The following is a 42,780-nucleotide window of genomic DNA, read 5'->3' on the forward strand; positions in this document are numbered from 1 at the left end:
ATAGCGCCTGTTAAGGCGCTGCGCGCCATGCCTGGCGCACCATAAAAAAGCCCGAGCATGGCAATATGCTCGGGCAAATGACTTACCCACACGACCCGATATCAGTGAGGCAAGTAACGAGAGTGCTCGTGTCGATTTACATCGTATTCGTTAGTGGTGAAAACGCTCAGCGGCCTGACGGGCCAGCTCGCGAATACCGTCCCAATCCTCTGCTTCAACCATGGCTTTCGGTGTTAGCCAAGAACCGCCTACACACATAACATTGGGTAGTGACAGGTAGGTTTCAGCGTTATCAACCGTGATACCGCCGGTTGGGCAAAAGCGTGCTTCGGGAATCGGCGCACCAAAGGCTTTAATGGCTTTGGCACCACCGCTGGACTCAGCCGGGAAAAACTTGAAGCGGCGATAGCCGTACTGCCAGCCTGTCATCAATTCAGAGATCGTTGATACGCCGGGCAACATTGGCACCGGGCTCTCTACGCCATAGCGATAAAGTGCTTCTGTCGCGCCAGGGGTCACCACAAAATCTGCGCCCACCTGTTCAGCTTGGCGGTATTGCGCGGGCGTTAACACGGTACCTACACCGATGCTGGCTCCCGGCAGCGCTTCTTTCATGCGTTTAATTGCTTCCAGCGCGCAGTCGGTACGCAAGGTAATTTCCAACACGCTTAAGCCACCTTCAACCAAGGCGCGACCTAGCGGTACCGCATCTTCAAGACGCTCAACGGTAATCACCGGAATGACCTCGGCCTTTAAGCAGATGCTGTCAAGCTCGGCAGTGCGCGTTGAGGGTAGCTGTTTATCGATTGTCATCAGTGAGTCTCCAAGCAGGTGTTACTGGCAAACGTTTATTGGCGAAAGCCCAGGCGTTACGGCGCCCAGTAGATCGCTAACGGGCAAGATAAAAACGCGCGAATAGGTAGCTTACGGACATCATCACCATTCATGGCGTTTGCCAATACGCTGCGCTTATCATCGCCAGTAATATGTAAAATATGTCGATGCGCCTGATGCAGGCGATCTGCCGAGAAGGTAATACGCGGCTGCGGCTGACTAGGCGTGCGTACAGCGACAAGCGGCTCATCGGTAGAGAGCGCTAAACCTAGTTCTAGACTGTCAGGGAACAGCGACGCCGTATGGCCATCGCCGCCCATTCCCAAGATCACAACGCTGGCGGGCCAAGGCAGAGATGCCGTGCGTTTGGCAACCTCATCAACCCCTTCTTCCGGCGTCGAGGCATCCGAGGTTAGCGGTACGAAGTTGGCGTTCGCAGCCGCTCCTTGAAGCAGGTTTTCGCGCACCAGCTTGGCATTGCTATCGCTACTTTCCTCATCCACCCAGCGCTCGTCGGCCAACGTGATATCAATGCGCTCCCAAGGCAGCGGTTTGGCTGCCAGAGCTTTAAAAAATGGCACCGGCGTAGAGCCACCCGAGACGACTAGTAGCGCGCGCTCTTGGCGGCTCAAGTCTTCGGCCAATGCCTGGAAGACCGCTTCTGCCAGCTGTTGTGCTAGCGCTTGACGTGCTTCGCTCATATTAATAGTCCTCGTACCAACTGCGGCCATCTTGGGTAATCATGGCGATGGAGGCGACTGGCCCCCAAGAGCCTGCCGGATAACGGCGCGGCGGGGTTTCGCGGGCTTTCCAACCGTCGATGAGTTGGTCGCACCAACGCCAAGCGTGCTCAACTTCGTCTCGGCGCACGAACAGATACTGTTGGCCTTTCATGACTTCCAGTAGCAAGCGCTCATAGGCATCTGGGATACGTGATTTGGGGAACGCGCTGTTAAAGTCCAGGTGCAACGGACCAGGACGCAGACGCATGCCTTTATGCAAACCGCTGTCTTTGGTGAGCACTTGAAGCGCGATCCCTTCATCCGGCTGCAGGCGAATGATCAGCTTGTTAGACGCAATCCCCCGCTGATCAGGATCAAAAATGTAGTGCGGCTGCTGGCGGAAGTGGATCACGATTTGGGACAGTTTTTCAGGCATGCGCTTACCGGTACGCAGGTAGAACGGCACACCCGCCCAGCGCCAATTTGAAACCTCTGTTTTCATTGCCACAAAGGTTTCGGTCTGGCTCTGGGTATTCGCCCCTTCTTCTTCCAGGTAGCCGGGTACCGGCTGACCATCATTGGTGCCCGCGGTATATTGCCCACGTACTACATCACGCCCCAGCGCTTCACCGGTAAACGGCTTTAGGGCTTTAAGCACTTTTACTTTCTCATCACGAATCGCGTCGGCATCCAGGTTGGAAGGCGGGTCCATGGCAATCAAGCATAGCAATTGGAGCAAGTGGTTTTGCACCATATCGCGAAGCTGCCCGGCATCATCGAAGTAGCCCCAGCGTCCTTCAATGCCGACTTTTTCTGCAACGGTAATTTCTACATGGGAAATATGGTTCTGATTCCATTGCGTCCCGAATAACGGGTTAGCAAAGCGCAGCGCAATCAGGTTCTGTACCGTTTCTTTACCTAAATAGTGGTCAATACGGTAAATGCGCGACTCAGGAAAAACAGCCCCAATAGCGTCGTTAACTTCTTCTGATGACACTAGATCGTAGCCGATGGGCTTCTCAACGATAACCCGCGTTTGCTCATCCAGGCTGCCACTCGCCTCAAGGTTGCGGCAAATATCGCCGTAGATCATGGCGCCAACGGATAAATAAACCACCATGGGGCGATCAGAGCCTTCGCGCCATTCACGTATTTGCTCGAAACCCTCAGCTTTTTTGAAATCCAGCTGGCAATAGTCAAGCCGATTTAGAAAACGCTCGAGACTCTCTTTATCCTGCTCATCTTTTTTCAGCCGCTTTTGCAGCGCGCCGCTTACCAATTGACGGAATGCAGCGGTGTCATGCGCTTGACGTGCCAGCCCCATAATCCGTGTGCTTTCGGGCATTAAGCCCTCACGGTCAAGGTGATAAAGCGCAGGAAACAGCTTGCGCATTGCAAGATCGCCCAGCGCCCCAAACAGCGCTAAATCAATAGCGTGCTTCTGATCGCCCAGCGGGGATTGTGACTGGCTCATCTCAGCTCCTATTTATAATTAGATGATCTAATGTAGTTAGATTACCTAAAATCTATCTGATATCGGGCATTATACGCAACATTACATGTAATTTTACTACAAAAAAATAGTATTGCCTCCCCATTTACGTCTTTTAACGTTATTTACCTCTCTCTTTGAGCAGTGCCATCTCTGATCAGCACCGATGCAGACACCCAACGTTATACCGCTTTATTGTTACCTTTTATTCCACTCTACGCCCCTTGGATACGCCATCGCTACGCCCCCTGAGGATGAGGTGACGTTGAGCGTAATTGGCGACGCTGGCACTGACTAAAGCGCTGCTCATCAATATGCTCGCAGCACTCTACGACAACAACAGTGAGGTATTTACATTATGGCTACGTCTCGCCCCATCATGATGCCGCTTCTAACCGCGACGCTGGCTGCCAGTGTCGCCCTTCCCGCCGTTGCGTTTGAGGACGATCGCCTGACTATCTGGATGGGTGATAATAAAGGTCAAGAAGGCATTCGTGAGGTTGCCGAGCAGTTTCGTGAAGAAACAGGCATCGAGGTTGAGGTGGTATTTCCCGATAACCTTACCGACCGCTTTCAGCAGGCGGCGGGAAGTGGCCAAGGGCCAGACATCGTCATCTGGGCTCACGACCGCATGGGTGAGTGGGCACAAAGTGGTTTATTGAAACAAGTCGCCCCAAGTGACAGCTTCCGTGAAGCGTTTTACGACTTCACCTGGGAAGCTGCGCTGTGGAATGGTGAAACCTACGGCTACCCGATATCGGTAGAGTCACTGGGCCTCATTTATAACAAAGCCCTGGTAGAAACACCGCCAGAAAGTTTTGCCGAGCTGATGAAGCTTGACGAAACGCTCTCTCAAGACGGCAAAAAGGCCATCTTATTTGATTACAGCGAGCCGTATTACGGTTGGACCTTACTAGCGGCCAACGGCGGCTACCCTTTCAAGCAGACTGACAGCGGCTATGACGTCAGCGATATAGGCGTTAACAACGAAGGTGCCCTACAAGGGGCAGAACTGTTGGTTGAGCTAATTGAAAGTGATGTATTACCCCGAGGCACTGATTACAACTTGATGGATACCCGCTTTAACCAGGGCGAAGTGGCTACCATGATTAGCGGCCCATGGGCCTGGCCGAACCTTGAGCGTAGCGGAATTGACTACGGCGTCGCGCTACTGCCGAAAGTGGGTGATGAACGTGCTAAACCCATGTTTGGCGTGATGACGGCAATGATTAACTCCGCCACACCCAATGATTTTCTCGCCGTGGAGTTTTTAGAAAACTACCTGCTTAGCGAAGAGGGCATGCACACATTCAACAGCGACGGGTCACTGGGAGCGGTCGCCCATATCGATTATCAGGCTGAACTTGCTGATAACCCTAACATTGCCGCGACGCTTGAAAATGCTGAAGTCGGTATGCCCATGCCAAATATTCCTGAAATGGGTGCTTTCTGGGCAGCCATGGAGCCCGCCCTTCAAAACATCGGCAGTGGACGTCAATCGCCCCAAGAAGCGCTGGATGCCGCTGCGCGGCGTATGCGCCAGTAAGCTTTTTCTGCCCTTCTGCCCGGTAGCCAAAATGCCACCGGGCAGCTTTCAGGATGTCACTATGTATACCACTAACGCCTCTCGTGGCCTTCCCCGTCACCGTTCTCGCCATCTCACCGAACGCTACACCCGCTGGGCACTTCGCTGCGTCATTGCCACCTTGGTAATCGCGCTGTTATGGCTGGTAGTCGCCTTCCACCTTAACGGCCAGTGGATGTTTGCGCTGCTCTTTCTAGTGCTGGGCGCCTCGCTAGGCGTGGTGTTTACCAAACGTACGTTAATGAGCCACCGGTATATTTTTCCTGCCGTAGCGGGGCTCGGCGTATTTGTTATTTTCCCGCTGCTTTACACCATCGGCATTAGCTTTAGTAATTACAGCTCAAGCAACCTGCTATCGGAAGAGCGCGTGCGCGGCCAGCTGATGAGCCAAACCTATCAACAGGAAGGCAACGCGTTTGAGTTAACGCTTTACCAAGAAGGTGAGCTTGTCCGCTTATACCTGGAAAACAGTGAGGCAGACACGACCCAGCGTTTCGTTTCTTCACCGCTCAACTTCGCCAACCATGAACCCCGCCAAATAGGCATTCAGGCAGTAGACGCTTCGCCTGCCCAAGAGCCACTGGGAATGCGCGCTATTATCCAGGCACGTGATTCTCTGCAAGGGCTTAGGCTGCTGACACCGGATGGCGCGGAGCTGCGTATGGCAGGGTTACGCCAGTTTGCCCCTATGGTAGATCGCTATGAAGCTCGTGAAGACGGCTCGCTTTATGATCGCCGCGATGACCGCGTTCTTACCCCCGACCCCGCTAGCGGATTTTTTGTCGCTGATAACGGCGAAAGAATCACGCCGGGATGGCCAGTCAATGTAGGGTTTACCAACTATACGAAGATATTCACCGATCCCGATATTCGCGGTCCCTTCATGCAGATCTTTGTGTGGACCTTTGTGTTTGCCGCACTGACGGTGGTCTTCACCCTGGCCGTTGGCTTTGTGCTGGCGTCACTATTGCAGTGGGACCAACTCAAGGGCAAAGCCGTTTATCGCACGCTGTTAATTCTGCCCTACGCCGTGCCCGCCTTTATCTCCATCCTGATTTTTAAAGGCATGTTTAACCAACACTTCGGTGAAGTAAACATGATTCTGGACACGCTGTTTGGTGTTCGCCCAGAGTGGTTTACCGACCCGTGGTTAGCGCGTTCCATGCTGCTGATTGTTAATACGTGGTTGGGCTACCCCTATATGTTGCTGCTATGCATGGGGCTAATCCAAGCCATCCCCCAAGATCTCTACGAAGCCTCGGCGGTAGATGGCGGAGGCCCTATTACCAACCTGTTCAAGATTACCCTGCCGCTGATCATTAAACCGCTAACACCACTATTGATTGCCGCCTTTGCATTTAACTTCAATAACTTTGTGCTAATTGCGCTATTAACGGGCGGCAACCCCGACATTTTGGGCGCCAGCACCCCAGCAGGCACCACCGATCTATTGGTCAGCTACACCTACCGCATTGCCTTCCAGGATGCTGGACAGAACTTTGGGCTGGCAGCCGCCATCGCAACGCTCATTTTCCTCTTGGTCGCGGGTATGTCGTTGCTTAATTTGCGCCTTTCCAAGGTTAAGGTTTAGGAGGTTACTCATGGCCATGGTTCAACCGCGTTCTGTGGGCGCGCGCCGCTTGGGCGCTCACCTTGCACTGATCTGCTTTGTTTCGCTGATTGTCTTCCCGCTACTGTTGGTGATTTCAATCTCATTTCGCGAGGGTAACTTTGCCTCTGGCAGCTTAATTCCCAATAATTTCTCGTTGGAACACTGGTCACTAGCACTGGGAATTCCCTGGGAACGCCCAGATGGCAGTATTGTACAGCCACCCTTCCCTGTGCTGCTGTGGCTTTGGAACTCAATAAAAGTGGCAGTAGTTTCTTCGGTGCTGATTCTAATGTTAGCGACGACGAGCGCTTACGCCTTCGCACGCATGCGCTTTAAAGGCAAAGAACCGCTTTTGAAAGGTATGCTGATTTTCCAGATGTTCCCAGCCGTACTGTCGCTTGTGGCGCTCTACGCCCTGTTTGATCGACTGGGGCAGTTTGTTGGCTGGTTAGGCATCAACACCCACGGCGCGTTGATCGTGGCATCACTGGGCGCAGTCGCGCTGCATATCTGGACCATTAAAGGCTACTTTGAGTCGATTGATGGCTCGTTGGAAGAAGCGGCTATGGTCGATGGTGCCAGCACTTGGCAAGCGTTCCGCTACATTCTGCTGCCGCTGTCGATTCCCATTTTGATGGTGGTTTTCATTCTGGCTTTTGTGATGAGCATCATGGAGTACCCCATGGCCTCAGTTCTGCTGGTAGATGAGCACAAGCTCACCCTGGCGGTAGGTGCTCAACAATACCTTGCCGATCACAACCAGCGCTGGGGTAACTTTGCCGCCGCTGCAGTGCTTTCCGGCCTGCCCATTACCGTCGCGTTCTTGATCTGTCAGCGCTGGATTATTGGCGGATTAACCGCTGGGGGCGTCAAAGGCTAACTTCCTGGATTTAACTACTCAGTACACCACTCCCGCTTCCTCGCTTGAGCAACTTGCTCGTCACCGGCTCTATTGATGGGGCCGGTTTTTTAAAAGCTGGCTAAATCTCCACCGCGCGGCCGATAAACTCAATCGGGCCCGTTGGTAAACCGGTGGGCGAACCAGTGTCCTCTTCTAGCGTGAGTTCAAACAGCTGGTTATTCTCAAGCGGCGGTAACTGGTCTAAACGCAGGCGCAACGGTTGTCCTGGCTCTACTAGGCCAAGTGAAACCGGCGCTTGCCAATCATCCGCCTTGGTCCAGAACTCCAGTGCTTTGCCTTCGGGCACTTCAAAAGCGCCTAACGGAATCAGTTGAATTTCCTGGCGGTTGGCGGCCTGTACGACCCACCCGGCTGATTGAGTTTGCGGCGCTAACAGCACCACCATATATTCCGGCGTTGTTGGTGCAGTAGAGACATTGGTCAATATCACGCCCATGGTCACCGCGGCAGCCAAACCAAGGCCGGTAGCGGCGCGCCAAAATGGTAAGCTGTGCACCAAACGGCGTGGCGTTGGTGCCGCCCTAGGAACACCTGCTGATCTTTTCGATGCGGCGTGCATGCTGCGCTCTATACGCGGCCATAAATAATCTGATGGGGTAACAGGATCAACGATCGCGGTGTAGGGGAAAAACTGCTCTTCCCAGTCAGCCACGATGGTCTGTAATTTTGAGTCGTTGGCTAAACGTGCCTCAAAGGCTTCTCGCTCAGCGATGGGTAACGAACCCAATACGTACTCCCCTGCAAGTGCATAAAGGTCATCATTTTCGTTTGAACGCATCATGACATACACTCCCGCAGGCGAAGCAAACTTCGCTTAATCCAGGCTTTAACAGTGCCTAGCGGCGCGCCAGTGTGTGCAGAAATCTCGGCATGACTTAACCCATCCACGTAGGCATGTAGCACACAGTTGCGGCGCTCGGTTTCCAATTGCTGCAAGCACTCATCCATCTGTTGGCCAGTCTGCCAGTCAAAGGCTTCCGCCGTTGTCGATAATGACTGTTGATAGGTATCATCATCGGCTAGCTCGCCTGGGTCGTTGATATCCACCCTGATTTCTCGGTCGCGCTGGCGAATAGCGTTTAATGCTAAGTGGCGGGCAATACTGAATATCCAGGTACGCGCAGAGCCCCGTTCGGGGTCGAAACTATCGGCTCGCTGCCAGATGTTCAGGCAAGCATCGTGGACAATGTCCTCAGCCATGCCGCGGTCTTTCACAATGCGCATGACAACGCCAAGCAGTCTGGCACCCTCTTGACGATAAAGCTGATGTAGCGCCGCTTGCTCACCACGCGCGCAGCGGGCAAGTGCATCAGCATAATCGAAGTCGTTAGCTATCGTAGACACGCCTATATCAGACACTTGCTAGCTCCCTGGTGACGCGCCGATACAGTCGCCACTACTGTTATCGCCGCTCTTTTGGCTAGCATAGCGGCTAGAGACTCGCGAGACGAGCCTCTAGCCTTACTTAGATGTGTTTCTTGAGAAAAACATTGCTTAGCAAAAGTGTTACTTACCACTAAGCAATAAAAGGACTTAGTTAGCTGTCCAGAAAATATAATCTGCTTGATAGGTGACGACTGCAGTGGCACCGTCATGGCCATCATCGCAAGCCACATCGGGTGCGACACCACCTTGAGTGTTCAGGCGTTGAATGTAGCTAACGCCAGTCATTGCGCCCTCACCTTCCGCAGGATTGGCTTCAACGAGCTGCAACGGGATATTGCCATCACCATTCGCGGCAGTTGCCAACTGAGTGCCGGTAACTTTGGAGCCATCCAACGCTTCCCAAGTAGCAGGCGGGCCATAGTAGCTGCCAACTTGAGCACCATTACTGTCGTTCAGCGCAGCGTGGGGGCCTTTGAATACCCAGCCCATAGTACCGTCACCTTTAGCTTCGCACATGTAGGTAATCGCACCCACACCCACTGTTTCCAGAGCGACGGTATTGCCATCGGGCACTTGAACGTCGGCAGGCGTCATATCGGCCAGCGCAACGTGACTGAAGGATGCAATCAAGGTAGCGGCGAGTGCTGCACGCGTAAGAGGTTGGATAGTCATTTCAGTCTCCTTGGGTTTTGTATCAACCACTACAAAGTGTGGCTGTATAGGGGATACACACGAGGAGACGTTTTGGATGCACTCTTTATAGAAAATAATTAAGAAAAAAGCGCCTAAAAAATTTGAGGCGCTTTTTATGTATATAAATCAGCTGATTAATTATTGGCTAACACCATCTACTGCAACCTGCCGGGGGCAGGCATTGCCACTGTGATCAAACAGGTGGCAATGCTGGCCTGCAAGCCCCAAACGCACCGTTTGTCCCTCTTGCAGGTGGGTCAAACCATCTAAACGCTGGGTGAGCGGAACGCTAATACCTGCTACCTGCCAATGCGCCAGCGTTTCGTAACCCAGCTTTTCCGCCACCATTAAGGTCGCATTCAGTGTGGCTTCTGCCTGTTCGGCTGCGACAAAATCTTCTGCCCGCAGCCCAAGCGTTGCGCTATCCCCTGACTGAAGGTGCTTGCCATTGACCGCCACTGTCAGCGTATCACCGCTATGCAGACGCACGACTGTTTGACGCTCGCCTGGATCTACCACCGTGACGGGAAAGGTATTAATCCGCGGCGAGCCGATAAACTCGGCCACTTCAAGGGTCTTAGGGAAGTGATAGAGCGACAGCGGCGCGCCGACCTGGGCGATACGGCCACGGGAAAGCAGCACAATACGGTCAGCCAGCGTCATCGCTTCCACTTGATCGTGGGTCACGTAGATCATGGTGGCATTCAGGCGCTTATGCAGCGCCGCAATTTGCACCCGCATATCCACCCGCAGCGCGGCATCCAGGTTAGAAAGCGGCTCATCGAACAAAAAAACCGCGGGCTCTTTTACCAAGGTACGGCCAATCGCTACCCGCTGACGCTGGCCACCTGAAAGATCTTTAGGTTTGCGTTCCAGCAGTTCAGTCAAGTGCAACATGTCAGCGGCATGCTGAACGCGACGGCGAATCTCGGCTTTATCAGTGCGCGCCAGCTTTAAGCCAAAGGCCATGTTTTCCGCCACACTCATGTGCGGGTAAAGCGCATAGGATTGGAACACCATGCCGATATCCCGCTCCTGGGGCGGAATCTCATTGATCCGCTGACCATCAAGCTGCATATCACCTTCGGTGATATCTTCCAGGCCTGCGATCATACGTAGCAAGGTGGATTTTCCGCAGCCAGAGGGGCCTACGAAGACCACAAACTCGCCATCTTCTATCGTAAGATCGATATCCCGAGAGATTTCCACACCGTCAAAGGATTTACCAATACCGCTAAGCGTTAAACGTCCCATGGTGCATCCTCCTCGGACTGTGGGCAGCAGGCAATCGCCACGCCGTAAGGTGGTAGCCGTAGTTGCCCACCCTGCCACTCGCCGTTTAGCCAAGCAGGCGAACCCTTCAGTGATTCAGCGCTTTTAGGCGCCACGCGAGTGACGGTTTGGTCGCTAAAATTCAGCGCAATCAGCAGACGTGAGTGTTGATAGGTACGCTCTAAACAGAGCACCTCATCATGCACGGCGTGATAGCGCACTTCGCCTTTTACTAGCGCTGGCAAGGTGCGGCGAAACGCTAAAAACTCACGGTAGGCATTGAGCAACGAACTGGCATCGTTATCTTGCTGATCAACGGCGAGACTGGCGTGCGAATCGGGCACTGGCAGCCAGGGCGTGACATCGCTAAAGCCAGCGTGTCGCGCGTCAGCTTGCCAAGGGTGTGGCGTTCGGCAACCATCGCGACCTTTATAGGCAGGCCAAAAGGTGATGCCCGCCGGGTCAACCAACTGCTCAAACGTCAGTTCGGCTTCTGGCAAGCCAAGTTCTTCACCTTGGTAAAGGCACACACTGCCCCGCTGGGTAAGCAAAAACACCATATAAAGTCGCAGCTTATCCAGTTGTCCTTCAGCCTGCCAGCGGGTAGCAAGGCGGGTGACATCGTGATTTCCTAGTGCCCAACAGGGCCAGCCGTCGCCAATCCGCGCCTCCATTTCGGTGAGCGTTTTATGCAAATAACCAGGGTCGGCTTTGTCGGTCAGCAGGTTAAAGGAGTAGCACATGTGCAGGCGATTGCCGCCTTGGGAGTATTCCGCCATCACGCCCAGGGCGTCATCGTCACCAACTTCTCCGACACTCGTCGAGCCAGGATACTCATCGAGCAGGCCGCGCAGGCGCTCTAAAAACACCACGTTTTCCGGCTGGGTTTTATCGTGCTGATGCAGCTGGTAGCCATAAGGGTTGTCCGGGCGAACACCTAAAAAGCTTTCGGTTACTGCTGCGCGCGGAGGATTATCCTTGAGCTCGCCGTGGGTGCAGAAGTTCACTGCATCCAGACGGAATCCGTCGACGCCCCGCTCCAGCCAAAAGCGCGCTTCTTCCAATATGGCATCCACCACGGCGGGAGTGCGGAAATTGAGATCCGGCTGACTGGCCAGGAAGTTATGCAGATAGTACTGGCAACGGCGCGTATCCCACTGCCAGGCGCTACCACCAAACACCGACTGCCAGTTGGTCGGTGGCGCACCATCAGGTTTGGGGTCGGCCCAGACATACCAGTCTGCTTTCGGGTTATCACGACTTTTGCGGCTCTCTTCAAACCAGGCGTGTTGGTCAGAAGTGTGCGACATCACCTGGTCAATCGTCACCTTCAGCCCTCTGGCATGGGCAGCTTCAACCAGGCGATCAAAATCTTCCAGGGTGCCAAACATCGGGTCAACACCACGGTAATCGCTAATATCGTAGCCGAAGTCTTTCATGGGCGAGGTGAAAAACGGCGACAGCCAAATGGCATCGACGTTTAGCGAGGCAATATAATCCAGCTTATCGATCAGCCCTTTTAAGTCACCAATCCCATCGCGCTGGCCGCCCTTGCCGTCGCTATCCATAAAGCTGCGCGGGTAAATTTGGTAAATCACTGCGCCGCGCCACCAGTCAGCGCCTTGGCTGCCAACGTAGTGGGAAGTAGAAGATGCCTGCATCATTATATTGTCCTTATCATTTCCTGTTGATTGGCATGATGCAGCGTTGATCAAAAGATAAAATCCTCCCCTAGAGGTAGCAGTGGGCGTAGGTATTAGGAGTAGGTGTTAGGAGTAGCCGCCACCGCCGCCCATAAGCACTGTTTACTCGCCTCTTATTCTCCTTGAATATGCGCCAATAATTGCCCCGCCAGCGCAATGGCTTCATCCCGCCGCCGAATATTCTGTTTTTGATAAAGGCTGCGGATATGCGTTTTGATGGTGGTGGGCGCCACCGATAGCTGTTCGGCGATCTGCTCATTAGAGAGCCCAGCATGAATCAGCCCCAAGATTTGCCACTCTCGACGCGTCAGTGGCGACGTACGGATAAGTTCAGGCACATCGGGCCGTGCCACGATGTTGGCAATGACTGTCTCGTCCAGCATCAAGCGGCGAGCGCTGCCAAAATCTTTTTGGCGGCCAGCTAAGGTCAACAACCGCTCCGCGCGAGCCTGTTCAAGGGGGGCTAAGCTGTTACTTGCTAATAACGTCGACAGCAGCTCCCCAAGTGGTTTGCCTATCCGTAAAAAGCTGCCTACCAATGCGGTGCGGGAAGCTAAACTGAGTGCCTGCTGTATATGGTTACTTGCCTGAGTGGTTTTCCCCTGATGCCAAGCCACCGCCGCTAAGCACAGCTGGTTGCGATTCGCGTCAGTCACTAATCCTAGCCGCTGGGTATGGTCTTCAAGGGCATCCAGTAGTTCGCGGGCCTCTTCATAGCGCCCCAATAGTGTTAATGCACGGGCATGATTACGTACGTTGCACTGGGAAAAGTGATTGGTGGCATGCTCGGTAAGTGGTTCTGGCGCTTCTTGGCGCCAACGCTCGACCGCATCCATATCGTGTGTCGATTGCCACCACGCCAACAGCGTTGCATGGGCATTGGCTACCCAATCAATGTGGTAATCCCCTTCTGAGAGAATTTTACGCAGCCTACGAATGTGGTCGGCACATTGCGCTTGGTCTCCCCGGCTCTGGGCGACTTTAGCGAGCTGAATATGGCACTGCAGCGTCCAGCGCTCACCTTGATTGTCTAACACCGCAATACCTTTCAACGCTGCCTGCTCGGCTTCGTCTAAGCGATGCCACTCCCAAAGCACCTGGCTGCGAATGCGGTACAAAAACTCCGCGACCGGTAAATGTTCAAGTTCGGCGCGCTCTAGATGCGCAAAGGCACGCTCTTGAATATCGTAGGCGGCCTGCAAGCGTCCCTGAGCCACCAGGGTTTCAGACTGATGACAGTATGACCACAGCAGCAGCTGATGATCGTTGCGCTGACGAGCTTGGCGCTCTACTTCTCTAACGCGCTGAAGCGACTCTTCCAGATAGCCCAGAACAAAGCGTGCTTCACTAAGAATAGCGGTGGCGGTTAGCGGTGTTGACGCCAGATAGCGAGCAGGCTCCGCGAGCGCTTGCTCAGCCAGCGGCGCTGCACGCTCAGCATCACCATGGTTAATCGCCAATTGGGCACGCAATGTGGCAAATTCAGCACTCAATGCCTGCCATTCGGGCTCATCCAGCTGCGCCTCTATCCATCCGATCACTCGTGCCGTGACATCAAACTGAAATTGCCCATGGGATACCCAGCCATAGAGCAGCGTATGCTCCGGACACTTTGAAAGTCGCGGTTCGCCCAGCAGCGCAAAGCCTTGCGCTAATAACGCATAAGCTCCACTGGCTAGTAATGCAGGACCCTGCGCGGTCAATAAGCTGGCAACATCCTCTGGCTCCTCGGCTAAAATTGCCTGGCGTAGCGCCATGACCGGATCATTTAGTGCTAACCACGCCTGGCTTGCCCGCTGATGCAACCTTCGCTGAGTGGATAAATTAAGCTCGTGTCGGCGGTGGCGAAGATACTCGCCAAACAGCCGTTGAAAGCGAAACCACTGGCTATGCGGGTCGGGGCGTTCAATGAATAGCCCCGCTTGCTCAAACGCTTCCAAGCGCTGAGTTAACCGCTCTCCTTCCAAAAGGCGCGCCATTAGCTCGGGCGAAAAGCGCTCTAACACTCCCAACTGAAGCATTAACTCTCGCTCTTCAGCAGGAAGCGCGGCAGCGAGCAGTTCATCAAACCAAGCGACAAAATCAGGATGCGCACCGCTTAAGCGCTCTACCAGCGCATCAAATCCCGCACGCGTGGTGGTTCTCTCAACCAGCCAATTAAGCGCTACAATCCAGCCACCGCTTCTACGCAACGCACGTTCAAGGCTTACTCGGGTGGGCGGAAAACTTAGCTGTTCGGCACACAAGGTGTGTGCTTCTTCGCTGTCAAAGGCCAAGCCATGAAGGTCGATCTCTTCAAGCTCCCCTCTCAATCGCAAACTCGCCAAACCAAGCGCGGGGCGCGAGCGGCTCGCCAGTGTCAAGGTCAACCAAGGCGGCTGATGACGCAGCCAGTGAGCGACGCCAGCCAAAATATCGGGATGGGTCACGTGTTCAAATTCATCAACGACGAAACGGCACGAGGAACGTTGTTCGGGTAACTCTCCCAACCAGCGCTCAAGCTGCTCGATGCAGTCAGCATTGTCAGCCATGGGCGAAAGCACATAGGCGTCATCGAACAGTTTGTTCAACGCTGCCCGCCAGTAGGTTAGAAAGCGTGCTGGCTGATTATCACGCTGATCCAATCGTAGCCAAGCGGCCTCCTGCTCCAGCGCGGGTAACCGTTCGGCCAGCAGTGTCGTTTTGCCATAACCCGAGGGCGCTGCCAGCACCAGCAGGCGGGTGCGCTCGTTTAAGGCGAAATGGTCATTAAGGCGTGGCCGGGCCACCACACTAAGCGGCAGCGGCGGTGCCTTTAGCTTTTCTTGGAGTAACGACATCAGCGCCTCCCGATATCAGTGCTTTTACCTAACAAAAAGCCCGCGACACGTCGCGGGCAATCAGCATTGGAGAAACAGTTTTCGCTAGCGAGCAGCGGCTTACGCTTAGAATCTCTGCTTAAAACCTCTGCTTAGAACCATACCTCGCTTTGTATGCCAAAGGTAAATTCACCGCCAGTAAATCCATCGCTACCTAGAGAGCTGGCACCGTAGCTATTAAGGCTCTCGTCCCAGTCGCTGTAAGTCGTGAATAGACGGATCTCAGGACGCTTCCAGAAACCACCTACTTCGGGCTTGAAAGTCGGTGCGATAGTGAACTTCATATAGTCACCATCGACTGCGTTACGGTCACTGTAACCCTGTGGATCTAAATCCATCCACTGATAGCTAGCTTCGTACTGCATTTCGAAATTCTGATTGATTTCATTGGCCAGACGCACGTTTAGCGTAGCCCAATCATAGCTGTCACCGTTAGCGAAGCGATCTTCACTGGTTTCAGCCAGTATCGACGGTGCAATACGCCACGTCGGTGCAATGTAGGTCGTTCCGTATAGCGCCAGCCGCGTTGCGGTCGCATCATCCGTCAGGTCGCCGTTGCTACCCAACCCTTTAACTTCGGCCCCTAAGCCTTGGCCGTGCAGTACAGCGGCCTTAAAGTTACCCTCGCCCATGCCGAAGAAGCTGTCGCCGTGGTAAGCCACCATGGTATGCCAGCCGGTATCAGCCGCGGTTTGGCCCACGCCAATGTCACGCTCATCGTTATCAGCAGCAGACATGCCGTTGACCATGACCTGCCAGTTACCGAAGTAATTATTAGAGGTCAACACGAGGTTATCCGTATCGCTATTTTCTCCATCTAAACCGGGATTTTCACGGTTGACGAGCGGATAGTCGCTGAAGCTGCGGCCATAAACTGAAAGGTTACTCTTCCAGTTATCGGCTAGCTGCATGTCGTATATACCGCCACCGGTACCGGCGAGGAAGACAACATCGCTATCTAGCCAATGGATATCAAAGTTATCGCGGTCAAAACGCTTACCGGCCCAAATGGAAGCGTTTTCAAACGCGCCGGTAAAGCTTGGTAAGTCACTAAATTCGGCATACACCTGGCGCACGTTTAGGTTGGTATCGTCACCTACCCAATCGTTACTGGAATTAGTACCAGCAGCCAACATCGTGGTGTAACGGGCTTTTGCACCGTTATCAAACTGCATGCGGTAGTTAAGAATGGCTTCAGAGTATGTATCCGGCTCGTTGCCCAAACGACCAACGGCACCGCCATTGCCACCCGCGGGTGTTAGATAAGGACCAGCTGGTGCGCTTTTGCCATCTTCACCAATTAGCAGGCCGGAACGCGCATAGACATTAAAGGAGAATCCCTCTTCACCGCTGGATTGGCGCTCTACACGGGCAAGGCGTTCTTCAATATCAGCATTGGTAGCGGGCGCACTTGACGATGGTGCAGCATGTCCCTGCTCAGCTAACTCCGCGCGACGCTCTGCAGCCTCCGCCCGCTGTTCGGCAGCGGCAATTCTTGCTTCTAACTGAGCAAATCGCTCTTCCAATGTTGTGTCGGCGCTAGCAGTGCCACACAGCCCAAAACTGGCAGCGGCGATGGCAATGGCGAGAGGTGTTTTGAATGTCATTTTGTGCATTGTTTTAAACCCTAATTTATTAAGCCCTTGTTTTTAAAAGCCATATTATTAAAACTCATACTCTTAAAAGCTGTATTTCTAACAGCTGCATTTCTAAGAGCTGTGTTCCTAAGAGCTATGCTTTAAAAAAAGCGTTTTAAAAATCGCTTTAAAAACTTGGCTTTAAATCTTTTATTTTTGAGATTTTGTTGAAAACGTAAGTTTCTGATGCTTTTGCTTTAAACCTTCCTTCGAGCCAAAGCCATCAGTCTGTCGCTTTACTGCACGGATAGCCCACGCTCATCAACACGCCCAACGACTCTCCCACTGAGTGGCGCTAAACGCTGTTCTGCGAACCGAATCCAGCAGATTATGTTGCAAAGCAACTACGTTTTATCCCGCCAGATAACGGTAGAAAGAACTTAATCGATTAAGAGGTAGTAAACCAACAAGAAATCACTAATTATCGACCAATGTCTAAACTGTTCACTAGGTTAGAAAAAAGTGATGCAACGGCATTAGACAAAAGTCGCTATTGAACTTGTCACGAGGAGACGGCTAACTGGCACCTTACTTAATCGTTTAAGTAGGCGCTACAAGCGCTTTTAACACTCATTACCCATAACAACAAATGCCGAGGAACGCCCTATGAAAAAGACACTACTCACTTCTGCCATTGCTTTGGCTAGTCTCGCTAGCGCCACAGGTTCTGCCCAGGCGGCTGAGTTAACCATTTCTTGTGGAGCTGTTGGTGCGGAACTTACCCTTTGCCAAGAAGGTGTGAGCGCCTGGGAAGAGAAGACCGGCCACAGTGTCGATGTGGTTTCAACGCCAAACTCATCTACTGAACGTTTGTCACTCTACCAACAAATTTTATCCGCCAACTCTAGCGACATTGATGTCATGCAGATCGATGTCGTCTGGCCCGGCCTACTCGCTAATCACCTGCTTGATTTAAGCGAAGTACTCGGGGAAGACGCCGCGGCAGGCCACTTCGACACCATTGTCACCAACAACACTATCAATGGCCGCCTAGTTGCGATGCCCTGGTTTACCGACGCAGGTGTTCTGTATTACCGCGAAGACTTGCTGGAGAAACATGGCCATGACGTACCGACTACGTGGCAAGAACTGACCGACATCGCGCGTGATATCAAAGATGCCGAGCGCGCAGAAGGCAATGATCGGATGCAGGGTTTTGTCTTCCAGGGGCGTGCTTATGAAGGACTTACCGTCAATGCACTGGAGTGGGTATCAAGCTTCGGTGGCGGTACCGTGGTAGATCAGAATGGCGAAGTCACCATCAATAACGAGAAAGCTGCTGCAGCGCTGGATTTAGCAGCCTCATGGATTGGCGACATCTCTCCAGAAGGCGTGCTGAATTACACCGAAGAAGAAGCCCGTGGTGTCTTCCAGGGCGGCAATGCCGTATTTATGCGCAACTGGCCATACGCCTGGTCACTGGCTCAAAGCGAAGATAGCGATGTACGTGGCAGCGTCGGCGTCACCCAGTTGCCCGCAGGTGGAGAAGACGGTCGAAGTGCAGCCGGCTTAGGCGGTTGGAACTTAGCAGTATCCCGCTATAGCGAACATCCCGAGCTTGCCGCTGACCTGGTCGCTTTCTTAACCGGTGAAGAAGAGCAAAAGCGTCGTGCTATCCAAGCGTCCTACAACCCCACCATCGATGCGCTTTACCAAGATGAAGAGGTACTGGAAGCCGTGCCTTTCTTTGGCACTCTTTACGACACCTTCACCAACGCCGTCGCCCGTCCGTCAGCACCTACCGGGGATGCCTATGGCCGTGTTAGCAATGCCTTTTTCAGCACTTCCCATGATGTGCTTTCGGGCACTAAAACTGGCGCTGACGCCGTCGCTGACCTCGAAGGCGATCTACTCCGCCTGAAGCGTCGCAACTGGTAACCGCGGAGATACCTATGTCGACCTCTTCAAACAACAGCGCGCCCCTGGAGGCGCGCTCAGCCGCAGCGCCAGCGCGTCGGCATCGCGGCACTAAAGTACGCCGTCAGCGAGTCAAAGCGGCTTGGCTGTTCTTGGCTCCCATGCTGATCGCATTAACGTTGGTGGCTGGCTGGCCGTTAATGCGAACATTTTTTCTAAGCTTTACCGATGCCTCACTGTCGGACCTGGGTGCGGCTAATCTAATCGGGTTTGAAAACTATCTGGTTTACGACAATGGCCGCTGGTTCGGGGTTCTTGCTGACCCAGTCTGGTGGCAATCTGTTTGGAACACCGTTTATTTTTCAGTGGTATCTGTCTCTTTAGAAGTCATTTTTGGTGTCATTGTGGCACTGATTCTAAATGCGGAGTTTAAAGGTCGGACGATTGTTCGCGCGGCGGTACTGATTCCGTGGGCAATCCCCACCATCGTTTCCGCCCAAATGTGGGCGTGGATGCTCAACGATCAGTTCGGCATCATCAACCACCTGCTAATGACGGTTGGGATAATCGATAATCCTATTGCCTGGACCGCCAGCGCTACTTACTCCATGTGGGCAGTCATCATGGTCGATGTCTGGAAAACAATTCCGTTTGTCGCCCTGTTGGTGTTAGCCGCCCTACAAATGTTGCCAAAAGATTGCTACGAAGCCGCAGAAGTAGACGGCATTCATCCCGTGCGTGTGTTCTTCAAAGTTACCCTACCGCTGATTACGCCTGCCTTGATGGTGGCGGTGATTTTCCGCCTTCTAGATGCCCTGCGGGTGTTCGACGTGATCTACGTACTGACGTCTAACTCAACCAGCACGATGTCGATGTCAGTCTATGCGCGTCAGCAGTTGGTTGAGTTCCAGGATGTTGGTTACGGCAGTGCTGCCTCTACCCTGTTGTTCTTGATTATTGCCCTGGCCACCGTTGCTTACCTCTATTTAGGCCGTAACAAAATACAACTAGGAGGTGACTGATGAACCAACGTCAGTTAGCCAAAATTGCCAAGCGCGTCGGCTTTTGGGCCTTAATTGCGCTGATTATGGTATACGCCGTTTTCCCATTTTATTACGCGGTCATTACCTCACTTAAACCTTCCAGCGAGCTTTTCCGGGTTGAACTTTGGCCCTCAAATTGGAACCTGGACAACTATGCGCAGATTTTTAGCCAGTCGAGCTTTATCCGTGCGATTTTTAACTCAATAGTCGTAGCATTTAGCGTTGTTTTCATCGCGCTGCTACTGGGTATCACCGCCTCTTACGCGCTGGGCCGGGTTCGCTTCCGTGGTCGCTCGACCGTCATGCTGGTCATTCTTGGGGTTTCCATGTTTCCTCAGGTTGCGGTGCTCTCAGGTTTGTTTGAGGTGATTCGCGCACTAAATCTCTACAACAATCCCGCTGGCCTCATTCTGAGCTACACCATTTTCACGCTGCCCTTCACCGTCTGGGTACTTACCACTTTCATGAAAGAACTGCCCATGGAGTTGGAAGAGGCCGCCATTATGGATGGCGCTACGCCCTGGATTACGATTACTAAGGTCTTCCTACCGCTAATGTGGCCCGCCATGGCAACCACTGGCCTGCTCGCCTTTATTGCTGCGTGGAATGAGTTTCTGTTTGCCTTAACCTTCACACTCACTGATGCACAGCGCACCGTGCCTGTTGCCATTGCCCTGCTGTCAGGTGGTAGCGCCTACGAGCTGCCTTGGGGGCCAATCATGGCCGCGTCGGTCGTCGTCACCGTGCCCCTGGTTATCTTGGTCATCATTTTCCAACGTCGCATTGTTTCAGGCTTAACTGCAGGCGCAGTTAAAGGCTAAGCGTGGGTGTTATTTACGTTTTATTAAGGACTTATTCATGCAAGACAACCTGACCTGGTGGCGCGGCGGCGTTATCTATCAAATTTACCCGCGCAGCTTCCTAGACAGCCGTGGCGACGGTATTGGTGACTTGAAAGGCATTACCGAAAAGCTCGATTACGTCGCTTCTTTGAATGTTGACGGTGTCTGGCTGTCGCCTTTCTTTACGTCTCCCATGTTGGATTTCGGATATGACGTCAGCGACTACCGCGACGTTGATCCGATGTTTGGCACCCTGGATGATTTCAAGGCGCTGCTCGACAAGGCCCATTCGCTAGGCCTGAAAGTAATGATTGATCAAGTCATCAGCCATACCTCTGAACAGCACGCTTGGTTTAAAGAGAGCCGCCAGAATCGCACCAACCCCAAAGCCGATTGGTTTGTGTGGGCAGACCCTAAGCCCGATGGCACACCCCCTAATAACTGGCTATCTATTTTTGGCGGCCCTGCCTGGACCTTTGATTCACGCCGCCAGCAGTATTATCTACACAACTTTTTGACCAGCCAGCCGGATGTCAACTTCCACAACCCGGAAGCCCGTCAGGCGCAGCTGGATAACATGCGCTTCTGGCTGGATCTTGGCGTTGATGGTTTCCGCCTTGATACCGTCAACTTCTACTTCCACGACACCGAGCTGCGTGACAACCCACCGGTGCCCAAAGGTGAATCCAAAACCCTGGGCGCCCCAGAGGCTAACCCCTACACGTGGCAGCGTCATGTCTACGATATTAGCCGCCCTGAAAACGTAGATTTCTTAAAAGACTTACGCGCCTTGATGGACGAGTATCCCGGCACTACGACCGTGGGCGAAATCGGCGATGACAACCCACTTGAGCGCATGGCTGAGTACACCGCAGGCGGTGACAAACTGCATATGGCTTACACCTTTGACTTGCTCAATAAGCCACGCTCCGCTAGCTATATTCGTCATGTTATTGAGCGCTTTCAGCGCTTAGCGGGCGACGCTTGGCCCTGCTGGGCAACATCCAACCATGATGTTGAACGCAGCGCATCACGCTGGGGCGCTGAAGAAGATCCCATTGCTTATCCTAAAGTGATGCTCGCCATGCTGTTTTCCCTACGCGGCAGCGTCTGCCTTTATCAAGGGGAAGAGTTAGGGCTGCCAGAAGCCGACGTGCCCTTCGAGCGCATTCAAGACCCTTACGGCAAAGTGCTCTGGCCAGAGTTTAAAGGCCGAGACGGGTGCCGCACGCCGATGCCATGGACCGATGGCACCCAGGCAGGTTTCTCGGCCATTGAGCCATGGCTCCCGGTAGAAAAACGCCACCTGCCATTGGCGGTTAGCCGACAGCACACGAACCCGGACTCAACGCTTAACGGTGTGCGCCGGATGCTGGCTTTCCGCCAAGCGCACTCCGCGCTGTTCGACGGTGATTTACAGCTGATTGAGGTTGGCGAGGAGTTACTGGGCTTTATTCGTCAAAATGACCAAGCCAAAGTGCTGTGTGTCTTTAACCTGACGGGGAATGAGCTGCAAACAGCACTCCCCTTAGACGTCATCGGTGACCTGGAAGGACACGGCTTCACTACGGCACGTCAAGATAATGTGCTGACGCTGCCCGCCTATCAAGCCGCCTTTATGCACGTTGCTTAGTCAAATCAATGGCAATACTCAATAACAACATTCAATAACGATAGTCGGCCCGATACGAGGAATGCAGCATTGAGGCCGACAAGGAGCTAACCATGGCAAGTGTTACGCTTGAAAAGATCAACAAAGTATTTGGTCGCGATCACATTATTAAAGACGTTGACCTGACCATTGGCGATGGTGAATTTGTCGTCTTTGTTGGCCCATCCGGCTGTGGCAAATCCACGCTGCTGCGCCTTATCGCGGGTCTTGAGTCAATCACCGACGGTGACTTAAACATTGGTGACACGCTGGTCAATGACCTTCCCCCACGTGAACGTGGTGTGGGCATGGTGTTCCAGTCGTATGCTCTTTACCCGCATATGACCGTTTATGACAACATGGCCTTTGGCTTGAAGCTTGCCAAAACAGACAAAGAGACGGTCCATGAACGGGTAATGAGTACCGCTAAAATTTTGCAGCTTGAAGACCTGTTACACCGCAAGCCGAAAGCACTGTCGGGCGGTCAGCGCCAGCGTGTTGCAATGGGCCGTGCGATGGCTCGGGAACCTCGCATTCTGCTTTTTGATGAGCCACTTTCTAACCTGGATGCGTCGCTGCGAGTACAAATGCGCAACGAGATCGCTAGGCTGCACAATCGCCTGGGCTCTACGATGATTTATGTGACCCACGACCAAGTCGAAGCAATGACCCTGGCAGATAAAATCGTGGTGCTAAAAGGCGGCCATATCGAGCAAGTAGGCAGCCCACATGAACTTTATCAACGCCCAGCCACCAAGTTTGTCGCCGGTTTTATCGGTTCACCGACGATGAATTTTATGCCCGCGGAGCTTGCCAGCGGTTCAACAGATGGTTGCAAGGTAACTGCAAAAGGCTTGGGAGAAGTCGCACTTCCCCAAGCCGCAGATAGCTATCGTACGGGCAGCTCGCTTACCTTAGGCATACGCCCCGAGCACCTACGTTTAGAGGCACCCAAGGGCGATAATTGCTTTGAAATTTTCAATGTCGAGTACCTGGGTAATGAGGTCTATGTCTACCTAGAACCCAAGGAGGGCGATACACTGCTTATCCACCGCAGCGAAGCCCCAAGCAAGTGGGAAGAAGGCCAAAAAGTATCCCTGGTGCCCGACATTGAGCATGTGCATCTATTTGATGAAAGTGGTGCGGCGTTGATGCTTTCTGAGGCACGCTCTGCGGCTTAACGAACGCTATCGACTGCGCTGTTGCTGAGCGAACAACGGCCTTTGATGCTACTACCTGTATAGCAACGGTAGTGGAAACAACGTCAAGGCCGTATTTTTGTGCGTCAGATTCAATTCATTAGCCTGCGATGTAAAATAACGCCCAAATAATTAAACAGGATAGGAAACCCGTGACTGCCCATCGTCGAATGACTCTCAAGGATCTTGCCACAGAACTCGGCGTTTCCACTGCGACAATATCAAACGCTTTCAACCGCCCCGACCAGCTTTCGCCTCTGCTACGCGATCGTATTTTAAGCGAGGCCAAACGCCTTGGGTATAACGGTCCAGATGCCAAGGCCCGCAGTCTACGCACCGGGCGCTCCAGCATTGTTGCGGTTATTCTTGCCGAAAGTCTGACCTACAGCCTCAATGATGCTGTCGCCAGTGAATTTTTATCCGGTGTCGCTGAAGTACTTGATGCTCATGGGCATACCATGCTGCTACTGCCTGGCCGGGGTCATGCCTCCCAGCCGCCAGGGTCTGCAAACATTGCCGATGGCTTTATCGTTTACGGCCTGATGCCTAATAACAAGCTGCTAAGCGAGCTGCCTGCGCAGCGGCCACTGGTGTCTGTGGATTTCGACATTGATGGCAGCCCGACTGTGCATATCGATGACCAAGACGCGAGCTACCACCTTGCCCAGCACGCGTTAAAAACGCGTCCACAGCGGCCTGCGGTGGTTAATCTTCGTCTGACAAAAGAGTATTGCAACGGCCGAATAAGCAATCAGCACACCCTACTTCCAGACAGCAGCACCATCAGCCGTGCACGTCTGGCCGGATTTCATGCTGCACTCACCGAACATGGCTTTGATGCTGAACAGATCCCACTATGGAATATCGAAGAGAACGTGTTTGATGTGTGCTCTCCTGTGATCACAGAAATCCTCGACCTGCCTGCCACGCAGCGCCCAGATCTGCTGCTATGCATGTCAGACCGCATTGCACTTACCGCGCTGACGCTAGCCGAACAGCGTGGCATTCACGTACCGGGGGAGCTAAGAATTACCGGCTTTGATGGCATTGCTGAAGGGCAATATAGAGCACCGCGTTTAACGACCGTGCGCCAGGACAGTGCAGGCAAAGGCCGCGTGGCGGCAAAAATGATTCTAGGCCGAATACCCAAAACCCAGCAGCTACTCAAAACTGAGTTGCTGCTGGGCGACACTTGCCCATAAGGGTCAGTCAGGTGTTATTTGGCCGTTTTCTGCATGGCAAGGGCGGTATCTAACATACGGTTGGAGAAACCCCACTCGTTGTCGTACCACGCCATAATTTTCACCAGGCGGCCATTCACACGGGTGTGATTAGCATCAAAAGTAGATGAATGCGCATCATGATTGAAATCAATAGACACCAGCGGTTGTGCATTAACCGCTAGCACAGACGAGTTCGCCGCTGCTTTTTCAACAATGGCGTTGATCTCTTCTTTGCTGGTATCGCGACTTGCCGTAAATGTTAAATCTACCAGGGAAACGTTGATCACCGGCACGCGTACGGCTAACCCATCAAACTTACCTGCCAGCTCCGGCAAGACCAAACCAACGGCCGCTGCTGCGCCTGTTTTGGTCGGAATCATCGAATGCGTCGCACTACGCGCGCGGTAAGGGTCGGAGTGATAAACATCCGATAGGTTCTGATCGTTGGTGTAGGCATGAACCGTGGTCATCAAGCCATTTTCAATGCCTACAGCATCGTTTAACGCTTTGGCGACAGGCGCCAAGCAGTTAGTCGTGCACGACGCATTGGAGACCACCGTGTGTTCAGCCGTCAAAATATCGTCATTAACACCATATACGATAGTAGCGTCAGCATCGGGGCTGGGGGCAGAGATCAACACACGCTTAGCACCCGCTTCTATATGCTTGGCAGCGGCTTCTCGCTTAGTGAACAAGCCTGTGCACTCCATGACGAGATCAATGTTCATGGATGCCCAAGGAAGCTGGCTAGGATCACGCTCAGAAGAGATCGCGATGCGATCGCCATCCACACGAATACTTTCGGCATCATGCTCAACGGCAAACGGAAAGTGGCCGTGAACCGTATCGTGACGCAGTAGGTGCGAGTTTAGGGAAGGATCACCCAAATCATTAATCGCAACCACTCGGACACGATCCCGATAGCCATTTTCGTACAGCGCACGTAGTACGTTACGACCAATCCGTCCAAATCCGTTAATAGCAACTCTTATTGTCATGATGGCACCTCAATCAAGCAGTGGTAGTCGATGGCGTATCCAGTAAAAAAATTACTAAAAATACGTATTTATTCACCTTTAGGTCAATTTTTACCTATCCAAACTGCCCTTAAAGGCTAATAACATCCCAATATGTAGTAAAATTACTATATAAAGGCTATCGTAGTCCAATAATTAATCACCGCCAAGATGGTCAATAGGAGTAACGTTTATGACTCGCTCAACATCTCCCACTCCCCTTCGCCGCACCAAGATTGTCGCGACGCTTGGTCCAGCAAGCGACCGCCCTGGCGTGCTGGAAGCCATGCTAAAAGCGGGCGTTGATGTCGTGCGGCTAAATTTCTCCCATGGCGCCGCAGACGACCACCGCCGCCGCTTGAAAGAGGTACGCGAGATTGCCCAGCGACTAAATCGCAGCGTTGCCGCCTTGGGTGACCTGCAAGGGCCAAAAATCCGTATATCGCGCTTTGCCGAAGGTGCTGTGCACTTGGACATTGGCCAGGCCTTTGTGCTCGACATGGCGTTGGATGCCAACAGCGGCACGGCCGAGCGCGTCGGCTGTGATTACAAGTCGCTGATTGACGATGTCGCCCCTGGTGACCGGCTACTGCTGGATGATGGCCGTGTCGTGCTGGACGTCACCTCGATTATTGGTCAAGAAGTCCACACACGCGTTCACGTAGGTGGCAAGCTTTCCAATAACAAAGGCATCAACAAGCAAGGCGGCGGACTATCCGCCCCGGCGCTTACCGAAAAAGATAAAGAAGACCTAAAAACCGCGATCGATATCGGGGTGGATTACCTGGCGGTATCGTTCCCACGCAGCGCTGCTGATATGCAAGAAGCGCGCGACCTGCTCGGTGAAGCAGGCAAGGAAATAGGTCTGGTTGCCAAGCTTGAGCGCGCCGAAGCGGTTGCCGATGATGAGACACTGGATGGCATTATCGAAGCCTCTGAAGCCGTGATGGTCGCCCGAGGCGACTTAGGCGTAGAAATTGGCGATGCCGCACTGATCGGCACTCAAAAACGCATCATCAAGCATGCTCGCACGCTTAACCGTGCGGTCATTACCGCCACACAAATGATGGAGTCGATGATTGAGTCGCCACTGCCCACCCGCGCGGAAGTATTCGACGTGGCTAACGCAGTGCTGGATGCCACCGACGCCGTCATGCTCTCTGCGGAAACCGCCGCGGGTGACTATCCGGTAGAAACCATTCAAGCGATGGATCGAGTATGCCTCGGCGCTGAGCGCGAACGTATTGCTCAGTCATCCGGCCACCGTATTCATGAAGGCTTCGAGCGCATTGATGAAACCATTGCCCTCTCTGCCATGTATGCCGCTAACCACCTCACCGGGGTACGCGCGATAGCCTGCATGACCTCGACAGGTTATACGCCACTGATTGCCTCACGCATTCGCTCTGGTCTGCCGATTGTGGGACTTGCACATAGCCCGATTGCCCAACGGCGCATGGCGCTTTATCGCGGCGTCGTGTCGATCCCCTTCGACACCACCCATATGGACCCTAAAGAGCTCAACCAAGAAGCCGTCAAGCTATTGCAAGCGCATGGTTTGGCACACCCTGGCGATCATGTCATTCTTACCCGCGGCGACCACATGAACGCCCACGGCGGCACTAACACCATGAAAGTGCTGGCCGTTGAAGAAGCGTAAATCTAACTGTGACCTGAAATAGCCGGAATGTTAACTGGAGAGCCATGCCATGAGCGACGCACGTCCACCCCGCCAAGCCGTTCGTACGCTGCAACCGCGTAAACGCATTGCGCTAATTGCCCACGACGGCAAAAAAACCGAAATGCTGGAGTGGGCAACACGCTGGCAGGAAACGCTCAGCCAGCACACTCTCATTGGTACGGGGACGACCGCTGGGCGGCTCAAAAATGCGCTTGGCCTAGAGGTCGAGGGGTTGATGAGCGGGCCGCTGGGCGGTGATCAGCAAATTGGTGCGCGGATTGCCGAACAACAGCTAGACGTGCTGATTTTCTTCTGGGATCCGTTTGCCCCTCAGCCCCACGATCCTGATGTCAAAGCGCTGCTGCGTTTAGCCGCGCTATGGAACGTGCCGGTAGCATGCAATGCGGCGAGCGCCGACTTTTTACTGTCGTCGCCCTATCTCAGTGAACGCTACGATATGTCTATTCCGGATGCACAGGCCTGGGCTCAAGCCCGCACGGTATAGCTCTTAACAACTTTAGTACTGAATAACTAAAGCTCTGAACAACTCAAGCTCTGAACGAATCAATGGGGCTTATCGGGTACGCAGGTGGCGCGCCACAACCTGTTGCCCACACTGATAGTCGCCGTTCATGGCATTCAGGGCGCAGCGCAGGGTGAGTTCAGCAATGCGATCATAATCTTGCAAGGCTGAATTCACCGCTTGCGGCAGAAAATCCAATAAGCGGTGGTCGCCAAAGGTGGCTAACCGCATATTCTCTGGCAGCCCACCGCGCTCCAGAAACACGTCAAACACCCCTTCCATCAGCACATAAGACGCGGTGATCAACGCATCAGCGCCCCCCTTCTCATCCAGCAGTTGAGCGGCAAGACGGGCGCCTTCGCTACGCTCGTAGTGCGTACCGCTAAGTAAAACCGGCTCGATAGAGGTGTCTTGTAGCGCTGACTGAAAACCCACCCTCCGCTCGCGACTGATCGACAAGCTTGGCATCGCTTCTAACCACGCCACCCGCCGCGTGCTACCCGTAATGACCGAGCGCGTTAGCGCATATGCCGCGTCTTGATCGTTACTGACGACACTGGCAAAACGCGTCGGCGCAAGCCCTCGGTCCATTCCCACAACGCACCAACCTTCATCTACCAACTCAGAATAGAAAGTGTCCTCTTCGGCAAGGCAGCTGGCGGTAATAAGCACCTCACAACGCTGCGCGCGAAGCGCCAATGCCAAAGCCCGCTCGCTATCGGCACAGTCATCTGAGCTAGCCACCAACAGCTGATAGCCCTGCTCTCTCGCGCCACGCTCTAAGCGCTTCGCGAGCCGCGCATAGCTGATATTTTCAAGGTCCGGCACGATCAATCCAATCAGCCGACTTGCCCCACGACGCAGCGCCGCTGCCTGCGGGTCAATGTGATAGCGATGCTGCCGCACGACCGCCATTACTTTCTCAATGGTGGCATTACTAATACGCCGTTGCTCGGCCTGGCCATTAATTACATAGCTCGCCGTGGTGCGCGATACGCCCGCAAGCCGGGCAATGTCGGCAAGTGTCATGCAATTCTCCCTCTGGTTGCCGGTGTAGTTTATCAGCCGTTTCTCCCCACCCAGACTAAAGTCTAGAAAGACAACCCTTGTGTCTTTAAGTGAATCGATTCAGCATAGCCAACTAACCACAGATGACACGATTCATCCAGTGAAGCTCAACGCTCTACGACCAACGTTTAAGCATGATCACGCTGCAGACATCACCCTTGGCTGACAGCGTTTACAGGAGAACCCTATGTTAACTCTCGGCCCAGATGACATCTTGCTCGACCGCCATGCGGACGACTGGCAAGCTGCACTCGACATCGCCGCTAAGGCGCTAACGGATGCGGGCTTAGTTGAGGCCGAGTACCGTGATGGCCTCCATGCGCGCGAAGCGCAGTCGTCAACATATCTTGGTAACGCGATTGCCATTCCACACGGCACGCCGGAAAGCCGTCAGCACGTAAAACATACCGGCGTGAGAGTGCTGCAGTTCCCCAAAGGCGTTCAGTGGCATGACGGCCAGACGGTCTATGTTCTGGTGACGATAGCCGCGCAAAATGACGAACACCTGGATATTCTGCGCCAGTTGACCCACGTCTTAGACCGCGAAGGCGTCGCCAACCAGCTCGCCAGCGCCAGCTCGGCTGTCGAGGTAGCGCGTTTACTTTCCAAGCCAGCGCTTAAGCCACGCCTGGATGCCGATACGCTGTGCATTAACTTCCCCGCTCGCGACCCTCAAGAGCTTGCCCTGGCCGCCGCCGCACGGCTTCGCCAAAGTGGCTGCGTTGATAACGCTTTTATTAGCGCCATCGCCAGTGCTTCCCCCCAATGGCTGGGCAAAGGATTTTGGTTAGCAAGCCAAGTGCAAGGGGTGACACAACCCGCACTAGGTGTTGCCACGCCAGCCGATCCTAAACTGGAGCATAGCGGCCACCCCGTCCATGCGCTGTTCTGTTTAGCGGCCAGCGGCGATGCCCACCGCCCACTGCTTGAACAGCTATTAGCCGTGTTGGAGAACGGTGAAAGTGGCAGTTTGGTGGGCAAAAACAGCGCACAGCTGCTGGCCACGCTGGCGGGTGAAACCGCCAGCACTCAAACTCGCCGCGTGCGCGTCTTGAACCCCCACGGCCTACACGCCCGCCCGGCAAAACAGCTGGTACAGGTCGCCCGCGCGCAATCAATGCCGATTAACGTACGCCTTGAAGAAGGCAGTGCTTCCACGGTTTCAGCCGCCAGCCTGACCAAAGTGATTGGCTTGGGAGCACGGCGTGGCCAGTGGCTGATTCTTTCTGCTGAAGGTGTGCAGGCAAGTACCGCGCTAGGCGCAGTAGCCGCCGCCGTTGAAGACGGTCTAGGTGAGAAAGTCACGCCGTTCGACGGCGGTTTTGATACCAAGTCGGTTACTAACACGAGTAAGCCCGTCGAACCGTTAGCCGCCGACGCCCCACACGCAGGCGTCGCCGCTTCGCCGGGCTTGGCCATTGCGCCGGTGTTTGTGATTCGTCCGATGCAGTTCGACTATGCTGAACACGCCAGCGACCCCGATCACGAAATTAACCGCCTGGAACTAGCGCTGAAAGAGGGGGCGGCTCAACTTCAAGCACTGGTGCATAACGCCCCTGGCGGCGAAGTGGCCGACATTCTCTCGATGCACGAAGAGATGCTCGACGACCCCGAGTTGCAGCACGCTGCGATTGATGCGATTCGTGAAGGTCGTTCAGCAGAAGCTGGTTGGTGGAACGCCATTGAAACCGCCGCCCACGCCCAGGAAATGCTCGCCGACCGCCTACTGGCCGAGCGCGCCGCTGACCTACGCGACGTAGGCCGCCGCGTGCTGGGGGTATTGTGCGATGTCCAACTGCCCGAGCCACCTGACCACCCGTATATTCTGGTGATGGATGACATCGGCCCTTCCGACGTTGCCCGCCTGGATACCTCACGCGTACGCGGCCTGCTTACCGTGCGCGGCGGCGCCACCGCTCACAGTGCCATTCTGGCTCGTGCGCTAGGTATTCCCGCTGTTGTCGGCGCCGGTGAAGCCGTCATGGCATTGCATAACGGCAGCATGATGATTCTGGACGGTGAACGTGGGCGAGTTACCTCCCAGCCTTCCGAAGAGCGCCTGCAGCGCGCAGAACAACAGCTTCTCGACCAGCAACAGCGCGAAGCCGATGCCTGGGAGCTGCGTTTTGAGCAAGCCCAAACCCGCGACGGGCATCGGGTGGAAGTGGCAGCCAATCTTGGTAACACCGCCCACGCCGCCGATGCGGTTGAACGCGGTGCCGAAGGCGTTGGCCTGCTGCGCACCGAGTTCCTGTTTATGGCCTACTCAAGCGCACCGGATCTAGCCACCCAAATTGCCGAGTACCGCGAAGCCACCGATGCCCTGGATAGCCGCCCGCTGGTCGCGCGTACTCTGGATGTCGGGGGCGACAAGCCGCTGCCCTATTGGCCGGTTCCCCAGGAAGACAACCCGTTCCTTGGTCTACGCGGCATTCGCTTAGCGCTGACCGAACCGAAAGTGCTGGAAACACAAATCCGCGCGCTGCTGATGGCAGCTGTCGGCCGTCCGCTACGCATCATGCTGCCGATGGTTAAGGATGTCGCTGAATTCCGCGCCGCCAAAGTCATCTATGACCGCCTGCTTAGCGAAATCCCACCACAGCAGCGCGCCACTGATGTGCAACTGGGCGTGATGATCGAAGTGCCTTCCAGCGCACTGCTAGCACCTACGCTGGCGGCCGAGGTGGACTTCTTCTCCGTCGGCACTAACGATTTAACTCAGTACACCCTGGCCATCGACCGCGGCCACCCAGAGCTTTCTGCCCAGGCCGATGGCTTGCATCCCGCCGTGCTGCGCTTGATTCAAATGACCGTCGATGCCGCCCATGCCCACGGCAAATGGGTCGGCGTATGCGGCGAACTCGCCTCGGACGCCATGGCCGTGCCAGTACTGGTAGGGTTAGGCGTTGATGAGCTTTCCGTCAGCGCGCGACAAATTCCGCTAGTCAAAGCGCGCCTGCGTGAATTTGATCTTGCCGATGCCAAAACCACTGCCCAGCTAGCGCTAAGCAAAGCCACCAGCGATGAGGTGCGTGACGCCCTGGAGGCCCGCTAATGGCCCAGGTAGTGTGCATTACACTCAACCCCGCGCTGGATTTAGCGTTCAACCTTGAAAAGCTGACACTCGGCCATGTGAACCGCCCCCACAGCGCCCAGTTAGAAGCTGCGGGCAAAGGCGTTAACGTAGCACGCGTGCTGGCCAGCTTAGGCCATCAGGTGATTGTTAGCGGCTTTCTCGGCCAGCATAACGACGCGCCGTTCAGCTTGGCATTCCCCCACTACGGCGTAGAAGATGCCTTTGTACGAGTACCCGGTAGCACACGTATTAACGCCAAGCTGGCGGAGCAGAGTGGCCGCATCACTGATATTAACGGCCCCGGCATGCCGATTGAGGCGGCCCACTTAAATGCCTTACGAACTACCCTAGACGACTTGTTTCAGCGCCCCGCCCCGCCCCAAGCGGTCGTCGTTGCCGGTAGCCTTCCACCAGGTATTGATCAGCCGCTATTTGCTGAACTACTGGCCACCCTAAAAAGCTATGGCGTACCACTTTGGATAGACACCAGCGGCCCAGCACTGCTGACCGCCATTGCTGTTCAGCCTGCGGCTGTAAAACCTAACGAAACGGAACTCGCTGACTGGGCTGGCAGCGCGCTAGATTCACATCAACAACGCCAGGTCGCCGCCGAGCGACTGCACGCCAGCGGCATTGAGCACGCACTGATTTCCGCAGGCTCAGAGGGCGTTTTATGGGTTAGCTCACAGGGCACTTGGCAATCTACCCCGCCTAGCGTAAACGCCACTAATACCGTTTGTGCGGGCGATACCTTTGTGGCTGGCATGCTTCATGGGCTGCTCAGCGACTGCGCCCCACCAGACACCCTTCGCTTTGCAACGGCACTCTCTGCCGAAGCGGTTCGCCACGTCGGCGTGGGCACCCCCCACGCCGACGACTTTGACTTACTCCAACAACAGACTTTGGTACGGCGTCTTGACGACACCATCACCAAGGGAGCCACGCGATGAACCTGATTCTAATTACCGCCTGCCCCAGCGGTATGGCGACCACCTTTCTGGCCGCCAAGCGCCTTGAGCAAGCGGCCACGCGGATGGGCTGGAGCGCTCATGTGGAAATGCACGGCGAGATTGCGCCGCTGCAAGCGGCCACCGCTGAGCAAATTGCTAATGCCGATTTAATTGTGGTGGCCGCCGATCACATTCCTGCCCCAGAACGTTTTGATGGCAAGCGACTTTTCCAGGCGCCGATTGCCAGCGCCCTGCCCGACCCCAGCGCCTTTTTAACTCAAGCCAAGCGTGAAGCACCCATTTACGCGGCCCCTGCAACCCCGACAGCCGCTGCTACTCCGGCGAGCAACACGGGCGGCAAGAAGATTGTCGCTGTTACCGCTTGCCCCACCGGTGTTGCCCATACCTTTATGGCCGCTGAAGCGCTAGCCGAAGCAGGCAAAGCCATGGGGCATGCCATTCGTGTGGAAACTCAAGGCTCAGTAGGCGCTCAGGATCATTTAACCGAACAAGAGATCGCCGACGCCGACGTGGTCGTACTGGCCTGCGATATCGACGTTGACCCAGTGCGGTTTGCAGGCAAACGTATCTACCGCACCTCAACCGGCAACGCACTAAAAAAGCCACGCCCCACGCTAGAAGCCGCCCTTGTTGATGCTAGCGTAGAAAACGCCAACAGCGGTTCGGGCAACGCCAATAAGAGCGTTAAAGAGAAAGGCGTTTATAAGCACCTACTCACCGGCGTGTCGTTCATGCTGCCTATGGTGGTAGCGGGCGGTTTGCTGATTGCGCTGTCGTTTGTATTCGGCATTGAAGCCTTTGAGCAGGAAGGCACGCTGGCCGCTGCGCTTATGCAAATTGGCGGCGGCACCGCCTTCGCGCTAATGATTCCTGTGCTAGCGGGTTACATTGCCTACTCCATCGCCGACCGCCCCGGTATTGCGCCAGGTATGATTGGCGGTATGTTGGCGGCCGACATTGGCTCCGGGTTTATCGGCGGCATTTTGGCAGGCTTCCTGGCAGGCTACGTGGCCCTAGCGGTTACCCGCTACGTTAAGCTGCCCTCCAGCGTTGAATCGCTCAAGCCTATTCTGATCATCCCACTGGTGGCCAGCCTGGTCACCGGCCTAACGATGATCTATGTGATTGGCGAGCCTGTCGCTGCATTGCTAAGTGCGCTGACCAGCTTCCTGGCCTCTATGGGCTCTACTAACGCGGTGCTGCTGGGCATTCTATTGGGTGCAATGATGTGCTTCGATTTGGGCGGCCCCGTCAATAAAGCAGCCTACACCTTCGGCGTGGGCTTGTTGGCTTCAGAAACCTACGGCCCAATGGCAGCCATTATGGCGGCAGGCATGGTGCCAGCGATTGGCATGGGCATTGCCAGTTTCGTAGCGCGCAATAAATTTTCTGAACCAGAACGTGAAGCAGGCAAAGCTTCGTTTGTACTCGGCTTTTGCTTTATTAGTGAAGGGGCCATTCCCTTTGCGGCGAAAGACCCGTTGCGGGTTATTCCCGCTTGCATGGTGGGCGGTGCAATCACCGGTGCGCTTTCCATGCTGGTAGGCGCGAAACTAATGGCACCTCACGGTGGTATCTTTGTGCTGCTGATTCCCAACGCCATTACCCCTGCACTGCTCTACCTTGGCGCGATTATCATCGGCTCGCTGGCAACCGGTTTAGGCTATGCCTTTATCAAACGCGGCGCCGCCCACGTCGCCGTTACCAGCTAAACGCTTGAACGTCAGTGCTGAGCAGGCAGCCACCTGCTCAGCGCCTCTTTTGCTACGCATATTCCCCCTTACCCCACACCAACAACGGTTTATTACTAACTTTTCAGCCACCAGTCGCTTAACAGTTGCTTAAACCGGGGTTTTATGTAGTATTTTTACATAAATAGATACATAAATAGTACAAGGCACGAGCCAGCAACATAGCGCTCGTCACTTAATAATGATCTAAAACAACAGGACCGCCTTCTATGTTTCAACTCACCCGCAGCGTTACTTGGCAGGCACTTGAACGCCTGCGCGACAAAACCGCCAACGACCGCATTCGTGATTACTTCACCAATGACCCGCAGCGCTTTGAAAAAATGAGCCTGCGGGTGGGCGGCCTGTTTCTGGATTACTCCAAACACCATGTCTCAGATGAAGTGCTCAGCAAACTACTGGAACTGGCCGACCACTCTGCCTTGGTTCAGCGCCGAGCGCAGATGTTCTCTGGCGATATTATCAATGTCACCGAAAATCGTCCGGTACTGCACACCGCACTGCGCAATTTAAGCGATGAACCCGTGCATGTTGACGGCGATGACGTGATGCCGGAAATCAATCGCACCCGGGAACAAATCAAGCAGTTCTCAGAAGCGGTTAGAAGCGGCGAGTGGAAAGGCTATAACGGCCAGCGCATCAAAGACGTGGTCAACATTGGCATTGGCGGCTCGGATCTTGGCCCCAATATGGCGGTACGCGCACTGCTCAAATACCGCCACCCGGAACTGCACTTCCACTTCGTCTCCAACGTCGATGGTACCCATATCCAGAAGGTGCTTTCACGGCTAGACCCGGCGACCACGCTGTTTATCGTTTCAACCAAAACCTTCTCTACCCAGGAAACCCTGCTGAACGCCAAAACCGCACGGCGCTGGTTTCTGGAAAATGCCGGAGAAGACGCCGATGTCGGTGCCCACTTTATTGCTGCTTCCACCAACCGCAAAGCGGCGATGGAGTTCGGCATTCGTGAAGAGAATGTGTTCGAGTTCTGGGCTTGGGTCGGTGGCCGCTACTCCATGTGGTCATCTATCGGGCTGCCGATTGCGCTTTCAGTTGGTTTTGAAGGTTTTATCGAGCTGCTGGAAGGCGCTCATGAGATGGACCGCCACTTTATCGAAGCACCCTTCGCGCAGAATATGCCAGTTCTGATGGCATTGATTGGTATCTGGTACATTAACTTTGTTGGTGCCGAAACCCAGGCCATCGTGCCCTACGACCAAGCCTTGAACCAACTACCTTCGTTCCTGCAACAGTTGGATATGGAGTCTAACGGCAAGTCAGTCGATATTTTCGGCCACCCAGTTAACTACAAAACCGGCCCGATTGTTTGGGGGCAAACCGGCTCTAACGGTCAGCATGCTTTCTTCCAGCTACTACACCAGGGCACCCGCTACGTGCCGATCGATTTTATTGCCTCGCTGAAACCTGAACCCGGCGTGGAAGACCACCACTTCGCCTTGCTAACCAATATGCTCGCCCAGGCCAACGCCTTTATGGAAGGTAGCCAAGGGAACAGCAAAGAGCTGAGCCAACACGACCCCTATAGCTGCCCCGGCAACCGCCCTTCCAGCACACTGCTGCTGGACGAGCTAACGCCCAAAAACCTAGGCGCGCTGATTGCCCTCTACGAGCACAAGGTATTTGTGCAAGGCGTTATCTGGAACATCAACTCATTTGATCAATGGGGCGTGCAGCTTGGCAAACGCATTGCCGGTGAAATCAGCGAGCGCATCGATACCAACGCCGCCGACTTCGACACCTCAACACAAGGTCTACTGGAGCTGGTACGCGCTCATTTTCCTGGCGACAGCAGCGCAAAGCAAAGCGCCCCAGCCAGCGCTGATAAAAAGCCTGCTAGGAAGAAGCGTTAAGCGGAGAGTTGGGTAACCGTTAGATAAACAAACGCCTTGGCTGAAAAGCCAAGGCGTTTTTGGTTTGATCTTTGATGCCAGTATCGACACTGATTGAAGGCAATCAGAAGCCCCGAGCCGCCTAAATTAATCCGGCGAAAATTGCTCGAAGACCTGCTGTCCGGTCATTTTCTCAGTCTGGTTGTTAAGCTCGTAATAGTCGGGCTTCTCATCAATAAATATTTCGCTGGTGAGTTGGAACGTCTGATCCTGGAACAGGCCTGCTGGGAGAATATACTCATTGCTGGGTAGCAGGTGATAGAACAGATGCGTCCCACAGGTTGCACAGAAGCCCCGCTCCGCCCAATCAGATGAGCGGTAAGCGGTAGGCTCAGCACCAGAGAACTCTACCGGACCACCGCAATGCACGGCGAACATAGGCCCACCCGACCAACGCCGACATAGTGAGCAATGACAAACACTGACCTGCTCGTGGTTAGGCGCAGTCACTTCGATGGAACCGCAAAGACATGTGCCTTTCATCGCAAACTCCTTTACCGTTAGCCTCCATGGCAGCCGCTATCGTGATGCCAACTAATGCTAGGCTGCTGTAGGCTCATTGAACAATATTCTGTTGGAAAACGGATCGACCACTTCAAACACCCTATCGCCCCACGGAGCTGTGGTTATTTCCGGGCGGCTATACTTGTAACCACGGGATAGAATCTCGCGGTACAAGCCTTCAAGATCATCAGTATTCACAAACGTTTTAGCGCCGGGGGAGCAATCCCCAGAATGTTCACTGAGGTGAAAAACCAGATCACCTCGGGATACCTGCATATAGACAGGAAAGTCTGCTTCGAAGCGATGCTCCCAATCAAGCGACATCCCCAAAAACTCAAGATAGAACGCCTTGGCTTTAGATTCATCAAAAATTCGTATAATCGGAATGGCTTGAAAATGCATTTATGCTCTCCTTACAAACAGCGCTTTAACGAATGGCTAGCCAGCTCTGGCTAGAAAGCCTAAAGCCCCCTTTACCCTTAGGCGTTCGATTTAAACAGGCGCAGAGTTGCTCTCTACGCCATAGGCATGGCGTATATACTCAACGGCTTCAGCCATGCCACTAAGAACCGCTGTCGCTGAATGAAAGTTTTGCTGTTTAGACATTTCCGTGGGTAGTGCCAAGCAGCTTATGCCAGCTCGAAAGGCAGCTTCAAGACCATGTTGTGTATCTTCAATGGCGAGACATTCATCCGCAGCAACGCCAAGCCGTTGAAGAGCCAGAAGATAGCATTCAGGTGCGGGCTTGCTGTTTCGGACATCATCGCTAGAAACAATCGTAGAGAACTTATCTTCAAACTCATTGGCCTGCAGTGTTTTTTGAACACCATTTGCACTAGCGCCTGTCACCACTGCCAGCTTCAAACCTTTACTGTGGAAGTAAACAATAGCCTCTCGTACGCCAGGCATTAGCGGGAATGCTTGGCTAGCAAGGTAGTCCTGCGTCGCGGCGTTCTTCGCTTCTATAAGTTGATCAGGGGACGCATTAATCCCAAACCTCTGCACCATATCCAGGGCATTGGCGCGCGTTGGCAGGCCTGCATAGTGGTTTTTGTACTGCAGCTCGGACAATTCAAAGCCATATTGGCTCAGAATGTGTACCCACATTTGAAAATGGATTTGTTCAGAACTGACGACTGTCCCATCGTGATCTAGCAAAATTGCGCGAAGTGCCACAAGACCTCCTAGAAATAGCGTGTTTAAAACCCAAGGCAAAGCTACTATCGCATGAGCTACAAGATTGAAAATATGACAAGCTAATTGTTTTGTACTTCGAGTCGGAAACCACAAGGGTGTTTACGAGCAAGCTATTCACTCACTGCCCTGAAAAAATGAAAACACTAAGACTCCAATCTTGTCCTCAGCAACTCCTCAGCGATTGCTTTGGCTTTTACGGCAGCTTTTAAATCCCCCATCACGTGGGCCTGAACAGTCGCCCCTTCTTTTAAAGTAGCTACCGCTTCCGACAACGTAGTCACCGTTTTTTCATCAACGAATATTTGTGACATATACCCGTTTATTAAGCCAAGCATGGCTCTTTTATGGTTAGCGCACTGTTGATGCACGGGATGATTTAAGTCACTGAATTCAGCACTGACATTGATGAAATAACACCCATGGAAAGGATAAATTAGCTTTTCTCTCTCATTAAACCAATCATCCAACGCATCGAACAAAGCAAAAATTGCGCTTTGTCCATCAGGTGCGCCCTGCGTGCGCCCTTCAACCCAGGAAAAAAATTGTCGGTCACGATAGTCAACCGTTGCAGCGATCAGGGCTTCTTTGCTGGCAAAGTGATGGTATAGCGTTTTTTTTGCCACGCCTGATTCAGCAATGATCCGGTTGATACCAATGGCATGCACCCCGTAGCGGTAAAACAGCCCAAAGGCGACCGAAACTAACTGCTCTCGTCTTTCCACAGCACAACCTCACTTTCATTTTACGAACAACATATTGACCCACAGAGACCGATCTGTCTACCATAGCCAAAGGAGACAGATCGGTCTCCCTTGTCTCAACTCTTTCGCCCAAGGATGCATCCATGAGAATTTCCCTGTATTTACCTGCTCAACAGAAAGCAGCCCTGCTCGCTGGCATTGGAGCGACTGGATGCATAACAGCACTCAGCTTTCTAAGTTCACACAGTGACGCGTTATGGCTAATGGCCCCCTTTGGCGCCACCATGGTGATACTGTTTGGTTTACCCGCCAGCCCATTAGCCCAACCACGCAACGTGATTGCGGGTCACTTAATAACGGCGGCGTTAGGACTGATGGTGGCTCATTTCTTTGGCGTGCACGAATGGACGCTGGGCTTGGCAGTCGGTTTATCGATAGTCGCTATGATGCTTACCCACACCATCCACCCGCCTGCAGGTGCTAACCCCCTACTGATTATGCTAGCGGGAGAACACTGGCATTTTTTGATCACTCCCGTAGCGTCTGGAGCCCTTTTAATTGTGGGATTCGGATACGTGTATCACCGGTTTGTTTCAGGGCAACCGTACCCCAAGCAATGGTTTTAGTAGAAGAGGATCGTAGTGCAGAACGAGTGTTCGTAAGCGAAAATCTTAATCCGTTTGTTCGTGGCATGCTTAGCTGTGCTTTTGAGTGCATTTATTAGCACTCACAAACCACTGCCCGCATACTTTATCTTCTTATATAGCTCACCGATAAAATTGACTCCCACTATCAAGCCCACACCAAGAGCAATGACGACGAGAGAACCATAGGCAATACTACCTGACCAGATCCACTGACTAATCGCTGTGCCAATATGTTGCAAAGTGAGATAAACACCTATCAGAAAACTACCTGCACGGACTAAGCCTAGTTCGTGCAGTGATAACTGAGAGTCAGCGTTATTAGCTGGATGAATTTTATTAGCCAGCGGTTCTGCCACTAGCCAAAGTACAGCGCCGACAATAAGAGGCATAACAATCATTGCTATCAGGGTGACTAACCACTCGTCATATGATTCTGTCGAGCCTGGGCCAAACAGCATCGGCGCTAGGGCAAGTAGCGGATTAAGCGCAATATACAGCGCTAAAATGCGTAACAAGATAATAGAGAAAGTTTTCATAGAATATGTTCACACTCCCTGTGATTTACATCGATATAAACGCCACATGATGAATATCGGGGGCTGACGATATTATCCTAGTTATTTATCACCACTATTTCACTTAAAACAGTGACCTCTCTTCAAGCGCACTTAGCCAAGGAGCATCTGAAACATAAAAAATACCCCTTGGCACTTTCGGGCCAAGGGGTATCGGTTACGTCAGCAACATCGCCTCGTTTTTCAGTTCGACGCGCAGGCCTACTACCCGGTCGATGGCTTACAGGCTGTAAGAATGCTAGCGCTTGAACATATCATCCAGGCGATTGGCGAACAGTACATCACGCATCCAGACTTTCAACTGGTCATGATCGGCTTGCACAAGCTGCGCTTCTACCCAGTCAGGCACCTCACCAAACTTGAATGTGAGCTGGGTGCGTACTACCTCGCGCGCTTCAGTCAAACGTCCTTCTTGCCGTCCTTCTTGCCGTCCTTCCAGGCGTTCTTTCTTGACCAGGTTCTCTAAGTTCTCTGCCAACATGTCTTTATCCTCCATCAGGCTGTCAAGCCGATCCAGGTTGACCTCTGTGCCTAGCCGGTACAAATGTCGCTTGAGCCAGCGGGTGATAATCCGGTCGATGCGTTCCTTATTGGGGTCAGCCTGAATAAAGGCGACGACCCGATCCACAGCCTTCTGTAGGGCTTCCCAACTTTCACCGGCATTTTCCACACCGAATACACCGCTGAGCGGTGTCTGGCGTAAGCCCAATTCTTCGTTAGTATAACGCCCTTCATCAACCAGAAAATAGCGCAGGCGCGGTTGATAGACCTGCAGAAAGCTCGGCGGTTCCGGCTGCACCATTTCGTAGATATCCAGCGGGGCTGTCCAGGGTTTGGAGCCATTGTACAGTACCACCGGAAACACCGGTGGCAAGCCTTGGCTGGGGGTGATGACCTTCTGTTTGAGTAATTCACTGTAAAAGCAGGCGACGTAGTGCATCAGCCGAATCGGCATGCTGCGATCAACCGCTGACTGGAACTCTAATAAAATGTATAGAAACACCCGCTGCGTCATGCCCTGCCAAGTGACTTCCACCGACCACACCACGTCTTCGATCTTCTCTTCGAACAGCGGTGTGATGTAATGGCCACTGTGCTTCTTGAGCGTCGTGAAGTTCATTAACCCGGCAATTTCAGGCGGAGCAAAGCCTTCAATCAGTTGCTCAACGAACTCAGGGTGGCTGAACAGTTCCTTGTAGCCGGTATCGTGGTGGTGGATGGCCATAACGCGTCCCTGTTAATTCTATAGTGGCAGAATACCATGGCGGGCGATGATCAGCAGCGCTTTCCAGTAGGCTGAGCCCTTTTATCACCACGCTACCGCCAGGCAAGACATTCCGTGCCTTCCCTGCCAATCAATGCAGCAACGTCCGTGTTGCTGCGTCGGTTGAGGGTGTTATTTCATGGCGTGACCAAACAATGTGCCACCTCCAATGCTGGCCACAGTGTTGAACGGCAGTGGGCGGTCAAAGGTAGAACTCAAAGCCACACCGCCTTTATATAAAGCCAGATTGCATATAGCACAAAAAACAGTTCAAAAAAGTGGTAGCCACACCACCAAAAGATATTCGCACCCAGTGAGTGCATAATGCCTGAATCGCCCAAAGTGCCCATTTTAACTTCTTTACGTTTAAAGAGCGTTTTTTTTGAACTCAAGAGCATTAATGACCAAATTATGGAGCCTGCCAACCCCATCAACACATCTTGGTACTCCGGCATGCCCCGCCAAAACATCCAGAACATCATGCCACACGCCACAATTTGCAGCATTAACGTCATCACTGTTACCCGGTAAATCACCTTGCAAAATATCTGAAACTGTTTTTCTGTCATTGTTTGTGCCCACCCCGGTGTTGACTAACTCGTTTTACCATCGCGGTATTACTCGTCGTCTGTATCAGGCGCGGACTGCGTTTCGTCATATATCCACTGAATGATTTTCTCGGTGCCAGCTCCATAAATATTCCTCATCCATTCAAGGAACTCCTCGGAGTACACGCCAGTTTTTTCGGCACTTCCTGAGACTGCCTTTCCAACAACCGGGTTAGCAGCTGCTGCTGTAGCTTGTATCAACGCTCCACTACCATCTCCATCTAATACCTTCTCAGTCACATCCGAGCCAGTCATTCCCAGAGACACCCCTCGGCAGGCTGCCCCTGTTGGAAACACAGCACATATATCAATAATGTTGCGCACACGCTGGCCTATCCATTCAGCGCGGGCGATGGTGTCCGGGTCTTGTGACCAGTCAACACTTTCTAGGGTGGCGACTAGATCATTCAATTGACGCTCGATGAGGGCATCGGTGAGATCACCGCCAAGCTGCTCCCGTGTATTGGGATCTTGCAACAGCTCGAACGTTGCCGTTATCTCATCCAGCTGTGGGCTGCAGTCACTGCCAACCACGCGGCAGTCATCCAGCGGCGCGTTTTCCTGCAGGCCATTCAATAGCTGATGCTCAACCAGTTGGCGTTTTAGTTCTGGATCCAGTGCCGAGTCCTCGGAAGTTAATCGCTCCAGCTCCTGGTTAATGGCACGGTTGGTCAGATAATTATTCACCACCTCATTAAACGCCGCCGCGCCACCTTCGGTGCCGCCGGTGGCTGCACCGGCAGCGGTGCTGGCC

36 protein-coding genes are annotated in these 42,780 nt (G+C 53.6%); 16 read left to right on the plus strand and 20 right to left on the minus strand.

Translation table 11 applies throughout. The annotated features are described in order from the left end of the window. Positions 1 to 150: 150 nt before the first annotated feature. From INT21_RS15530 to zwf, 3 genes are read right to left on the minus strand one after another with little or no spacing between them, the layout of a single operon-like run. Positions 151 to 813, minus strand: a complete 663-nt coding sequence (locus tag INT21_RS15530) for a bifunctional 4-hydroxy-2-oxoglutarate aldolase/2-dehydro-3-deoxy-phosphogluconate aldolase (protein ID WP_038483316.1) — start codon at positions 811 to 813, stop codon at positions 151 to 153. Between the two features lie 56 nt (positions 814 to 869). After that, positions 870 to 1,535 carry a 6-phosphogluconolactonase gene (gene pgl / locus INT21_RS15535; RefSeq protein WP_193059439.1) on the minus strand — a complete coding sequence of 222 codons (666 nt, stop codon included), beginning with the start codon at positions 1,533 to 1,535 and terminating at the stop codon, positions 870 to 872. Between the two features lies 1 nt (position 1,536). Further along, positions 1,537 to 3,030, minus strand: coding sequence for a glucose-6-phosphate dehydrogenase (gene zwf, locus INT21_RS15540; protein ID WP_193067659.1), 1,494 nt, complete (start codon positions 3,028 to 3,030; stop codon positions 1,537 to 1,539). Positions 3,031 to 3,406: 376 nt separating this feature from the next. Here zwf and malE point away from each other — a divergent pair, with 376 nt between their 5' ends. The 3 genes from malE (at position 3,407) to malG (ending at position 7,125) form a co-directional block, all read left to right on the plus strand. Further along, on the plus strand, positions 3,407 to 4,594 hold the full coding sequence (malE, locus tag INT21_RS15545; protein WP_083003041.1) for a maltose/maltodextrin ABC transporter substrate-binding protein MalE: 1,188 nt from the start codon (positions 3,407 to 3,409) through the stop codon (positions 4,592 to 4,594). Positions 4,595 to 4,655: 61 nt separating this feature from the next. Further along, positions 4,656 to 6,224 carry a maltose ABC transporter permease MalF gene (gene malF, locus INT21_RS15550; RefSeq protein WP_193067673.1) on the plus strand — a complete coding sequence of 523 codons (1,569 nt, stop codon included), beginning with the start codon at positions 4,656 to 4,658 and terminating at the stop codon, positions 6,222 to 6,224. Positions 6,225 to 6,234: 10 nt separating this feature from the next. After that, positions 6,235 to 7,125 carry a maltose ABC transporter permease MalG gene (malG, locus tag INT21_RS15555; RefSeq protein ID WP_030069051.1) on the plus strand — a complete coding sequence of 297 codons (891 nt, stop codon included), beginning with the start codon at positions 6,235 to 6,237 and terminating at the stop codon, positions 7,123 to 7,125. A gap of 100 nt (positions 7,126 to 7,225) precedes the next feature. Here malG and INT21_RS15560 read toward each other — a convergent pair whose 3' ends face one another. From INT21_RS15560 to INT21_RS15590, 7 genes are all read right to left on the minus strand, one after another. Beyond that, positions 7,226 to 7,948, minus strand: a complete 723-nt coding sequence (locus INT21_RS15560) for an anti-sigma factor (RefSeq protein WP_193067660.1) — start codon at positions 7,946 to 7,948, stop codon at positions 7,226 to 7,228. Next, positions 7,945 to 8,526 (minus strand): sigma-70 family RNA polymerase sigma factor, encoded by a 582-nt coding sequence (locus tag INT21_RS15565; protein ID WP_253920290.1) that lies wholly within the window; start codon positions 8,524 to 8,526, stop codon positions 7,945 to 7,947. The genes INT21_RS15560 and INT21_RS15565 overlap by 4 nt, the downstream gene beginning before the upstream one ends. Before the next feature lie 174 nt (positions 8,527 to 8,700). After that, positions 8,701 to 9,225, minus strand: a complete 525-nt coding sequence (locus tag INT21_RS15570; RefSeq protein ID WP_089037954.1) for a DUF3455 domain-containing protein — start codon at positions 9,223 to 9,225, stop codon at positions 8,701 to 8,703. A 159-nt stretch (positions 9,226 to 9,384) separates the two neighbouring features. Beyond that, on the minus strand, positions 9,385 to 10,500 hold the full coding sequence (gene ugpC / locus INT21_RS15575; RefSeq protein ID WP_193067661.1) for a sn-glycerol-3-phosphate ABC transporter ATP-binding protein UgpC: 1,116 nt from the start codon (positions 10,498 to 10,500) through the stop codon (positions 9,385 to 9,387). Then, positions 10,488 to 12,182: an alpha-amylase family glycosyl hydrolase gene (locus INT21_RS15580; protein ID WP_193067662.1), complete on the minus strand. Its 1,695-nt coding sequence runs from the start codon at positions 12,180 to 12,182 to the stop codon at positions 10,488 to 10,490. Before INT21_RS15580 ends, ugpC begins: the two co-directional genes overlap by 13 nt. A 152-nt stretch (positions 12,183 to 12,334) precedes the next feature. Further along, complete coding sequence (gene malT / locus INT21_RS15585) at positions 12,335 to 15,040, minus strand: HTH-type transcriptional regulator MalT (RefSeq protein ID WP_193085430.1); 2,706 nt, start codon at positions 15,038 to 15,040, stop codon at positions 12,335 to 12,337. Positions 15,041 to 15,171: 131 nt separating this feature from the next. Then, positions 15,172 to 16,695 carry a carbohydrate porin gene (locus INT21_RS15590; RefSeq protein ID WP_193067663.1) on the minus strand — a complete coding sequence of 508 codons (1,524 nt, stop codon included), beginning with the start codon at positions 16,693 to 16,695 and terminating at the stop codon, positions 15,172 to 15,174. Between the two features lie 627 nt (positions 16,696 to 17,322). Between INT21_RS15590 and INT21_RS15595 the strand changes: the two genes are divergently transcribed. The 6 genes from INT21_RS15595 (at position 17,323) to INT21_RS15620 (ending at position 24,510) form a co-directional block, all read left to right on the plus strand. Beyond that, positions 17,323 to 18,594 carry an ABC transporter substrate-binding protein gene (locus INT21_RS15595; protein WP_193067664.1) on the plus strand — a complete coding sequence of 424 codons (1,272 nt, stop codon included), beginning with the start codon at positions 17,323 to 17,325 and terminating at the stop codon, positions 18,592 to 18,594. Between the two features lie 14 nt (positions 18,595 to 18,608). Further along, positions 18,609 to 19,595: a carbohydrate ABC transporter permease gene (locus INT21_RS15600; protein ID WP_038483262.1), complete on the plus strand. Its 987-nt coding sequence runs from the start codon at positions 18,609 to 18,611 to the stop codon at positions 19,593 to 19,595. After that, positions 19,595 to 20,437, plus strand: coding sequence for a carbohydrate ABC transporter permease (locus tag INT21_RS15605; protein WP_038483259.1), 843 nt, complete (start codon positions 19,595 to 19,597; stop codon positions 20,435 to 20,437). The genes INT21_RS15600 and INT21_RS15605 overlap by 1 nt, the downstream gene beginning before the upstream one ends. Before the next feature lie 37 nt (positions 20,438 to 20,474). Next, positions 20,475 to 22,091 carry an alpha-glucosidase gene (locus tag INT21_RS15610; protein ID WP_193067665.1) on the plus strand — a complete coding sequence of 539 codons (1,617 nt, stop codon included), beginning with the start codon at positions 20,475 to 20,477 and terminating at the stop codon, positions 22,089 to 22,091. Positions 22,092 to 22,183: 92 nt separating this feature from the next. Further along, on the plus strand, positions 22,184 to 23,290 hold the full coding sequence (locus INT21_RS15615; RefSeq protein ID WP_193067666.1) for an ABC transporter ATP-binding protein: 1,107 nt from the start codon (positions 22,184 to 22,186) through the stop codon (positions 23,288 to 23,290). A 188-nt stretch (positions 23,291 to 23,478) separates the two neighbouring features. Beyond that, on the plus strand, positions 23,479 to 24,510 hold the full coding sequence (locus INT21_RS15620) for a LacI family DNA-binding transcriptional regulator (protein WP_089037946.1): 1,032 nt from the start codon (positions 23,479 to 23,481) through the stop codon (positions 24,508 to 24,510). Positions 24,511 to 24,524: 14 nt separating this feature from the next. On the opposite strand, the gene gap is transcribed toward INT21_RS15620, so the two are convergent. Then, a complete protein-coding gene (gene gap, locus INT21_RS15625) occupies positions 24,525 to 25,529 on the minus strand; it encodes a type I glyceraldehyde-3-phosphate dehydrogenase (RefSeq protein WP_193067667.1) in 1,005 nt (334 codons plus the stop codon). A 211-nt stretch (positions 25,530 to 25,740) separates the two neighbouring features. Between gap and pyk the strand changes: the two genes are divergently transcribed. Together pyk and INT21_RS15635 are read left to right on the plus strand one after the other, a co-directional pair. After that, positions 25,741 to 27,207 (plus strand): pyruvate kinase, encoded by a 1,467-nt coding sequence (gene pyk / locus INT21_RS15630; protein ID WP_038483243.1) that lies wholly within the window; start codon positions 25,741 to 25,743, stop codon positions 27,205 to 27,207. A gap of 49 nt (positions 27,208 to 27,256) precedes the next feature. Then, positions 27,257 to 27,733 (plus strand): methylglyoxal synthase, encoded by a 477-nt coding sequence (locus INT21_RS15635; RefSeq protein ID WP_038483239.1) that lies wholly within the window; start codon positions 27,257 to 27,259, stop codon positions 27,731 to 27,733. A 69-nt stretch (positions 27,734 to 27,802) separates the two neighbouring features. On the opposite strand, the gene cra is transcribed toward INT21_RS15635, so the two are convergent. After that, positions 27,803 to 28,780 carry a catabolite repressor/activator gene (gene cra, locus INT21_RS15640; RefSeq protein WP_193067668.1) on the minus strand — a complete coding sequence of 326 codons (978 nt, stop codon included), beginning with the start codon at positions 28,778 to 28,780 and terminating at the stop codon, positions 27,803 to 27,805. 226 nt (positions 28,781 to 29,006) lie between these two features. On the opposite strand from cra, the gene ptsP reads away from it, so the two are divergent. From ptsP to pgi, 4 genes are all read left to right on the plus strand, one after another. After that, entirely contained in the window at positions 29,007 to 31,874 is a 2,868-nt protein-coding gene (ptsP, locus tag INT21_RS15645; RefSeq protein WP_193067669.1) for a phosphoenolpyruvate--protein phosphotransferase, read from the plus strand. Further along, positions 31,874 to 32,845 (plus strand): 1-phosphofructokinase, encoded by a 972-nt coding sequence (gene pfkB / locus INT21_RS15650; protein ID WP_193067670.1) that lies wholly within the window; start codon positions 31,874 to 31,876, stop codon positions 32,843 to 32,845. The genes ptsP and pfkB overlap by 1 nt, the downstream gene beginning before the upstream one ends. Further along, positions 32,842 to 34,578: a PTS fructose-like transporter subunit IIB gene (locus INT21_RS15655; RefSeq protein WP_193067671.1), complete on the plus strand. Its 1,737-nt coding sequence runs from the start codon at positions 32,842 to 32,844 to the stop codon at positions 34,576 to 34,578. Before pfkB ends, INT21_RS15655 begins: the two co-directional genes overlap by 4 nt. Before the next feature lie 248 nt (positions 34,579 to 34,826). Then, positions 34,827 to 36,491, plus strand: a complete 1,665-nt coding sequence (gene pgi / locus INT21_RS15660; RefSeq protein WP_193067672.1) for a glucose-6-phosphate isomerase — start codon at positions 34,827 to 34,829, stop codon at positions 36,489 to 36,491. A gap of 126 nt (positions 36,492 to 36,617) precedes the next feature. Here pgi and INT21_RS15665 read toward each other — a convergent pair whose 3' ends face one another. From INT21_RS15665 to INT21_RS15680, 4 genes are all read right to left on the minus strand, one after another. Next, positions 36,618 to 37,013, minus strand: coding sequence for a GFA family protein (locus INT21_RS15665; protein ID WP_193059732.1), 396 nt, complete (start codon positions 37,011 to 37,013; stop codon positions 36,618 to 36,620). Between the two features lie 57 nt (positions 37,014 to 37,070). After that, complete coding sequence (locus INT21_RS15670; RefSeq protein ID WP_089037937.1) at positions 37,071 to 37,436, minus strand: glyoxalase superfamily protein; 366 nt, start codon at positions 37,434 to 37,436, stop codon at positions 37,071 to 37,073. Between the two features lie 90 nt (positions 37,437 to 37,526). After that, on the minus strand, positions 37,527 to 38,210 hold the full coding sequence (locus tag INT21_RS15675) for an HAD family hydrolase (RefSeq protein WP_193068439.1): 684 nt from the start codon (positions 38,208 to 38,210) through the stop codon (positions 37,527 to 37,529). A gap of 164 nt (positions 38,211 to 38,374) precedes the next feature. Beyond that, positions 38,375 to 38,953, minus strand: coding sequence for a TetR/AcrR family transcriptional regulator (locus tag INT21_RS15680; RefSeq protein WP_193059736.1), 579 nt, complete (start codon positions 38,951 to 38,953; stop codon positions 38,375 to 38,377). 122 nt (positions 38,954 to 39,075) lie between these two features. Between INT21_RS15680 and INT21_RS15685 the strand changes: the two genes are divergently transcribed. Further along, on the plus strand, positions 39,076 to 39,558 hold the full coding sequence (locus tag INT21_RS15685) for an HPP family protein (RefSeq protein WP_038483211.1): 483 nt from the start codon (positions 39,076 to 39,078) through the stop codon (positions 39,556 to 39,558). A gap of 101 nt (positions 39,559 to 39,659) precedes the next feature. Here INT21_RS15685 and INT21_RS15690 read toward each other — a convergent pair whose 3' ends face one another. The 4 genes from INT21_RS15690 to INT21_RS15705 form a co-directional block, all read right to left on the minus strand. Further along, positions 39,660 to 40,115 carry a hypothetical protein gene (locus INT21_RS15690; RefSeq protein WP_193068438.1) on the minus strand — a complete coding sequence of 152 codons (456 nt, stop codon included), beginning with the start codon at positions 40,113 to 40,115 and terminating at the stop codon, positions 39,660 to 39,662. A gap of 277 nt (positions 40,116 to 40,392) precedes the next feature. Beyond that, entirely contained in the window at positions 40,393 to 41,379 is a 987-nt protein-coding gene (locus tag INT21_RS15695) for an Rpn family recombination-promoting nuclease/putative transposase (protein WP_193085431.1), read from the minus strand. A 254-nt stretch (positions 41,380 to 41,633) separates the two neighbouring features. Further along, the gene (locus INT21_RS15700; RefSeq protein WP_193068436.1) at positions 41,634 to 41,987 is read right to left on the minus strand and encodes a hypothetical protein; all 354 of its coding nucleotides are present in this window, start codon (positions 41,985 to 41,987) and stop codon (positions 41,634 to 41,636) included. A gap of 48 nt (positions 41,988 to 42,035) precedes the next feature. Beyond that, positions 42,036 to 42,780 (minus strand): hypothetical protein (locus INT21_RS15705; protein ID WP_193085432.1); only part of this gene is annotated, 745 nt, incomplete at its 5' end.

The organism is Halomonas sp. 3F2F, assembly GCF_014897805.1.
Lineage (GTDB): Bacteria > Pseudomonadota > Gammaproteobacteria > Pseudomonadales > Halomonadaceae > Vreelandella.

Excerpts from the sequence above, each read along its gene's own strand:
- INT21_RS15530 (WP_038483316.1), bottom strand. The coding sequence starts at position 813 with ATGACAATCGATAAACAGCTACCCTCAACGCGCACTGCCGAGCTTGAC.
- pgl (WP_193059439.1), bottom strand. The coding sequence starts at position 1,535 with ATGAGCGAAGCACGTCAAGCGCTAGCACAACAGCTGGCAGAAGCGGTC.
- zwf (WP_193067659.1), bottom strand. The coding sequence starts at position 3,030 with ATGAGCCAGTCACAATCCCCGCTGGGCGATCAGAAGCACGCTATTGAT.
- malE (WP_083003041.1), top strand. The coding sequence starts at position 3,407 with ATGGCTACGTCTCGCCCCATCATGATGCCGCTTCTAACCGCGACGCTG.
- malF (WP_193067673.1), top strand. The coding sequence starts at position 4,656 with ATGTATACCACTAACGCCTCTCGTGGCCTTCCCCGTCACCGTTCTCGC.
- malG (WP_030069051.1), top strand. The coding sequence starts at position 6,235 with ATGGCCATGGTTCAACCGCGTTCTGTGGGCGCGCGCCGCTTGGGCGCT.
- INT21_RS15560 (WP_193067660.1), bottom strand. The coding sequence starts at position 7,948 with ATGATGCGTTCAAACGAAAATGATGACCTTTATGCACTTGCAGGGGAG.
- INT21_RS15570 (WP_089037954.1), bottom strand. The coding sequence starts at position 9,225 with ATGACTATCCAACCTCTTACGCGTGCAGCACTCGCCGCTACCTTGATT.
- ugpC (WP_193067661.1), bottom strand. The coding sequence starts at position 10,500 with ATGGGACGTTTAACGCTTAGCGGTATTGGTAAATCCTTTGACGGTGTG.
- INT21_RS15580 (WP_193067662.1), bottom strand. The coding sequence starts at position 12,182 with ATGATGCAGGCATCTTCTACTTCCCACTACGTTGGCAGCCAAGGCGCT.
- malT (WP_193085430.1), bottom strand. The coding sequence starts at position 15,040 with ATGTCGTTACTCCAAGAAAAGCTAAAGGCACCGCCGCTGCCGCTTAGT.
- INT21_RS15590 (WP_193067663.1), bottom strand. The coding sequence starts at position 16,695 with ATGCACAAAATGACATTCAAAACACCTCTCGCCATTGCCATCGCCGCT.
- INT21_RS15595 (WP_193067664.1), top strand. The coding sequence starts at position 17,323 with ATGAAAAAGACACTACTCACTTCTGCCATTGCTTTGGCTAGTCTCGCT.
- INT21_RS15600 (WP_038483262.1), top strand. The coding sequence starts at position 18,609 with ATGTCGACCTCTTCAAACAACAGCGCGCCCCTGGAGGCGCGCTCAGCC.
- INT21_RS15605 (WP_038483259.1), top strand. The coding sequence starts at position 19,595 with ATGAACCAACGTCAGTTAGCCAAAATTGCCAAGCGCGTCGGCTTTTGG.
- INT21_RS15610 (WP_193067665.1), top strand. The coding sequence starts at position 20,475 with ATGCAAGACAACCTGACCTGGTGGCGCGGCGGCGTTATCTATCAAATT.
- INT21_RS15615 (WP_193067666.1), top strand. The coding sequence starts at position 22,184 with ATGGCAAGTGTTACGCTTGAAAAGATCAACAAAGTATTTGGTCGCGAT.
- INT21_RS15620 (WP_089037946.1), top strand. The coding sequence starts at position 23,479 with ATGACTCTCAAGGATCTTGCCACAGAACTCGGCGTTTCCACTGCGACA.
- gap (WP_193067667.1), bottom strand. The coding sequence starts at position 25,529 with ATGACAATAAGAGTTGCTATTAACGGATTTGGACGGATTGGTCGTAAC.
- pyk (WP_038483243.1), top strand. The coding sequence starts at position 25,741 with ATGACTCGCTCAACATCTCCCACTCCCCTTCGCCGCACCAAGATTGTC.
- INT21_RS15635 (WP_038483239.1), top strand. The coding sequence starts at position 27,257 with ATGAGCGACGCACGTCCACCCCGCCAAGCCGTTCGTACGCTGCAACCG.
- cra (WP_193067668.1), bottom strand. The coding sequence starts at position 28,780 with ATGACACTTGCCGACATTGCCCGGCTTGCGGGCGTATCGCGCACCACG.
- ptsP (WP_193067669.1), top strand. The coding sequence starts at position 29,007 with ATGTTAACTCTCGGCCCAGATGACATCTTGCTCGACCGCCATGCGGAC.
- pfkB (WP_193067670.1), top strand. The coding sequence starts at position 31,874 with ATGGCCCAGGTAGTGTGCATTACACTCAACCCCGCGCTGGATTTAGCG.
- INT21_RS15655 (WP_193067671.1), top strand. The coding sequence starts at position 32,842 with ATGAACCTGATTCTAATTACCGCCTGCCCCAGCGGTATGGCGACCACC.
- pgi (WP_193067672.1), top strand. The coding sequence starts at position 34,827 with ATGTTTCAACTCACCCGCAGCGTTACTTGGCAGGCACTTGAACGCCTG.
- INT21_RS15665 (WP_193059732.1), bottom strand. The coding sequence starts at position 37,013 with ATGAAAGGCACATGTCTTTGCGGTTCCATCGAAGTGACTGCGCCTAAC.
- INT21_RS15670 (WP_089037937.1), bottom strand. The coding sequence starts at position 37,436 with ATGCATTTTCAAGCCATTCCGATTATACGAATTTTTGATGAATCTAAA.
- INT21_RS15685 (WP_038483211.1), top strand. The coding sequence starts at position 39,076 with ATGAGAATTTCCCTGTATTTACCTGCTCAACAGAAAGCAGCCCTGCTC.
- INT21_RS15690 (WP_193068438.1), bottom strand. The coding sequence starts at position 40,115 with ATGAAAACTTTCTCTATTATCTTGTTACGCATTTTAGCGCTGTATATT.
- INT21_RS15695 (WP_193085431.1), bottom strand. The coding sequence starts at position 41,379 with ATGGCCATCCACCACCACGATACCGGCTACAAGGAACTGTTCAGCCAC.
- INT21_RS15700 (WP_193068436.1), bottom strand. The coding sequence starts at position 41,987 with ATGACAGAAAAACAGTTTCAGATATTTTGCAAGGTGATTTACCGGGTA.